This window comes from Chitinophaga sp. (genome assembly GCF_035761305.1).
Classification (GTDB): domain Bacteria; phylum Bacteroidota; class Bacteroidia; order Chitinophagales; family Chitinophagaceae; genus Chitinophaga.
Genome location: NZ_DASTRI010000001.1, coordinates 57672 through 105386 on the forward strand (window position 1 = coordinate 57672; position 47715 = coordinate 105386).

General features: G+C 49.4%; 45 protein-coding genes and 1 tRNA gene. 22 read left to right on the plus strand and 24 right to left on the minus strand.

Going from position 1 to position 47715, the window contains the following annotated elements:
• Positions 1-70: 70 nt before the first annotated feature.
• A complete protein-coding gene (locus VFS25_RS00210) occupies positions 71-301 on the plus strand; it encodes a hypothetical protein (protein ID WP_326460089.1) in 231 nt (76 codons plus the stop codon).
• A gap of 143 nt (positions 302-444) precedes the next feature.
• On the opposite strand, the gene VFS25_RS00215 is transcribed toward VFS25_RS00210, so the two are convergent.
• Complete coding sequence (locus VFS25_RS00215) at positions 445-3243, minus strand: outer membrane beta-barrel family protein (protein WP_326460090.1); 2799 nt, start codon at positions 3241-3243, stop codon at positions 445-447.
• 321 nt (positions 3244-3564) lie between these two features.
• On the opposite strand from VFS25_RS00215, the gene VFS25_RS00220 reads away from it, so the two are divergent.
• Together VFS25_RS00220 and VFS25_RS00225 are read left to right on the plus strand one after the other, a co-directional pair.
• Positions 3565-5034, plus strand: coding sequence for a HAMP domain-containing sensor histidine kinase (locus tag VFS25_RS00220; protein WP_326460091.1), 1470 nt, complete (start codon positions 3565-3567; stop codon positions 5032-5034).
• Positions 5035-5129: 95 nt separating this feature from the next.
• Positions 5130-5822 carry a response regulator transcription factor gene (locus VFS25_RS00225; RefSeq protein ID WP_326460092.1) on the plus strand — a complete coding sequence of 231 codons (693 nt, stop codon included), beginning with the start codon at positions 5130-5132 and terminating at the stop codon, positions 5820-5822.
• On the opposite strand, the gene VFS25_RS00230 is transcribed toward VFS25_RS00225, so the two are convergent.
• The gene (locus VFS25_RS00230; RefSeq protein ID WP_326460093.1) at positions 5819-7117 is read right to left on the minus strand and encodes a histidine kinase; all 1299 of its coding nucleotides are present in this window, start codon (positions 7115-7117) and stop codon (positions 5819-5821) included. The genes VFS25_RS00225 and VFS25_RS00230 overlap by 4 nt on opposite strands.
• Positions 7118-7186: 69 nt before the next feature.
• Here VFS25_RS00230 and pheS point away from each other — a divergent pair, with 69 nt between their 5' ends.
• From pheS to VFS25_RS00245, 3 genes are all read left to right on the plus strand, one after another.
• Positions 7187-8215 carry a phenylalanine--tRNA ligase subunit alpha gene (gene pheS, locus VFS25_RS00235; RefSeq protein WP_326460094.1) on the plus strand — a complete coding sequence of 343 codons (1029 nt, stop codon included), beginning with the start codon at positions 7187-7189 and terminating at the stop codon, positions 8213-8215.
• A gap of 11 nt (positions 8216-8226) precedes the next feature.
• Entirely contained in the window at positions 8227-9087 is an 861-nt protein-coding gene (locus VFS25_RS00240; protein WP_326460095.1) for a 3-hydroxyacyl-CoA dehydrogenase NAD-binding domain-containing protein, read from the plus strand.
• Positions 9088-9515: 428 nt separating this feature from the next.
• A complete protein-coding gene (locus tag VFS25_RS00245) occupies positions 9516-10511 on the plus strand; it encodes an NAD-dependent epimerase/dehydratase family protein (protein ID WP_326460096.1) in 996 nt (331 codons plus the stop codon).
• Here VFS25_RS00245 and VFS25_RS00250 read toward each other — a convergent pair.
• The 3 genes from VFS25_RS00250 to VFS25_RS00260 all read right to left on the minus strand — a co-directional run bounded on the left by VFS25_RS00250 (position 10500) and on the right by VFS25_RS00260 (position 13519).
• On the minus strand, positions 10500-11198 hold the full coding sequence (locus tag VFS25_RS00250) for a hypothetical protein (RefSeq protein WP_326460097.1): 699 nt from the start codon (positions 11196-11198) through the stop codon (positions 10500-10502). The two genes, VFS25_RS00245 and VFS25_RS00250, sit on opposite strands and share 12 nt — an antisense overlap.
• 86 nt (positions 11199-11284) lie before the next feature.
• A complete protein-coding gene (locus VFS25_RS00255) occupies positions 11285-12229 on the minus strand; it encodes a UDP-3-O-(3-hydroxymyristoyl)glucosamine N-acyltransferase (protein ID WP_326460098.1) in 945 nt (314 codons plus the stop codon).
• Positions 12230-12808: 579 nt separating this feature from the next.
• Positions 12809-13519: a Crp/Fnr family transcriptional regulator gene (locus VFS25_RS00260; RefSeq protein ID WP_326460099.1), complete on the minus strand. Its 711-nt coding sequence runs from the start codon at positions 13517-13519 to the stop codon at positions 12809-12811.
• A 55-nt stretch (positions 13520-13574) separates the two neighbouring features.
• Here VFS25_RS00260 and VFS25_RS00265 point away from each other — a divergent pair, with 55 nt between their 5' ends.
• From VFS25_RS00265 to VFS25_RS00295, 7 genes are all read left to right on the plus strand, one after another.
• Positions 13575-14162 carry a pseudouridine synthase gene (locus VFS25_RS00265; protein ID WP_326460100.1) on the plus strand — a complete coding sequence of 196 codons (588 nt, stop codon included), beginning with the start codon at positions 13575-13577 and terminating at the stop codon, positions 14160-14162.
• A 69-nt stretch (positions 14163-14231) separates the two neighbouring features.
• Positions 14232-15107: a YicC/YloC family endoribonuclease gene (locus tag VFS25_RS00270; protein ID WP_326460101.1), complete on the plus strand. Its 876-nt coding sequence runs from the start codon at positions 14232-14234 to the stop codon at positions 15105-15107.
• Positions 15097-15603 carry a gliding motility lipoprotein GldH gene (locus VFS25_RS00275; protein WP_326460102.1) on the plus strand — a complete coding sequence of 169 codons (507 nt, stop codon included), beginning with the start codon at positions 15097-15099 and terminating at the stop codon, positions 15601-15603. The genes VFS25_RS00270 and VFS25_RS00275 overlap by 11 nt, the downstream gene beginning before the upstream one ends.
• On the plus strand, positions 15600-16616 hold the full coding sequence (locus VFS25_RS00280; RefSeq protein ID WP_326460103.1) for a sensor histidine kinase: 1017 nt from the start codon (positions 15600-15602) through the stop codon (positions 16614-16616). The genes VFS25_RS00275 and VFS25_RS00280 overlap by 4 nt, the downstream gene beginning before the upstream one ends.
• A gap of 61 nt (positions 16617-16677) precedes the next feature.
• On the plus strand, positions 16678-17388 hold the full coding sequence (locus VFS25_RS00285; RefSeq protein WP_326460104.1) for a response regulator transcription factor: 711 nt from the start codon (positions 16678-16680) through the stop codon (positions 17386-17388).
• Between the two features lie 161 nt (positions 17389-17549).
• Positions 17550-18341, plus strand: coding sequence for a histidine kinase (locus VFS25_RS00290; RefSeq protein WP_326460105.1), 792 nt, complete (start codon positions 17550-17552; stop codon positions 18339-18341).
• Positions 18342-18440: 99 nt separating this feature from the next.
• The gene (locus VFS25_RS00295; protein ID WP_326460106.1) at positions 18441-19187 is read left to right on the plus strand and encodes a LytTR family DNA-binding domain-containing protein; all 747 of its coding nucleotides are present in this window, start codon (positions 18441-18443) and stop codon (positions 19185-19187) included.
• Between the two features lie 8 nt (positions 19188-19195).
• On the opposite strand, the gene VFS25_RS00300 is transcribed toward VFS25_RS00295, so the two are convergent.
• The 3 genes from VFS25_RS00300 to VFS25_RS00310 all read right to left on the minus strand — a co-directional run bounded on the left by VFS25_RS00300 (position 19196) and on the right by VFS25_RS00310 (position 22838).
• Positions 19196-19960: an SH3 domain-containing protein gene (locus tag VFS25_RS00300; protein ID WP_326460107.1), complete on the minus strand. Its 765-nt coding sequence runs from the start codon at positions 19958-19960 to the stop codon at positions 19196-19198.
• Positions 19957-21834: a BatD family protein gene (locus VFS25_RS00305; RefSeq protein ID WP_326460108.1), complete on the minus strand. Its 1878-nt coding sequence runs from the start codon at positions 21832-21834 to the stop codon at positions 19957-19959. Before VFS25_RS00305 ends, VFS25_RS00300 begins: the two co-directional genes overlap by 4 nt.
• A 299-nt stretch (positions 21835-22133) precedes the next feature.
• On the minus strand, positions 22134-22838 hold the full coding sequence (locus VFS25_RS00310; RefSeq protein ID WP_326460109.1) for an SDR family oxidoreductase: 705 nt from the start codon (positions 22836-22838) through the stop codon (positions 22134-22136).
• A gap of 63 nt (positions 22839-22901) precedes the next feature.
• Here VFS25_RS00310 and VFS25_RS00315 point away from each other — a divergent pair, with 63 nt between their 5' ends.
• A complete protein-coding gene (locus VFS25_RS00315; RefSeq protein WP_326460110.1) occupies positions 22902-23597 on the plus strand; it encodes a YjjG family noncanonical pyrimidine nucleotidase in 696 nt (231 codons plus the stop codon).
• 490 nt (positions 23598-24087) lie between these two features.
• Here the strand turns inward: VFS25_RS00315 and VFS25_RS00320 are convergent, their stop codons facing one another.
• The 5 genes from VFS25_RS00320 to VFS25_RS00340 all read right to left on the minus strand — a co-directional run bounded on the left by VFS25_RS00320 (position 24088) and on the right by VFS25_RS00340 (position 27535).
• On the minus strand, positions 24088-24330 hold the full coding sequence (locus VFS25_RS00320; protein WP_326460111.1) for a hypothetical protein: 243 nt from the start codon (positions 24328-24330) through the stop codon (positions 24088-24090).
• Between the two features lie 23 nt (positions 24331-24353).
• Complete coding sequence (locus VFS25_RS00325) at positions 24354-25010, minus strand: phosphatidylserine decarboxylase family protein (RefSeq protein WP_326460112.1); 657 nt, start codon at positions 25008-25010, stop codon at positions 24354-24356.
• Positions 25011-25166: 156 nt separating this feature from the next.
• The gene (locus VFS25_RS00330; RefSeq protein ID WP_326460113.1) at positions 25167-26051 is read right to left on the minus strand and encodes a phosphatidate cytidylyltransferase; all 885 of its coding nucleotides are present in this window, start codon (positions 26049-26051) and stop codon (positions 25167-25169) included.
• Positions 26052-26424: 373 nt separating this feature from the next.
• A complete protein-coding gene (locus VFS25_RS00335; protein ID WP_326460114.1) occupies positions 26425-26634 on the minus strand; it encodes a DUF2007 domain-containing protein in 210 nt (69 codons plus the stop codon).
• Positions 26615-27535, minus strand: a complete 921-nt coding sequence (locus VFS25_RS00340) for a CPBP family intramembrane glutamic endopeptidase (RefSeq protein WP_326460115.1) — start codon at positions 27533-27535, stop codon at positions 26615-26617. Before VFS25_RS00340 ends, VFS25_RS00335 begins: the two co-directional genes overlap by 20 nt.
• A 117-nt stretch (positions 27536-27652) precedes the next feature.
• Here VFS25_RS00340 and dusB point away from each other — a divergent pair, with 117 nt between their 5' ends.
• The 3 genes from dusB (at position 27653) to proC (ending at position 30296) form a co-directional block, all read left to right on the plus strand.
• Positions 27653-28720 carry a tRNA dihydrouridine synthase DusB gene (gene dusB / locus VFS25_RS00345; RefSeq protein WP_326460116.1) on the plus strand — a complete coding sequence of 356 codons (1068 nt, stop codon included), beginning with the start codon at positions 27653-27655 and terminating at the stop codon, positions 28718-28720.
• 35 nt (positions 28721-28755) lie between these two features.
• Positions 28756-29325: an NUMOD4 domain-containing protein gene (locus tag VFS25_RS00350; protein WP_326460117.1), complete on the plus strand. Its 570-nt coding sequence runs from the start codon at positions 28756-28758 to the stop codon at positions 29323-29325.
• Between the two features lie 170 nt (positions 29326-29495).
• Positions 29496-30296 carry a pyrroline-5-carboxylate reductase gene (gene proC, locus VFS25_RS00355; RefSeq protein ID WP_326460118.1) on the plus strand — a complete coding sequence of 267 codons (801 nt, stop codon included), beginning with the start codon at positions 29496-29498 and terminating at the stop codon, positions 30294-30296.
• A 5-nt stretch (positions 30297-30301) separates the two neighbouring features.
• Here the strand turns inward: proC and VFS25_RS00360 are convergent, their stop codons facing one another.
• From VFS25_RS00360 to rimP, 6 genes are all read right to left on the minus strand, one after another.
• Positions 30302-30802, minus strand: a complete 501-nt coding sequence (locus VFS25_RS00360; protein ID WP_326460119.1) for a SixA phosphatase family protein — start codon at positions 30800-30802, stop codon at positions 30302-30304.
• Positions 30803-31151: 349 nt separating this feature from the next.
• On the minus strand, positions 31152-32999 hold the full coding sequence (locus VFS25_RS00365) for an amidophosphoribosyltransferase (protein ID WP_326460120.1): 1848 nt from the start codon (positions 32997-32999) through the stop codon (positions 31152-31154).
• Positions 33000-33116: 117 nt separating this feature from the next.
• A complete protein-coding gene (locus VFS25_RS00370) occupies positions 33117-34499 on the minus strand; it encodes a peptidylprolyl isomerase (protein ID WP_326460121.1) in 1383 nt (460 codons plus the stop codon).
• A 340-nt stretch (positions 34500-34839) separates the two neighbouring features.
• Positions 34840-38163, minus strand: a complete 3324-nt coding sequence (gene infB / locus VFS25_RS00375; RefSeq protein ID WP_326460122.1) for a translation initiation factor IF-2 — start codon at positions 38161-38163, stop codon at positions 34840-34842.
• A 132-nt stretch (positions 38164-38295) separates the two neighbouring features.
• Positions 38296-39543 (minus strand): transcription termination factor NusA, encoded by a 1248-nt coding sequence (nusA, locus tag VFS25_RS00380; RefSeq protein WP_326460123.1) that lies wholly within the window; start codon positions 39541-39543, stop codon positions 38296-38298.
• 18 nt (positions 39544-39561) lie between these two features.
• On the minus strand, positions 39562-40044 hold the full coding sequence (rimP, locus tag VFS25_RS00385; protein ID WP_326460124.1) for a ribosome maturation factor: 483 nt from the start codon (positions 40042-40044) through the stop codon (positions 39562-39564).
• 194 nt (positions 40045-40238) lie between these two features.
• On the opposite strand from rimP, the gene VFS25_RS00390 reads away from it, so the two are divergent.
• The 3 genes from VFS25_RS00390 (at position 40239) to VFS25_RS00400 (ending at position 41225) form a co-directional block, all read left to right on the plus strand.
• Positions 40239-40550 carry a DUF2752 domain-containing protein gene (locus tag VFS25_RS00390; RefSeq protein WP_326460125.1) on the plus strand — a complete coding sequence of 104 codons (312 nt, stop codon included), beginning with the start codon at positions 40239-40241 and terminating at the stop codon, positions 40548-40550.
• Positions 40547-40900 (plus strand): TM2 domain-containing protein, encoded by a 354-nt coding sequence (locus VFS25_RS00395; RefSeq protein ID WP_326460126.1) that lies wholly within the window; start codon positions 40547-40549, stop codon positions 40898-40900. The genes VFS25_RS00390 and VFS25_RS00395 overlap by 4 nt, the downstream gene beginning before the upstream one ends.
• A gap of 73 nt (positions 40901-40973) precedes the next feature.
• Positions 40974-41225 (plus strand): DUF4834 family protein, encoded by a 252-nt coding sequence (locus tag VFS25_RS00400; protein WP_326460127.1) that lies wholly within the window; start codon positions 40974-40976, stop codon positions 41223-41225.
• Positions 41226-41237: 12 nt separating this feature from the next.
• Here VFS25_RS00400 and VFS25_RS00405 read toward each other — a convergent pair whose 3' ends face one another.
• Positions 41238-41873: an HAD family phosphatase gene (locus tag VFS25_RS00405; protein WP_326460128.1), complete on the minus strand. Its 636-nt coding sequence runs from the start codon at positions 41871-41873 to the stop codon at positions 41238-41240.
• A gap of 60 nt (positions 41874-41933) precedes the next feature.
• Between VFS25_RS00405 and VFS25_RS00410 the strand changes: the two genes are divergently transcribed.
• Positions 41934-43685, plus strand: coding sequence for a VCBS repeat-containing protein (locus VFS25_RS00410; protein WP_326460129.1), 1752 nt, complete (start codon positions 41934-41936; stop codon positions 43683-43685).
• A 92-nt stretch (positions 43686-43777) separates the two neighbouring features.
• Positions 43778-43851, plus strand: a tRNA-Ile gene (locus VFS25_RS00415).
• A gap of 155 nt (positions 43852-44006) precedes the next feature.
• Here VFS25_RS00415 and VFS25_RS00420 read toward each other — a convergent pair.
• The 4 genes from VFS25_RS00420 to VFS25_RS00435 all read right to left on the minus strand — a co-directional run bounded on the left by VFS25_RS00420 (position 44007) and on the right by VFS25_RS00435 (position 47685).
• Entirely contained in the window at positions 44007-44393 is a 387-nt protein-coding gene (locus VFS25_RS00420; RefSeq protein WP_326460130.1) for a nucleoside deaminase, read from the minus strand.
• Between the two features lie 811 nt (positions 44394-45204).
• The gene (locus VFS25_RS00425; RefSeq protein ID WP_326460131.1) at positions 45205-45741 is read right to left on the minus strand and encodes a DUF1349 domain-containing protein; all 537 of its coding nucleotides are present in this window, start codon (positions 45739-45741) and stop codon (positions 45205-45207) included.
• Positions 45742-45849: 108 nt separating this feature from the next.
• The gene (locus VFS25_RS00430; RefSeq protein ID WP_326460132.1) at positions 45850-46989 is read right to left on the minus strand and encodes an MFS transporter; all 1140 of its coding nucleotides are present in this window, start codon (positions 46987-46989) and stop codon (positions 45850-45852) included.
• Positions 46990-47001: 12 nt separating this feature from the next.
• Entirely contained in the window at positions 47002-47685 is a 684-nt protein-coding gene (locus VFS25_RS00435) for an HAD family hydrolase (protein WP_326460133.1), read from the minus strand.
• Positions 47686-47715: the final 30 nt, after the last annotated feature.

A 47715-nucleotide genomic window follows, 5' to 3' on the forward strand; every position in this document is an offset into this window, starting at 1 on the left:
AAGATATACCCCGAGTTTATGGGTTTGTGTATTAATGGACCTTTTAGGTTGTGCAAGCTACGCTGTTCCCATGTTAGGAGAAGTTAGCGATGTTATCTGGGCCCCCATCTCCGCCATTATTTTTTACCGCATGTTTGGCGGCACCCTGGGCACCTTCGGCAGTTTGTTCAATTTCATGGAAGAACTGTTTCCCGGCCTGGATTTCATACCCACCTTTACGCTTTCCTGGGTAATGCAGCGTATAACGCAGGGCTGGCGCGAACCAAAGGTGAAAATGAAAATGCAGGAACAAAAAGCTTGAAAGGATGTGGTACTTCACGGCAAGTTACCCGTCTTCCAAAATACCAAGGTTGTAAGGATTTAAAGTTGGATGTTTTAGAAACACGTGCAGTATTAAACAAACATCCACCTTTATTTTCTTTCAACCTTTCAAGTTTTTAGCAATCAGCCTTTTGCACGTATCGCGCCCACGGGCATTACCTGTACCGGCATAACATTTTGCATACGCATGTTCCGGTTGCCCCTTTTCTCCCCACTGCTGAAATGGTTCAGGAAATAAGAAAAGCTAAGCAGGCAAAAACGTTTTAATACCCTGGCCTGTACATCTTCAATATAGTTTTCCCCTACATTACGGCTAATGCTTACATTCTGGTTCAGCAGGTCAAAACCCTGCAGCTTAATAAGGCCCTGCCCGTTGCGGAATACGCTTTTTGACAGGAAGGCGTTCAGCATGGCGGCGCTTTGGTTATAACCGGCCGCCAGGCCGGTATTGAATGTATAATCAAGGTCAAATCCCACGTTAAAGCCCAGGGGCAGGTTCAGGTTAAAATCAAAGGAAAAATAATAGTTGAAATAATCGCGGTTATTATCTTTTTGTACGGAATAGCGGGCGCCGTTATAGTTTACCCCGCCATTTGCAGCAAAGTCAAACAGCTCCCGGAAAACATAGTTAAAGCTAAGACCCTGGTTTACCGTAAAGTTATTGGTAATGCCCTTTATGTTATTGATATAGCTTACATCCCGGCTCAGGTTAAAGTTGGTGGTGGCGTTCAGGGAGGTATGCTCCCGTTTGAACGGGATGGCATTTACCAGGTTACCGCTTATGTTATAGGCGCCGTTTACATTCACTGGCTGGCTTACCTGCCGGCCCAGGGAGTCGAAGTAGCTGGCGTTAATGATTTTGTTGCTGGTAACGGCTACGCTTATATTAGCAAATAAGCCCTGCATGGTAGCGGGGTTAAAGGTGTTATAGCCTATGCTCACATTGTTGTTGAAAGCCGGCTTCAGGTCCGGGTTGCCCAGCTGTACATACAGCGGGTTGCTGTTATCCGGCACGGGCTGCAGCTGGTTCACGTTTGGCTGCTGCGTAGCGCCATGGTAAAAGAAGCGCAGGCGTTTATTGTTGCTGAACGCGTAGCTGAAAGAGGCAGATGGGAAAAAGTTAAAAGTATGCTGCCGCAGGCGGTTCTGCAGGCTGATGTTATTGTTATCCAGGTTGCTGTACTGCACATTTAACCCCAGGCTGTAGTCGTACGCGGCTTTTTGCGTGCGCAGGCTAACGCCTGCCTGGTGGGTGGAGAAGGTGTTTTCAAAAGCATTGCTCAGGCTATCATTAGGCCGGTCATAAATGCCTTTGGCAGTATTAAAATCGTATGTGCGTTTGTCGGACGATGTATAGTTACGGCTCCAGGCGTAGCTGAATTCCAGGAAATGATCGCGCAGCAGCGGCTCTGTATAAATAAGGCGCATGCTGGTGTTAAGGCCATGGCTGGTTATATCATTGCGCTGGTCTATACTGTCTGTTTGGGTGGCGCCGCTGGGCTGCACAAACAGGTTGTTGGAGCGGTTATAGTTCTCCATATCGCTGTTGGTGGTGCCTATGTTAAGGTTGGCGCTGAAGGTGCGCCCTTTTTTGCTGAACTTTTTACGGTACAGCGCATCGGTGGTAAAGCCCGGCGCAGCGCTGGTGCTGATGTTGCGGGTAGTGCCGTTGTTCACCAGCTGGTGTTTGCCGCCCAGTGATTCATACAGGTTATCCTGGAAATTATTGCTGGTGGTGTAATTAAAGTTGGGCGAGATAACCAGGGACTGTGAGCTGTCTATCTCATACTCTATCCGCATGTTCATGTTATGGTTGGCATTGGTGCCCAGCGAGTGCGCCTGCTGGTTATAATAATATGTGGTATCGGGCAGCAGGTTCTGGCGGGCGCTGTTGCGCTCATTTTCCGTGCGGGTATTGTTATAAAAGTAACTGCCGCTGATGCGCAGCCTTTTGGTAAGGTCTTCGCTGTAATTAAGGCCGGCCGTCCAGTTGCGGGATATGCCATTTCCCCCGTTGTTGCCCATACCGCGTGCGCCCGCGCTCATGGTAAGGCCGCCAAGGCTGGTATAGCCCTGGCTGTTTATATTATTGCCGCTGCCGATAAAGGAAAGCTGCTGCTCATCCCGGAAACGGTTCAGGGAAGCGTTGGCAGCAAAGCGGTCCTCTGTGCCTGCGCCGGCAGATACCTGGCCAAACACCCCTTTCTTACGGTCTTTTTTTATGGTAATGTTAATCGCCTTTTCCGTTTGCCCGTCGTCGATACCGGAAAACTGGGCCTGGTCGGATTTTTTGTTGATCAGCTGTATCTTGTCTATAATATCTGCGGGCAGGTTTTTGGTAGCCAGCCTGGGATCGTTGCCAAAAAAAGGCTTACCATCCACCAGTATCTTTTTAATAGTTTCTCCCTGGGCTTTAATGGTGCCATCCTTATCAACCTCCACGCCAGGCAGCTTTTTCAGCAGCTCTTCCACCACAGCGTTCTGCCGGGTTTTGAAAGAGCCGGCGTTAAACTCCAGGGTATCTTTCTTTACCCGTATGGGCGGTTTTATTTCCGTAATTTCAACTTCGCCTAATGTAACGCCTGTTTTTTGCAGGGGTATGGCGCCCAGGCTGGCCTGTGGTTTATCTTCATTAAGCGATACGGTTTGCAGCAAAGGCTGGTAGCCCAGGAATGTGATATACAGCTTGTAAGTGCCGGTGGGCAGCTCATCCAGGGTAAAGCTTCCTTTTTTGTCTGTAAAGGCAGATGCGGCTATAGAGGAGTCTTTGGCATATAACAACGCTATGCTGGCATCGGCCAGCGGCTGTCCGGAGGTTTTATCAGTAAGATGGCCTTTGATCAGTCCTTTCTGCTTTGTCTGCGCCAGGGTTAAGGTACTACACAGGATAATAAAGGCCAGCGTGCATATAAATGACTTCATCCAACTCGCTATTGAGATTAGTAACGCTGTTAGTCCTGCTTTAGTGCCGCCCAGCGTTGTGCACGGTGCCGTAATTTAACAAGTTAAAACTGTACGGCGCCTGCCGTTTAAGGAGTTTTACAGCCACTTGTGGTGCTGCAAACGGTTTCCGCTTATGGGGGGCAGGGTAAGCAAGGGCCGGCTGCCTGCCTGTAAGCCAGGCAGGTGCAAAGTACGCAATCTCCGTTAAGCATCCTTATTTACTGTTAATTATTGTTAAGAAAAGGAAGCAGGCACGGAGGGAAAGCAATAGATTTGTTTGTTTACGATTAAACGGCCTTCATGCGTAAGCGTATCCGTAACATACTTATATTGATGAGCGTTTGCATCCTGGGGATCTACCTTTTCCAGGGCTACTGGCTATATAACTCCTACCAGGTGCAGTTTGACCAGTTTAACCGTGATATTAACGGCGCCCTGCGTACCGCGCTGTTCACCAACCAGTTTATGGATGTACGGCGCATGATACATTATTACGGTAAGGATCCGGTGCCTGCAGTGAACTATTATCATAAAGACACTACGGCTACGCTGCGTAATGAGCTGATAATACAGCTGGAGCAAATGGGCATCCCCGGTAGTAAAAGGGATTCGGCCCAGGCGCTGATAGATTCTATTATGAACGGCGACCGGGAAATGCCGGTATATAATCACGGCTCGCCTTCCCGCACGTTTGCCGATACACTGGCCCGCCAGATCTCCGACCTGATACTGCTGAACAACCTGTATGGCGATAGTGTGAACCTGCGGGGGCTGGACTCTGCCTACACCGCGGAGCTGCACAACCGGCAAATTGTTACCGGCTACCAGTTTGATACTTTTCATATTGATTTTGGCAACTTTTCCCGTGAAAGCTTCCGGGACAGCATGCGCCGCAGGGAGCCGCTGAAAACCTATAAAATGCCTTTTAACCCGGCCAGCAACCTGTTTGTGCAGGCCACTTTCAAATCGCCCCTGCAATATATTTTAACGAAAATGGTGTGGACGCTGTTCTCCTCCCTGGTGCTGCTGATACTCACCACGGCCTGCTTTATTTACATGCTGCGCACTATTTTAAAGCAAAAGCGGCTGTCGGATGTAAAGAACGATTTTATCAACAATATGACGCATGAGCTGAAAACGCCCATTGCTACCGTATATGCGGCAGTGGAAGCCATGCAGAACTTTAATGCCCTGAGCGACCAGCGGAAAACAAGGAACTACCTGGATATTTCCAAGCAGGAGCTGCAGCGCCTTTCCGACCTGGTGGAAAAAGTGCTGCACATAGCTGCGGAAGAAAAAGAGGAAATAGAGCTGTTTAAGGAAGAAACCGACCTGAATGAGCTGATAGACAGCATTATTACCAACCACCAGGTAAAAGCAGGACAACCGGTGCAGTTCCGCTACGACAGCCACCTTGATCATCCCCTGGCGAATGTAGATAAAACCCATTTATCCAATGCAGTGAACAACCTGGTAGATAATGCCATTAAATACTCAGGCGAGCACCCGATAGTGCGCATACAATGCACCAAAACAAACGGCCTGCTCACCATACGGGTAAAAGATAATGGCATAGGCATACCCCGTATTTACCAGGAGAGTATTTTTGATAAGTTTTTCAGGGTGCCCACCGGCAACCTGCATAATGTAAAAGGCTTTGGGCTGGGCTTAAGCTATGTGAAAAAGGTGGTGGAGCTGCATCATGGCAGTGTAAGCGTGCGCAGTGAGCCGGACAAGGGCAGTGAATTTATTATACAAATCCCCGTTTAAAAATCCCGGATAACAACAGCTGCTGCTTCCAGGTATAACGGTGCCGGCAGGCCCGCGGTTACCGGAACCTGCAGCGCTAAAAATCGTACATGATTATGTCAAAAGTATTACTGATAGAAGACGAGTACCAGCTGGGCCAGATCGTAAAGGACAGCCTGGAAATGCGCGGCTTTGATATGTTGTATGCGGAAGATGGTAAGGAAGGCCTGCGCCTGTACCAGCAGCACCACCCGGACGTGGTAGTGCTGGATATTATGATGCCTAATATGGATGGATTTACCGTAACCACGGAAATCCGCAAGCAGGATAAGGTAACCCCCATTATATTTCTTACTGCCAAATCGCAAACAGCAGATGTGGTAAAAGGGTTTGAGCTGGGCGGTAACGACTACCTGAAAAAGCCCTTTAGCATGGATGAGCTGATTGTTCGTATTAAGGCGCTGCTGAAGCGCGCCGGCGAGCAGCCTGCACCGGCGCCCGGCACGTCCGGCGACGAGGTGGTAATGATAGGGCAGTATGCCTTTAACTACATTAAGCAAACGCTTACACGCAATAATAACTCCGCGTTTCTTTCACACCGCGAAGCGGAAATACTGCGCCGCCTGTACGATAACAAAAACCAGGTAATGGAGCGCAAAGCCGTACTGATGGATCTTTGGGGCGACGACAGCTTTTTCAATGCCCGCAGCATGGATGTGTTTATCACCAAGCTGCGGCGCTACCTGAAAGAAGACCCGCGGGTACAGATCGTGAACATCCGCGGGGTAGGTTATAAGCTTATCTTTTAAAGTATTTGTTCGGCCATTATCTCGGGGTTCATTTCAAAAGCAATGGTTACTTTGGTGCCTGCCGGCTGGTTGGCAGCGTCTGTAAGGTCGGTTACCTGTATGCTAAAGGTAGTATTGAACAGGGATTTATACAGGTCTACCCGCTCCTGGCACAGGTGCATGCCCTTGGATTGGTAACGGCCTGTTTTTAACCCGTGCTCTGCCTGCCTGGCTGCTTCGCCCCTGCCTATACCATTATCCGTTATCTCGCATACCAGCATGTTTTGCTGCTGCTGCTGCCAGTGAATATGCAGCTGCTTGTCGCCGGTTTTATTCATTAACCCGTGCCAAACGGCGTTTTCCAGGAAAGGCTGTATCAGCATACCCGGCACATAACAGGCTACGGGGTCAATGTTTTCATCCAGCTGCATGGTATAGGTAAAGGCATGGTCGGTACGCAGGCTTTCTATTTTCAGGTAGTACTGCAGCAGGTCCATTTCATCGTGCAGGGAAATAAAGTTCTTTTCTGCATGCATCAGCACCATGCGCAGCAGGCGGGCAAAGCTGGAGATATACTCTTCCGCCTTTTGCATGTGACCTGTAAGCAGGCAGTTATAAATGCCGTTCAGGCAATTGAACAGGAAGTGCGGGTTCATTTGCGACTTCAGCGTTACCAGCCGCAGCTCGGCCAGCTGCCGGTGCAGCAGCTGCACCTCTGCCTCCCGCTGCAGCGCTTTTTGCTCGGCCAGCGTTTTACCGATCTTGGTTGCGCAAATGGCCGCTATTTTTTCCAGCAGGCGGATATGTTTGGGCCTGTAAAAGCCCGGGCGGTGATGTTCCGAGTCTATTACCCCAATCACTTTACCTTCATAAAAAATGGGTACGGCTATTTCAGAAAGGCGGCGTTTATCATCCATTATATAACGCGCATCTTTGCGGGTGTTCATTACAATTTCCGGTTTGCCGGTAGCGGCTACCGTACCGGTAATGCCCTGCCCTACAGGAATTTCAATGGGATGCTTTATTTCAAAATGCACGGGGTTCTTGGGGCCGTAGGCCGCCTTTTGCAGCAGCACCTGCCGCTCTTCATCCAGCAGGTATATTATGCAATCTTCAAAATGCAGCTTGCGGATGCAGTTTTTGGCAATGTCCCACAAAATATCATCAATGGTATTTAGTCCGAAAAGGGAGGTGGCAAAATAATTAACAGTAGCTTCTGCCTGATATTTGCGTATATATTCTAGCAGCAGTACACAGAGGATAACAATACACACCAGGAGCGCAATTACTACTCCAATGTAGCCGGCAACAGTCATAGTGGGTATTTGTACCCCAAAAGGTAAGATTTTTTTGGCAAATCTGATTTCTCTTATCTTTGTTGCCCTATGGAGCAGATAGTACAGCAAATAGCGGCCTATACACAGGAAATACAGGCCTTTACACCCGCTACGGCAGATGAGCTGGAGCAATACCGCATTAAGTTTCTTGGCACAAAAGGTATTGTAAAAGCCATGTTCGGCGAAATGAAGCAGGTGCCCAATGAACGTAAAAAAGAGTTTGGGCAGGTGCTGAACAGCTTTAAGCAGCTGGCAGAAGAAAAGTATGCGCAGTATGAGCAGCTGAAGAACGGTGCAGCCCCTACGGCCGCTGCGGTTGACTTTAGCCTGCCTGCAGAGCCGCACCGCCTGGGTACACGCCATCCCATCAGCATTGTACGCAATAAGATCATCGATATATTTGAACGGCTGGGTTATACCGTAGCAGAAGGGCCGGAAATTGAAGACGACTGGCACAACTTTACGGCGCTGAACCTGCCGGAAAACCATCCTGCCCGCGACATGCAGGACACCTTTTACATCAGCAAAAATCCCGACTGGCTGCTGCGCACGCATACCTCCAGCGTACAGGTACGCACTATGGAAGCCGGTCAGCTGCCCATTCGCGTAATATGCCCGGGCCGTGTGTACCGTAATGAAACCATCAGCTCCCGCGCGCACTGCTTCTTTCACCAGGCGGAAGGGCTGTACATTGATGAAAATGTTTCTTTTGCCGACCTGAAACAAACGCTGTACCACTTTGTAAAGGAGCTGTTTGGCGAGGACATTCGCATCCGCTTCCGCCCTTCCTACTTCCCGTTTACAGAGCCCAGCGCCGAAATGGACATATCCTGCATTATCTGCGGCGGCGAAGGTTGCTCGGTATGCAAGCATACCGGTTGGGTGGAAATACTGGGCTGCGGCATGGTGCACCCCAAAGTGCTGGAAAACTGCGGCATAGATCCTGAAAAATATACCGGCTTTGCATTTGGCATGGGCATAGAACGTATTACCATGCTGAAATACCAGATCAAAGACCTCCGTTTATTCTCCGAAAACGATACCCGCTTCCTTGAACAGTTCACAGGCGCGGTATAGATGCCATTGCCATGCTATCTCTCCCGGAAATCAATACCATTGCTGTATGCGGCGCCGGTACCATGGGCGCCGGCATTGCACAGGTAGCGGCTGTAAGCGGCTACCATACCCTGTTGTATGATATACAGCCGGCCATGCTGCATAAGGCAAAAGCACAAATAGCCCAACACCTGGATGCGGCAGTAGCCAAAGGAAAGCTGTCTGCCGCAGACAGCGCAGCTGCGCAAAGCCGCCTGCAGCTCACCTCCCGCCTGCAGGATTGCGTGGCGCAGGTGGTAATAGAAGCCATTGCTGAACAATTACCGGCCAAAACAGCACTGTTTAACCAGCTGGCGGAGCTTAACCCCGCCAATACCATTTTTGCCAGCAATACCTCCTCTTTATCCGTTTCCCGTATAGCTGCGGGCGTTGTAAACCCATCCCGTGTGGCAGGCATGCACTTTTTTAACCCGGCCCCGCTTATGAAGCTGGTAGAGGTGGTAAGCGCGGAGCATACCAGCCCTGCAACCGCCGGATTGGTGTATGCCCTGGCGCAAAGCATGGGTAAAACGCCGGTACATGTAAAAGATGCGCCGGGCTTTATCGTGAACCGGGTAGCGCGGCATTATTACCTGGAGGCCATGAAAGCCGCGGAACAACAGCTGGCCGGCTTTGCAGCCATTGACCGCCTGCTGGAAAGCACGGGGTTCCGCATGGGCCCCTTTGCATTAATGGACCTGATAGGTAATGATGTGAACCTGGCCGTAACGCAGTCGTTATATAATGCGTTTGCGCAGGCGCCGCGTTTTGCGCCCAATACCCTGCAGGAAGCGCTGGTAGCACAGGGCCACCTGGGGCGTAAAAGCGGGAAAGGCTTTTATAATTACGAATGATCGTTGTAATTGCGAATTGTCAATTACGAATTGTTCCCCGTTACGGCCCCGCAACGCAATGCATTGCCTGTTCCGCTCTGCCGAAAATGCCGTTGAAAGTAATTATGCGTATGAATAATTACGAATGAGGCGGTTTAAGGAATGAGGATTTTTTTTGAAAGGCCATGGATGTAAGAATGCGGTTGAGCGAAACGGATGTATGGATAATTATAAAGAAGGCGGGTTAAGGGCTGGGTGTTTCTTTGAAAGGCTTACGTGGATATGCATGCTTTGAGTGTAATTGGCGTATGAGTAATTACGAATGAAGCCGTTCAACGCAAGCGTGGTTTTCATAAAAAAATGCAGGCCTACATGCATTATCATTTCGTAAACGAGTCGTTCCTAATGCTTACTTTTGCCCATTTATTAAACAGGCGAACAACCATTTCATGATCTTAGTTACCGGCGGCACAGGTTTTTTAGGCAGTTATTTACTACGGGCACTGGTAAAGGCCGGTAAGCCGGTGCGTGCATTGTACCGCCGCCAGATACCCGCTCATTTACAGGATATACAGGCGCACATTAACTGGTTCCAGGGCGATGTGCTGGATGTGATAGCCCTGGAAGAGGCCATGCAGGATATTACCCAGGTATATCACTGCGCAGCCGTAGTATCTTTTCAGCCGGCTGAGCACCGCCATATGATGCAGGTGAATGTAGAAGGTACTGCCAATGTAGTGAACCTGGCGCTGGATGCCGGCGTGCAAAAGCTGGTGCATGTAAGCTCCGTGGCGGCCCTGGGCCGCGCTAAAGATGATGTGGCGATTGATGAGAATAATGAATGGCAGGAAAGCCGTAACGACTCCCGCTATGCAGTAAGCAAATACCGCAGTGAAATGGAGGTATGGCGCGGGGTGGCAGAGGGTTTGCCGGCAGCCATTGTTAACCCTTCCATTATCCTGGGCAGCGGTTTCTGGCACGATGGCTCGGGCGCGCTGTTCAAAAACGCCTGGAAAGAGTTTCCTTTTTATACCCGGGGCATAAACGGGTATGTAGATGTAGCGGATGTAGTGCAGGTTATGTGCGCATTAATGGATAGTGATGTCAGCGGGCAGCGGTACATTCTTTCTTCGGAGAACTGGAGCTACCAGCGCCTGTTTACGGAAATGGCCGCCCGCCTGCATAAAAAGCCGCCGCACGTTAATGTACAGCCCTGGCAGGCAGAGCTGGTATGGCGTATGGAAAAGCTGAAAGGCCGGTTTACAAAAAGCAAGCCCCTGGTAACAAAAGAAACAGCCCGTACCGCCCAAATGAAAATATACTATAACAACAGTAAGATATTAGCGGCATTGCCGGCATTCCGGTTTACCCCGCTGGAACAAACCATTGCCCGGGTATGTAACGATTTTCTGCAGGATGTTGCAGCCGGCCGGCTATCTGAATAACAGGGCGCCTATGGCAGCCGCCAGCACCTTTTGCATATCACCGCTTACTTTTTTACTTACCCATACCCTGGGCTGCTGGCCCGGCATTACAGCAGCTATTGCATTGCCTTTGTAATGAAATTCATAGCACAGCTTTTCGTAAGAATTAGCGATACCAAAACGGTTATGCGCAGTAATGCGGATGTCGGTACCTGGTGAGCGGAGTATGCCCACAGGCTTATTATCATTCAGCTCCAGGAAGTGCGGATTCTTTAACAGCAGCTCCCAGCGCACCAGCGGATTGCTTTGGGTGCCGTTAATAAGCATGTAAAAAAGCGGGTTGGTAGGCGGCGTTTTATCCAGCCATGCAGGTAAAGACCTGCCGGAAAAAGTAACGCGCGGGGTATTGAGGGCTTGTACCAGTATCTGCTCACTGCTGTCTTTCACCAGGAAGTTAAAGGCGTTATCAATGTTCTTAAAGGTAAGGTTGGCTGCAGGGGTTACGCCGTTCTTACGGGGGCTGGTGCTGTAGGCGCCGTAACGGAGTGTTTTTGCGGAAAACCAGCCGTCGTTTATGGTAACCTTCCACTCCTGGTCATTGGTATAAAGGTTATGGCCGGCATGCCTGGCGGCAGGCGTTATATGGTTGGCTGTGCTGCCCAGGCACAGGATAAATGCAGTAAAGCGCAGTAAAAGGGATATATGCATGTAAAAGAGATTAGCAGTTGACCGTTAGCGGTTAGCTCTTAGCTATTTAAGCACCCGGCTGATAGCTAAAAGCTAACTGCTTACAGCTATTTGTTCATGACCTTTTCCCACAGCTCAGGTATACGTTTTATCCAGGCCAGCTCTCTCTTTTTGCTGCGGGCTTCTTCTGCCGGGTAGCCAAAGTACACTTTGCCGCCTTCCAGGGAGCTGGGCACACCGCTTTGCGCCAGCACAATGGCGTCTTTACCTATTACCAGGTCTTTTGATACGCCTACCTGCCCCCAGAGGATCACGTTATCTTCCACCTTGGCTTTACCGCCTATGCCCACCTGTGCGGCAAACAAACAGTTGCGGCCTATTACGGTGCCGTGGCCAATGTGTATCATGTTATCCAGCTTGGTGCCCTGGCCTATGATGGTATCGCCGCTTACGCCTTTATCAATGGTGCAGCCCGCACCTATCTCCACATCATCTTCAATAATCACCCGGCCGCAGCTTTCAAGCTTATCATACATAACAGCGCGTTCCTTTCTTTTTTTGAAGTAAAAGGCATCGGCGCCTATAACGGTACCGGCATGAATGATTACGTTGTTGCCAATTACACAGTGGTCATAAATAGTAACGTTGGGATGTATGATGCAATTGTTGCCTATACGCACATGATTACCAATGAATACGTTAGGTTGTATAATGGTGTCTTTGCCTATAACGGCGGTATCGCTGATGGGTTTGGAGGCTGGTTCAAAAGGGCGGTAACGTTTTACCAGGGATACATATGCACTGAAAGGATCGTCGGTAACCAGTAATGCCTTGCCTTCGGGGCAGGCTACTTTTTTGTTGATGATGATAATGGTAGCGGCAGAATTAAGGGCGGTATCATAGTACTTTTCAAAGTCAACAAATGATATATCTCCTTCCTGTACCTTATGGATTTCATTGATGCCCGCAGCCATCAGCTGATGGTTGCCTTCCAGCGCTGCGCCTATAATAGCGGCTATCTCGGTAACGGCAACAGGTGCTTCAAACTTCATAGCGAATTGAATTAGTGAGTGATTTTAGGTGAACAAAGTTAGGTGAAAGTTTGGTTGCTGGTGCTGCCTTCCTGCTTCCTGTTTCAGACTGTTGTTATCCACACTTTTTTTAGTGGTGTGAATAAAATTTTTTGTAAATTTTTTCTTTTGTCATGAAATTCTTTTTAATATTGTGTAGGGAATTTTGTTTCCCTGTACTTACTAACCCATTCACATAACAAGAAAGTCTGATTGTTCGCACGGTCAGACTTTTTTTATTGCCCTTGAAATCCGCTGCAGCCGTGCATTTACAGCTGCATTCTTTTTTATCACGCTTAAAAGCAACGCTTGTTTTTATAGCTTTTTATCCGTTTGGTGTTTATACAGGTGAAAGTAAGCAAACCTGGTTTTTTTACCCTTTAGCCTTTTTAAAACCCCGCTTTACTGTTAAAAGGCAGGCAAGCATATAAAAAGTGTGCGGGCTAATCATAAAAGGATGCCTTTGCACATAAAACAGCGCATGCAAATGTTTAAAACGGCGGCTTAAAACAGCTTGAAAAATAACGTCGGCGTGTAAACGTAATAAAGTGCTTTTCCTTGCTAATCCTGGAGGTTAGCGGTTTTTATAAGGTGTTCCATTTGCAGCAGGCGTATCTTTTTACCTTCCAGCTCTATGAGGCCTTCTTTCCTGAATTCGGAGAGTAAACGGATGGCCGATTCGGTAGCGGTGCCAACCAGGTTGGCTATTTCTTCTCTTGAAAGGCGTACGTTCAGGGTTTGCCCATCGCTTTCCACGCCATAGGTTTCGTGAATGAACAGCAGGGTTTCTGCCAGGCGTTCTCTTACCGGTTTCTGGGCCAGGTGGGTGATCTTTAATTCAGCTTTGCGCAGTTCGCTGGAGAGAATGCGCATCATTTCAAGGGAAAGGCTGGGATCTTTTTGCAGTACGTTCAGGAACAGGTCTTTGGGAATAAAACATACCTGCGCATCTTCCAGCGCAATAGCCGTTGCGGTAAGCCGTTCGCCGCTTAACAGGGCTTTATAGCCCATTATATCACCGGCCTTTCCCAGGCGAATGATCTGCTCACGGCCATCGTCGCCGCTGTGGGTTAGCTTTACCTTACCGGAATTAATGCAGTAAATACCAAATGAATGCGCGCCCTCCTGGAAAATAACCTGTCCTTTTTTATACAGGGAGCATACCCGGGCTTCATTAATAGCAGCAATATTTTCATCTTCCGCTTTGCAAAAGATAGCACCAAAGCGGGCTTTACAATGTTGACAGGTAATCTGGTGAATAGGAGTGCCCATATGTGATAGTGCAAAATTACTAATTTGCAGGGCGTTCACCAAAGGGCATATTCCGTTGCTACTGCATTACTACCTCATTTATAAACCTTACCAGGTGCTTACACAGTTCAGTAAGGAGCCTGGCAAATCCAGCCTGGCAGACCATTTTACAGTACCCAGGGATGTATATCCTGTGGGCCGGCTGGATTATGATAGTGAAGGACTATTACTGCTAACCAATGATAAATCATTGAACCACCGTTTATTAAACCCGCGCTTTGCACATGAAAGGGAATACTGGGTGCAGGTAGACGGGGCTATTACGCCTGCCGCCACTGCGCAGCTGCAGCAGGGCGTACAAATAACGGTAGATGGGAAGCCTTATCATACCCAACCCGGTAAAGCAGCGCTTTTTGAAACACCGCCGCCGGTGCCGGAACGCAACCCGCCCATCCGTTTCCGGAAAGAGATACCTGCCCCCTGGATCCGGCTGCTGCTTAAAGAAGGCAAGAACCGGCAGGTGCGCAAAATGACCGCCGCCGTTGGCTATCCAACGTTGAGGCTTATCCGTTACCGGATAGCAGGCCTCACCCTGAACGGACTGCAGCCCGGCGACATGCTGCAGCTCCGGCGTGAGCAGGTGTACAACGCACTGTTCAAATAACCTTATTCTCTCCCCATCCTTTGCGCTTTGCACTAATTTAGCTAGGTTTGTTACCTACAAACAATTCATATGCTGAAATCAATGACCGGGTTTGGAAGGGCTGAGAACACGCGGGGAGAAACCACCATCACGGTGGAGATAAAATCGTTAAACGGGAAACAGTTTGAGGTGAACCTCAAGTTATCTCCCTTGTTAAGACCATATGAGTTTGACATCCGTAACCAAATGCAGCAGGTGCTGCAGCGCGGCACGCTCGACACCACCATTAACATACGGCAAAACGGCGCCACCCGGCCGGTAATGGTAAATACGGAGCTGGCCCGCTTCTACTACCAGTCCATTACCACCCTGGCTGCAGAGCTGAACCTGCCGCAGGATGATATGCTGAATGTGCTCATGAAGCTGCCGGAAGTGGTAACCCCTGCTACCGAGCAAATTGCAGAACAAGACTGGCTGGCCGTGCAACAGGTGCTGAAAGCAGCATTGGAGGAGCTGGACACTCACCGCCAGAACGAAGGCAATGTGCTGGAAGCCGACCTGCTGCTGCGCATAGAAAATATAGAAAGCTACTGTGTAAAGGTCCGGGAGCTGGACCCCCTGCGTAAAGACCGTATACGCCAGCGCCTGGAGCAATTGCTGGCAGAATATGTAGGCAAGGAGAATGTAGACGAGAACCGGCTGGAACAGGAGCTGATCTTTTACCTGGAAAAGCTGGATATATCTGAAGAGCTGGTGCGCCTGGAAAACCACTGCCGTTATTTCAAGGAAATACTCAATGATGCAGATGTAGCCAAAGGTAAAAAGCTGGGTTTTGTGCTGCAGGAAGTAGGCCGGGAAATAAACACCACCGGCTCCAAAGCCAATGACGCCGGTATACAGCAATGGGTGGTATTAATGAAAGACGAACTGGAAAAGGCCAAAGAACAAGTATTAAATGTACTATAGTCAATTTCTGAAACGCATAGCAGCGGCCATGCTAACAGCCTGCCTGGGACTGGCATCCTGCCTGCCTGCTAAGATGGATGCCTATGAAAAGAACCAGGAAATACCCGGGCACAAATGGAGCTATCAATACAAACCCGTGTTTGAAGTAACCATTAACCCGGAAGACACCGCCTACCTGTATAACATTTATGTGAACATCCGCCACCAGGATGCCTACCCTTACAGCAATATATGGCTGCTGATAGGCACCCAGTACCCGGGCGACAGCTCCTGGCAGTCGCGCAGGGTAGAGCTGCCGCTGGCCGATGCCTCCGGCAAATGGCTGGGCAGCGGGCTGGATGATATTTATGAGCACCGCATTCCTATACAGGAGCGGGCCATTTTGAATAAACCAGGCACCTATCGTTTTACATTTGAACAAAATATGCGGCAAAATCCGCTGCCTTATGTAATGAATGTAGGACTGCGGATAGAGAAAGCCGGCGCACGGCCATGAAACGTTTCTTTCATAAGCTACAGGACCAGAAGGTAGCCTCCTTCATTTATTTTTTTGTACTGGCCTACACCATACTGGCGCTGGTATGGTGGGGCGTGCTGCTGTTCTGGCAAAGCAGGCAGATCACCGATTTTGAGCGCCGTAACCTTGACCTGCGTATTGATAACACCGTACATCCTGTAGAGTACAAACTGGAGCTGCAGCGCATAGAAAGGGATGAACGCATGCGCACCTTCAAGTTCTTTGGAGAGGGCGGCACCTTCCTGGGCATTATATTGCTGGGCGCCTTTTTCGTATACCGCTCTATATGGAAGCAGATAAAGCTTACCCGGCAGCAGCAGAACTTTATGATGGCGGTAACGCATGAGCTTAAATCGCCTATTGCAGCGGCCAAACTGAACCTGGAAACCATCCGTAAACACAAGCTGGACCCTGAAAAGCAGCAAAAGCTGGTAGAGAACACCATTAAGGAAACCAACCGGCTGGACCAGCTGTGTAATAATATTCTGCTGGCCTCCCAGCTGGAAACAGAACGTTACAAGCTTTTCAGGGAGCCGCTGGATTTTTCGGCCCTGCTGGATTGCGGCGTTAAAGAGCTGCAGGCGCGCATTACCTCCCATACGATTATAGCCGACCTGCAGCCCCGCATATGGGTAGAGGGTGATAAGTTCATGCTGCAAATGGTGCTGAATAACCTGGTTGAGAATGCGGTAAAATATGCGCCCAAGCAAACCGTCATCAAAGTACGTTTATACGAAAACGGGCATATGCTCAAGTGGCAGGTGTCGGATGAAGGGCCGGGTGTGCCGCCGGAAGAACGCCAGCGGGTGTTCCTGAAGTTTTACCGCATAGGCAATGAAAACACCCGTAAGGCCAAAGGCTCAGGCCTGGGCCTGTTCCTTACCAAAAAGATAATGGAGCAGCATGGCGCTGCAATACAGGTAAAGGACAACACCCCCAAAGGCGCTTGTTTTGAGATTACCTGGCCGCTATATTCCGTACAAACAGCGTAAATTTGCTCCACCATTTTAAGTTCCGCCGGCATCTGTGAGGCGGAATACGTAATTTAAGGATATGAAAGAAGCAACCAAGGCATCAATACTGTTGGTGGAAGATGAAGAAAACCTCCAGGAGGCATTAAAGCTGAACCTGGAGCTGGAAGGATATGAGGTAACCGCCGCAGATAACGGCACTACTGCCTTAAAGGCCGTTAAGAACGAATATTTTGACCTGATTATACTGGATATAATGCTGCCGGAAATGGACGGCATTGCTGTGTGTGAGAACATTCGTATACAGAATAACGATGTGCCCATCCTGTTCCTGAGCGCCCGTAACAGCAGCGCTGACCGGGTGCTGGGGCTTAAAAAGGGCGGGGACGATTACATGACCAAGCCTTTTAACCTGGAAGAGCTGCTGCTGCGGGTAGAAAAGCTGATTGTTAAGAACAAACGCATACAGGATAAAGACAGCGTACCCAATATTTACCGCTTTGGCAATAATACCATTGACTTTGCCGCACAGGAATGCATAGGCAAGGATGGTAAACGCTATGAGCTGAGCAAAAAGGAAACCATGTTGCTGAAGCTGCTCATAGAGAACAAAGGAGAAGTGGTTACGCGTGAGAAAATACTGCAGGTGGTATGGGGCTACAATGTATATCCCACTACCCGCACTATTGACAACTTTATCCTGAACTTCCGTAAATACTTTGAGGAAGACAGCCGCAACTCCAAATACTTCCACTCCGTGCGCGGGGTTGGTTACAAGTTTACAGAACAGTAAAACCATTTAGCCACTTATAGTTATTTTCCCTCCGGTTGCCCGATAAATACTGCCTTGTAGTAATTACCACTTTACATTGATAGTGATTTAATAGATATTTAATAGGCGCTATGCGCTTGTTATCCTTTTGTAAACCTTATCAGTTATTGTAATTCGGGTATATGTTCTCAGCGGGCGATTGGAACTACTGGCTATTCTTTGTATTAAGCATAGCGCTTATCTGCTACTATTTTTTCCACCGGGAAAAAAGGATCAGGCGTAATACCATACAGGAAATTGACCGGCGGCAATCCATGGTGAACCTTGAGCTGCACGCTTTTCAGGCCCAGCTGGACCCTCACTTTATCTTTAACAGCCTTAACGCCATTCACCACTACATACTCAGCACCAGCACAGACATGGCCTCCCTTTACCTTACGCGCTTCTCAAAGCTCATGCGGCTTATGATAGCTAATTTCAACAAAGAATGGGTAAGCCTTGAGGAAGATATTGAAGCGCTGGAGCTGTATATTCAGCTGGAGCAGCTGCGGTTTGAGCCCCAGTTTACGTATAAGCTGTACCTGTCGCCGGAAGTAACCCGGCAGTTTATACTGGTGCCGCCCATGATCATACAGCCTTATGTGCAGCAGGCTATCTGGCACCGCATATTGCAGCGCCCCCAGAAAAGCGGTGGCCGGCTGGAGGTGGTTATCAGCCGCAACCAGGACCAGCTGAACATACAGGTAGAGGATAACGGCGTAAGCGGCGAGCTGCAGCCTGCATCCTATGCCGCCACGCAGCTGAACCGCAATGTAGCCATAGCTGCAGAACGCCTGCAGATCATGCGCGAAAAATATCACATACAGGCAGCCGTAACGGAGCAAACCATTTATGATGAGCCCTCCCAAACCAGCTGCAGCCGCATTACTATTAACCTTCAGCATATTACCAGCCGCCAGCTGCAGGCCGTATAAGCAGGTTGCCTGCCACGCCAATACCAGCAGATTCCGTTTATTTTCGTAATTTTTCAGTAGGGACAATATATTATCTAGCCTACAGCCAACTTAGCGTACATGCAAGCCATTATCGTGGATGATGAAAAGCACTGCCGTGATGTATTGGAGCTGCTTATTAACAAGCATTGCCCCGATATAACCATAGCAGCGGTTTGCGCAGACGGGCCAACCGCCCTGGAGGCTATTGAAAGGCAGCCCCCGGAGCTGCTTTTCCTGGACGTGGAAATGCCCGGCATGAACGGGTTTGAGCTGCTGGAAGCCTGCTCCAATCCCTCTTTCGCTGTTATTTTCACTACTGCTTATGACCAGTATGCAATACGCGCCATCCGCCACAGTGCGCTGGATTTTCTTTTAAAACCTATAGATAAAGACGAGCTGCTGCGGGCCGTGGAAAAGGCGGCCTCCCGGAAAATGCTGCTTACGGGCAAAAAGCTCAATAACCTGTTAAACTTTTTGCATGAGCACCTGCAGGCCGGCGAGCGCCTGGCCCTGCCCACGCTGGAAGGGCTGCGCATGGTGCTGCCCAGGGATGTGGTGTACTGCACGGCAGAAGGCGCTTATACCCGTTTGCAGCTGCAGAATGGGAAAACCCCGCCCCTGGTATGCCGCACGTTAAAGGAAGTGGAAGCGGTGCTGAAGGACAAAGGCTTTTTCCGTGTGCACCACAGCTACCTCATTAACCTGTCGTTTATGGATAAATATATTAAGGGAGATGGCGGGGAAATTATTATGAGCGATGGCAGCTGCATACCGGTATCGCGCCAGCGTAAGCAGGAGTTTATGGCCAGGATAGAAAAGCTTTAACACGGCCGTCAAAGGCGTTTAACCGCATCGCAGGCTACCCAGCCGGTTTTACCATCTGCCAGCTGTACTTTACAATAATCGGCAGTAGCATCCAGCACCTGTACCTTCATTCCTTCATTCAGCTCAAACAGGTCTTTTCCGTCCTGGTCAGGCGCTGCCTTGGCTTTTATACCGCTGTTCATAACAATGCCGGTGTGGTGGCTTTGCAGGCTGCTGTATGTGTAAACAGACATGAACAGGTATATAACAAACACTCCGCTTATAACGCCTATACCCACACGAACTGCGCGGTTATTAAAGCACGTGGTCAGCAGGTAGGCCAGCAGCCCAGCAATAAGCAGCCAGAAAAGGATAATGCTGCCTGTGGCCCAGCCGTTGGGCGTATGCAGGTGCTGCCACTGTATCCACCACCGCTGGAAGAACAGCAGGGGCAGCTCGTCGGTAAAACCCTGTACCCGCTGGTTGGCCAGGTCCAGGTTATGGCTTGCCGCCTCATTATCCGGGTTAAGCTGTAATGCTTTTTCGTAATTATAAATGGCCTGGCCCGTGCGGTTGCTTTTATAGTAGGCATTGCCGGCGTTAAAATACAGGTCTTCCAGCCGGTAGCCTTCATTAATCAGCTGCTGATATATACCGGCTGCCTCAGTGTACTTGTTTTGCTGGTACAGGGTGTTGGCCTTATCAAACTGTTGCTGCGGCGTAAGGTTTTGCGCCTGCAGGTTGTAGGCGCCCAGCAGCAGCAGTAACAAAATCATATGGCGTACAGCTCTCATACTACTTGTTGCTTTGTTGTTTTCAACTGCTCATCCAGCTGGCTGATAACTTTTACGGCCTGCTGGTAGGTGCCCTGCATTTTATCGTTGCTGTGCATGGGCGCATACAGCGCCATTTCACAGTTATCGAGCAGGTCAAACAGCTGCATGGTATTTTCCCCGTTAATATGCTGGCCGGCCAGCCTGGTTTGTACCAGCTCTTTATTCAGGTCGGCAAAAGGTATCTGCAGCTTATGGCTCAGGTAACCCCAAACAGCGCGGGAAGTTTCTTCATAAAAGGCGCGTTCCTTTCCTTCTTTGAGGTACCGCGCGGCCAGCTCCAGCCGTTTTAAGGCGGCTTTATTGGCATAGCGGTGCCTGAGCAGGGCGGCATTATTTTGCTGGTAATGCAGGCGGCGCCGGTACAGGATGCCGGCTACCAGGGCTGCCAACGGTACTACCAGCAGCAGCCAGTACCACCAGCTGCCCAGTATAAGGCCGTTGTCTTTCGTCCAGTGTTGCGGGCCCAGGTGCACCGGTATCAGCACATTTTTATCAACGCTGAAATCTTCCTTATCGCGCTTGCTTTGTTTGCCCGGCGTTACCTTAATGGTAAAGGGCTGCGATTTAATGGTTTTATATGCATGCGCTTCGGGATCAAAGTAAGAGAACTCTACCGGCGGAATAGTTTGCTCGCCGGCTTCCAGGGGCATCAGCGCAAACTCAAACTGCCGGCTGCCGGAAAGCGGGTTGCTGTTCTTCTCAATATTATCGGTAACCTTGGGATCGTATTTTTCAAAGCTGGAAGGTATTTCCACTTTGGGCTGGTTCAGCAGGTTTACATTACCCTGGCCGGAAATAACCACCTTCAGAGTGAGCGCGTCATCTGTAGTTAAAGATGTTTTGTCGATAGTGGCGGTCATGTTAAAGTGGCCTACTGCGCCGTTAAAGCTGGCGGGGCGTGTATCTACCGGCAGCGGTTTTACCGTTATCTTTACCGGTGTGCTTTGTATTTTATACGGCACATCTTCATAAGATACTTCGGGCCGGTTAAAGAAATCATCAAAGAACGGATCGTTGAACGGATCTTTAAAACCCGGATCATTAAAGAAGTCTTCAAACGGGTCCCTGGAGCGCTTATGGTTATCGCGCACCAGCTTTACCAGCCGCACCTGGTTATCCACCTCCACGGGGTCCAGCTCAAGCGTGCCGGATTGCAGGGGGAACAGGAGTGTTTTACGGATGGTGAATACTTTGAACATTTGCCCGTTCACCCTTTCGGTAGTGGCCTGCGGCGGGTTTGGCAGCTCAATGTCTTTGGCAGAAAAACCTTTGAATGCAGGTACGCGGGTAACGCTGGAGTTAGTAGGCAGGCGGGTGTACAGTTTATACGTGGCCGTTAGCTGCTCGCCTTCGTACAGCGTGGTTTTATCTACATCTACTTTCAGGAAAATATTTTTCCGCAGCTTGGCATCCACATCTTCGCCTTTGCGTAAAATGCCTTCGGCCACATCTTCATCCTGCGGGGCGCGGCGGCTGGGCGGAAAGCCCGGCGGGAACGACTGCTGGGACGGCGGCGGCGCTGCTGCATTGTGGTTGGCGCTTTTAATCACCTCTATGGTAACCGGGTTAGAGCGTACTACATTCCCGTTTACACGGGCAGTAGCGCCGGGCAGTGTAAAATTGCCCACCCGCTTGGGTTGCAGCACATATATGAGGGCAATGTATTCGGAGCGTTTGCCGTTGAAAATGGATTGTCCCTGCACCTGGGAAGGGCCCTGCATAATTTCAAAATCGTTAAAAGCCGGCGGCTGAAAGCTGGACACATTGGGTGCATTTTCCAGCATGAACTGTATCTGGAAGGGCTCGTCCTGAGCAACACGGGTGCTGCTCACGTTTGTTGTGAAACGAAATTCCTGGGCATGAGCGCAAGCTATAACGCTCAAACAAAAAAAGAGGGACAAAGCCCACTTCCTTATTTTAACCTGACAGACCATATCTCGTTGACAAATTTAACCAAAGCCATTGCTGTGGAGCGGATTTTGCCGTTAAAAGTTAGTTAAAAAAATAATAAATATGATGTTAAAACCCAGGACTGGAGCCAATGTGCGAATATGCAGATGTGCAGATATGCAGATGGAATTTCCTGGATTTTTTCATCATCTGCACACCTGCATATTTGCACATCTGCACATCAACCAATATCTCCCAGCATAGGCCGCAGCAGAATTTCCTCCACTACGGTTTGAGCGGCCAGGGTGTAGGCCGCCCACAGGATGCTGGCAATATCTTCCGGTGGCATCATGCGGTCCGGCGGCGCTTCAAAACCTTCCCAGGATGCGGTGCGCGTAGGCCCGGGGCTTAGCGCGGTTACTTTAATGTTGTGCGGCTTCAGCTCCTCCCGCAGGTTTTGGGAAAAGCCCAGCAGCGCAAACTTGGTAATGCTATATGCGCCGCCGTTAGGGTAAGCCTTGTAGCTGGCGGTAGAGCACAGGTTGAAAATGTGGCCTTTGCGCGCTGCTATCATTGGCGGCAGCAGCTGCCGGGTAAGGTGGTAGGCGCTGTACACATTTGTAGCCACCAGGTTTTCCAGCAGCCCATCGGCCTCCTGGTGCAGCGCGCCCGGCACAAAAATGCCGGCGTTGTTAACCAGTATATCCACCACCGGGAATGCCGCTTTTACCTGTGCGGCAAAATCCAGCACCTGCTGTTTAATGCTCATATCTACCGGCAGCGCCAGCACCTGCACCTGCGGGTACTGCTGCCGTATTTGTGCAGCCGTAGCTTCCAGTGTGGCGGCGTTACGGGCGCACAGCGCGATATTAAAACCTTCTTTGGCCAGCCTTTCTGCTATTGCTTTGCCAATGCCTTTGCTGGCCCCTGTGATTACTGCGTTCATACCTGGGGGATTAAAGGCGGGTAAATTAAGAAAAAGAAAGGAAGTTCGTAATTTTGCGGGGTGATGAAGTATAAGCATATTTTCTTTGACCTGGACCACACTTTATGGGATTTTGAAACCAACTCTTACCAGACTTTAGAGGAACTGTACCACGTTTTTAACCTGGCCGGCCGCGGGGTGACCACCTTTGCGGCGTTTTACGAAAGCTATGTGATCCATAACGAGAAGCTGTGGGACCGTTTCCGGAAAGGATTTATTACCCGCAACGACCTGCGCTCCAAACGTTTCAGCCTTACCCTGCTGGATTTTAAGATAGGGGACGAAAAGCTTGCCCAGGCGCTGAGCGAAAAGTTTTTGCAGGTGCTGCCGTTTAAAACCGCATTATTCCCTTACACCATAGAGGTGCTTGAATATCTTACCGCAAAAAACTACCCGCTGCACATGATCACCAACGGGTTTGAGGAAACCCAGCTGCTGAAAATGCGTAATGCCGGAATTGATCACTTTTTTACGCATATTATTACTTCGGAAGTAGCCGGCAGCCTGAAGCCCTACCGGGAGATATTTGACTATGCCATTACCAAAGCAGCTGCCACTGCAACGGATTGCGTAATGATTGGCGATGCGCTGGAGCTGGATATTGTAGGCGCTTATAACGCGGGTATGGACCAGATTTATTTCAACCCTAAAGTACCGGCTACTACCATGCAGCCAACACACAGCATATCCTGCCTGAGCGAGCTGAAAGCTATTTTATAGGGCAGCTGCAAAGTTTTTTGGCGCGTATGCAGCATCGATGCGAGAAGAGAGCGTACCAGGTTTAAACAGTACCTGCTTGCGGCAGTGGCGTGGTAAAATTCAAAGTGTGGTCTTTACCTACCAGTTTATGCAGTGCCTGCTTGCGGCAGTGACATAGTAAAATTCAAAGTGTGGTCTTTACCTACGAGGTTAAACAGTACCTGCTTGCGGCAGTGGCGTGGTAAAATTCAAAGTGCGGTCTTTACCTACCAGTTTATACAGTGCCTGCTTCCGGCAGCAACCGGCATAAAGAGAGGCTGTATCTTATTTTGAAATGCCCTCCAAAAACGTTTAACTTTTTGGCGGTGCTTCAAGGTATGATACGGCCTCTTTTGATATCGCGTTCTTGCAGGATGGTATTCAGATCAGACAAACTTGCCGGTAGAAATTTTCCCGAAAGAGCATCTGCAAAAGCCTTTATGCAACAACGTCGCTGAAGTGGCTATTGCTATTATTTTTTACCGGCCGGCTTGGCGGCGGGAGCAGGTTTGGCCCGTTTAACCGCGGCTGCCCGCAGGGTGGCCGTATTAGCCGGCTGCATGCAACAGGCCTTTTTTTGCGCAGCTTGCTCTTTTTTACAGCAGGCCTTGCTGTCCTTTTTAGCGCTGTGCTTACCGGCCTTTCCTTTGTCCTGGGCCAGCGCTGCACCGCCAATCAGCAATACAGCAGCCAGGGTTAAAAGTGTTTGTTTCATGCGTACTGTTTTTCAGGTAGTTGTTATACCAGCTGTGCAATAACAGACTGGCCGCCTTTTACGGTTTGTTCCAGCTGCACTTTTACAGGCGTGCCCAGGGGCAGGTAAATATCAACCCGGGAGCCGAATTTAATAAAGCCTAACTCCTCATTCTGCTTTACATGCTGCCCTGGTTGCAGGTAGTTTACAATACGGCGGGCCAGCGCACCGGCTATTTGCCGTACCAGTATATCGGTTTGGCCATTGCCTATTACCACGGTATGGCGCTCATTTTCCGTAGAGGATTTGGGATGCCAGGCCACCAGGTATTTACCGGCATGGTATTGCGACAGCTTTACTTCACCGCTGATTGGGTTACGGTTTACATGCACGTTGGCAGGACTCATGAAAATAGATACCTGCAGGCGTTTATCTTTAAAGTACTCCGGTTCGTAAGTTTCTTCAATCACCACAACTTTACCATCACAGGGAGAGATCACCAGGCTTTCATCCTGCTGCATACTGCGTACCGGGATGCGGAAAAAAGATACAATGAACAGGAACAGTATCAGCGATACAATGAAAAAGCCCCAGGTAAGGGCCGGCAGCGGTTCCAGGAAATAGAATACGGCCGCATTAAGCAATGCCAGCACCAATGCGGTAAGTACGATAGTGCCCAATCCTTCTCGATGGATCTTCATGTTGTGTTTCTTGGTTTATTAGTTTAATTGGTAATGCGAAGGTAGAATTAAATTAATTACGAATCGGACAATTACGAATTGTTAACTGCTGCTGTAAAACCGGCCATGAACACCATTATGCTGCAGGCGCCTTCAGCGTTTTGCGCGTTCTGCATGCTACGGCATCATAAAGGAGTGAACGTATATCCAGGCAAATGGGGCGGCCAGCAGCAGCGAGTCAAAACGGTCCAGGAAGCCGCCATGCCCGGGCATAATGTTGCCGGAGTCTTTAACGCCGGCCATGCGTTTCAGCTTCGACTCCAGCAGGTCACCGGCCGTGCCGAATATGGCGGCAATGCCGGCCAGCGCCAGCCAATGCTGCAGGGCCAGCCACTGCTGCCCCCAGTAATACCCGAATATGCCGGCAACAGCTACCGCCAGTATCATCCCTCCCACGGAGCCCTCTGTGGTTTTCTTGGGAGAAATGGCCGGGAAAAAGGGCGTGCGGCCTATAAGGGAGCCTATAATATAGGCCATGGTATCGTTGATCCAGATAAAGCAAATGAGCAGCAGGGGTATGAGCCAGCCAGGCTGCCCGCCGACGGCAGGGCCGGTAAAGATGATCTGCGGGGCGCACAGGCGCAGGTCTACCAGCAGGCCCAGGGAAACGGAAATATACAGCAGGCCCAGGGCGGAGTAGCCAATGTTTTTCAGGGAAAAATCCTTCCCCATCAGTATTTCGCCCATGGGTAATACCAGCAGGAATATAACGGCGATCCACCAGCCCAGGAAGCCCAGGGAAATGCCGGCAGCTGTAAAGGCTTCGCCGGTAAAAGCAGCAATAATGGCGCAGCTGGCCACCATCACGCCATAGCGGTGCCAGGCCGATACTTCGTTATAATCCTTATCCACCAGCCGTATCAGCTTAAAATATTCCTGCAGGGCAAAGAAATTAACAAGAAAGAAAAGGAGAAAAAAGGTAAAAGGGTTCCATAGAATGCCTCCCAGCATTACTGCTACAAAAACCAGCGCAGAGGCAGTACGGGTAAAGAAAGTCTTCATTCAGTGTTTTAAGTTTTTATTCAGGCCCGAAAATCATCTGCATCTTATCCCGGGTTCTTACATTCCGCTTTGGGCTTTTCCTTTGTTTTGTTCTACCAGGGCCCCAATCCTGCACAGGTTTCCTGATTGCGCTCCGGGCTTTTGCGTTTGTTTTGTTTTATCAGGATCGTAGCTTATCTCTCATCCGGTTTTCTCATCCGCTTCGGGCTGCTTCCTTCGTTTTGCGTTACCAGGGCTGTAATACACCCTGGCAGGGTTATCTTACCTCTTCCTTTCTGCTTCCTTTTATCCCACCGGTTTCAGCTGCGTCCTTCCGGCCGGCCTCATGCAGCCTTATTCACTTATGTTGCCGGAACACATGCCCCTGTTCATTTCAAGCCGGGCCGTTAATCAGCTCCAGGGCGGTGGCAACCTGCGATGTGTGCACATAAATCTCCGCCTGTCCGGGCAGGGCCTGTATGTAGGAAGAGTCCTGCCGGTTCAGGAGCACGGCATTTACCCCGTTTTCCAGCAGCATGCCCTTTACCATTTCCGCCTCAAAGGGCCGGTCTGTAGCAAATATTTTAATCCAGTCTTTTTCCATTATCAAGGTTTTCAGGTTGCTGTGGCAATTTAGTGCGTTTATAGAATACCCACAAAAGTGCAATGGTTACCAGGGCGCTTATAAGGGCCACATACCAGCTGGTGGTGCCGCTTTTAGAGGGATCTTCGTCTATAAGCTTTACCTGGTACAGGTAAATAGCCAGCACCTGTATGCCGTTTACCAGAAAGTGGCCCAGCATAGACAGCCAAAGGTTGCCGCTTAGCAGGTAAATGGCGCCCAGTAAAATACCCAGCAGCACGCGGGGAACAAAGCCCAGCAGCTGCATGTGTACGGCGCTGAACAGGATGGCGGTAATAAGAACGCCCAGCCAGGGCAGCTTTACCAGCTGTATGATGAGGCGCTGCATAACCCCGCGGAAAAATACCTCTTCTGCAATGGCCGGCAATACGGCTATCATCAGCATATTTATTACCAGGTCTGCTACCGTGGGCATTTGCAGCATGCGCTCTATGAGCGCGTCTGCCTGCTCCTCCATTTGCCTTATGGAGTCGGGCACAGGCCAGTGCTGGTTCCAGTTGGCGGTTAAATCCACAGCCCACAGGGAACAATACATAATTAAAAGCGCTAATACTATAGGCAGCGCTTTGGGCTTTTTGTGCAGGCCCAGCCAGGCAGCGGGCTGCGGATCGGAAAGATAGGCGAACAACAGCCCGGGCACCAAATAAACCACCAAAGTGTAGAGAAATTGTATTAATTTCAGATAGGCGACAACTTTAGGACCGGTGGCATTGCCACCTTGCAGCTGATCCACAGTATAACCGCTCAGGGCAGGGAAACCAGTATACAGGAAGGTACCATAAAGCAGCATAAAACCAATAAAGATCCCGATAAAGGCCATGAATTGTAAAGATGGCGAAGACTGTTTGAGATAGCCGGTCATAAACGGTAACTGTGTTAATTTTGCGTAAATTTACAGCGCCAAAACCAGTTGGCAATAGCTTTTACAAAGCCTGCTATATACCTGCTGCAACTGCAACTGTACAATGTAATAAAAAAAATGGCGAAGATTGGTAATATAAATTTAGGGGAGTTTCCCTTACTGCTGGCACCTATGGAAGATGTAAGCGACCCGCCTTTCCGCGCGGTATGTAAGGAAAACGGCGCTGACCTGATGTACACGGAATTTATTTCTTCGGAGGGGCTTATCCGTGATGCCATCAAAAGCCGGCAAAAGCTGGATATTTTTGATTACGAAAGGCCCATCGGCATCCAGATATTCGGGGGCGATGAAGAGCCGATGGCCATGGCCGCCCAGATTGCGGCAGCTACTAACCCCGACCTGGTGGACATTAACTACGGCTGCCCGGTAAAAAAAGTTACCAGTAAAGGCGCCGGCGCCGGCATTCTGAAGGATGTGCCTAAAATGATAAAGCTAACGGCAGCAGTGGTAAAAGCCACCTCCCTGCCGGTAACGGTTAAAACCCGTTTGGGTTGGGATGAGAATAGCCTTAACATTGAGGAAGTGGCCGAGCGCCTGCAGGATGTGGGCATACAGGCCCTCACCATCCATGGCCGTACCCGCACCCAGATGTACAAGGGCAATGCCGACTGGACGCTGATAGGCAAGGTAAAGAACAACCCCCGCATACATATTCCCATATTTGGTAACGGTGACATATGTACGCCGGAGCAGGCTGTAAGCGCAAGGGAAAAGTACGGGATAGATGGTGTTATGATAGGCAGGGCAGCCATCGGCTACCCATGGATATTTAACGAGATCAAGCATTTTATGCAAACCGGTGAACATTTACCGCCGCCAACTGTTTTGGAAAGAATAAGGGTGTGTAAAAAGCACCTGCACCATTCAATAGCCTGGAAAGGGGAAATAGTAGGTATACTGGAAATGCGACGCCATTATACAAATTATCTGAAAGGGTTACCGCATATAAAGGATTTCAGGCAACAATTAGTAACTTGCAAAACACTGGCAGCGCTGGAACAGGTTTTAGATGCAATAGCGGTACAGTACAAAGATCATATTTTTGAAAGGACAGCCCATCAGATAACGGACAGTAACTACCTGCCAAATAATGAAAGCATAGACTGTTGTAACGTTTACGGTTAAACCCCAGTTTCATTTTATTTAAAACTTACTTTCACATGGCCACAATTAAAAACCTTAAAAACGAAGTCTGGAAAGACTTGCAGATCAAAAACAAATCTGCCTTGCGAAAAAGATATGCGGTATCTAACATGGGGAGAGTGATCAGCTATCATGATGAAATAGAAGACGGCAAACTATTATCCGGCTCTACCGTAGAAGGCTATACGGTATTGAATGTAAAGCCGGCCGACAGCTACCAGTCCCTGTACCTGCACCGTGAGGTGGCGAAACTGTTTAACAAACGCCCCGGAAGAAACTACCGATACGTTATTCACCTCGACTACGATAAAAAGAACAATAAAGCCTCCAACCTCCGCTGGGCCACCAAAGAGGAAATGGAGGAGCACCAGCAGAACAGCCCCGCCAAACTGGCTTACAAGGAAAAGCAGCGTAACCGCTTAAAAGGCCTGAAGCTGAACGTAAGTAAGGTAAAAAGCATTAAACGCCTGCTGGCCAAACCCGGCAAACGTACTATGAAGCAGATTGCCGAGCAGTTTGACATTAGCGAAATGCAGCTGTACCGCATAAAGAGCGGTGAGAACTGGAGCCATGTACAAGCGGATTAAAGCCTGGTTTCCCAGGAATGATCAATAAATGATGTTGTCTGACTAAGGCCAGACTGTCCGGCTACTGGTAGCGGGATGGATGGCCTTAGTTGTTTTTTAAAACCGCCGGCGCCGGCCGCACTTTACATTTACCTTTTTACAGGTTACTTTTGTTTAATTAAACAAGGGATATGTCAACCAAGAAAATTGCCATTATTGGCGGCGGTAACCTGGGAACAGCTATTGCGCAGGGCGTTTTAAAGAGCGGTTTTGCCAATGCGGCAGATATTACTATTACCAAACGCAATATTGAAACCCTGGCCGGCCTGAAAGCCCAGGGCGTACTAACGGAAACGGATAATGCCAAAGCCATTGCTGCAGCAGACGTAATTATTGTGGCATTAAAGCCCTATAACATAAAAGAGGTGCTAAGCCAGGTGAAGAGCGCCTTTAACCCCGCAAAGCAAATGCTCATCAGCGTGGTAACCGGTATAACCATGGAGGAGCTGGAGGCCATTGCCGGCGCCGGCATGGCAGTGGTAAGGGCCATGCCTAATACGGCCATTGCCATACAGGAATCCGTAACCTGCATTTGCCATAAAAACGCCACTAAAGAGCAGGCCGCCTGGGTAATGGACCTGTTTAACCAGCTGGGCGTTGCCGTTAGCATTGATGAAAAGCTGATGGATGCCGCTACTGTGCTGGGCGCCTGCGGCATCGCCTATGCCCTGCGCTTTATACGGGCCAGCATACAGGGTGGTATTGAAATTGGGTTTGATGTGCGCACCGCCAATCTTATAGCGGCACAAACCGTAAAAGGCGCCGCTGCGTTGCTGATAAGCGGCAACCGCCATCCTGAAGAGGAAATAGATAAGGTAACCACGCCTAAAGGCTGTACCATAGCCGGTTTAAATGAAATGGAGCACCAGGGTTTCAGCTCTTCGCTGATAAAGGGGATCACGGTTTCGTATAATAAGATCGTTAAGGGATAACCTTTTCAAACCACTTCCTGCTTGGGGTAATCAAAGAACAGGAATTTTTTTGGCGCCCGGTCAAAATCTTTCCAGGAGTGTATATCCGCTTCTATGGCAAATATGCCGGCGGTAGGCACATTGTCTATCCTGATTTCTTCTGTGAGATAATTGGCGAAATCTGTAATACCGGGGTTGTGGGCAAAAATGGCTACTACGTCAAAGTCATCGTCGATTTTGGTGATCACCTTCAGGAAGGTGGAGGCATAGCACAGGTACAGCTCATCTTCCAGTAAAATTGCCTCTTTAGGGTACTTCCATTCACGCGCCATGATTTTAGCCGTAGTACGGGTACGTTTGGCAGGGCTGGAGATAATAAGCTGAGGAACCATGCCCTTGTGCAGCAGGCGGGCAGCCATTTCCGGAGCGTTTTGCTTACCGCGTTTGTTGAGCGGCCTGTCAAAATCGTCCATGTCGGGATCATTCCAACTGGACTTTGCATGCCGAATGAGGAGTAACGTTTTCATATGCTGAAAACCATTAATAACCATAACGAAAATACGGATTTTCAGATTTAGCAGAAAGTTAAACCCTTGCTGTTAACCGAAAATCAATTCCCGCCTGATTTAAAACAAACTTAACACAGAATAGTTGCAGGTAATATTATTTATTAATTATATATAGAGGCCTGCCGGTCGTAGAGGTTCGGGCGTTCATAAGGAACAAATGCCGCCTGCTATGGCGGGGCGCTGATTTGTCGGGCACAGGATAGGTGCGTTAAAGCATGCAAACCAAATCGCGCAGGCCCGGTTCCCGGCATAAAAAAGGCTGTACGGAAAGTACAGCCCACGAGTGTATGTTGTTTAGGTATAAATATCAATAGCCTCTTTCATTGCGGCCTTCCATATAGTTCATGAAGGCTTTGTTCACCACCCGGTTGCCGCCCGGCGTAGGGTAGTTGCCGGTAAAGTACCAGTCGCCCAGGTTATTGGGGCAAGCCTTGTGCAGGTTTTCTATTGACTGGTAAATTACATCTACCTTGGCGTTAATGCCAACAGGCGTGATGATCTGCGCTATTTTAGCGGATATTTCTTCTGTGGTGAACGGTTTGTAAATATTGCGCACCACGTTTTGCGCATGCAGGGTGTTGGTACGCTGCAGCTCCTTACACAGGCCGTAAGCTTCCTGCAGTATATGCTCCTTACCATGCTCTTTCAGCAGGGCAATGGCTGCCTGAAAAGCAACAAAGTCGCCCATTTTGCTCATATCTATACCATAGCAATCCGGGTAGCGGATCTGCGGGGCGGAGGAAATGATGATAATGCGTTTAGGGCCCAGGCGGTCCAGCATTTTAATAATACTCTCGCGCAAGGTAGTGCCGCGTACAATAGAGTCGTCTATTACGGCCAGGGTATCTATACCCGGGCGTACGGTGCCGTAGGTGATATCATATACGTGCTGCACCATTTCATTACGGCCAGAGTCTTCGGCAATGAAGGTGCGCATCTTTACATCCTTAATGGCAATTTTATCGATCCTTACCCGGCGGTTCACCATTTCCGCCAGCTTTACCTCATCAAAATCTTTACCCCAGGAAAGAATGCGCTCTATCTTAATCTTGTTCAGGTAATCTTCCAAACCTTTGATCAGGCCATAGAAGGCCACTTCCGCGGTATTGGGTATAAAAGAAAAGATGGTGTTGCGAAGGTCGTTGTCAATAACTTTCAGCACGGTTTCTGAAAGGTTGTAGCCCAGGTTGGAGCGCTCTTTATAGATTTTTTCGTCGTTACCGCGGGAAAAATAGATCCTTTCAAAGCTGCAGGCTTTGCGTTCCTGCGGCTCCAGTATCTGCTCTATGCTGTACTGGCCGTCGTTTTTTACAATAAGGGCATTGCCGGGCATCAGCTCCAGCACCTCATTCTCGCCAACATTAAAAGCAGTGCGGATAGCGGCCCTTTCGGAGGCGGCTACAATCACATCTTCATTAATATAGTAGTAGGAAGGACGTATGCCGTGCGGATCGCGGATCACAAAGGAATCGCCGCTGCCCATAAGGCCGCACACGTGGTAACCGCCATCGAACATGGAGAAGGCCTGCTGCAGGATGTTCTTTACATCCAAACCGTTGCGGCGCACCTCATCTTCCTGGCAAAGGAAGTGGTAAACAACCTCCAGCATAGCTGCCAGGTCGCTGTTGCGGTGAATTTCGCCGGGGTCTACATTTACAAACTTGAACAGCTCATCGGCATTTACCAGGTTAAAGTTACCGGCAAGGGTAATATTGCGTGCGGGAATAGTGTTATGGCGTACAAAGGGGTGGCAAAGCTCTACATTATTCTTGCCCTGGGTGGCGTAGCGCAGGTGGCCCATCAGCAGCTCGCCCAGGAAGCGTACATGGCCTTTCATAAGGCCGGGGTACCTGGTAATTTCCGGCTGGTATTTTTCTATTTCCTGTATCTCGTCGCGTACTTTGGCAAAAATATCGCCAATAGCCTGCGGGGCGCTGCTGCGGAGGCGGTGCATAAAGGGTACCCCCGGTTCTGTATTGAGTTTTACGGTGGCTATACCGGCACCATCCTGGCCGCGGTTGTGCTGCTTTTCCATGAGCAGGTACAGCTTGTTAAGCCCGAAGAAAACGGTTCCGTACTTTTGTTGGTAGTAAGAGAATGGTTTTCTTAATCTTATGAATGCAAGGCCGCATTCATGCTTTATCGCGTCACTCATCCCTTTTTTGAATTGAAGTCGCAAAGTTACGCTTAAAAAGCATAACAAAAACATAAAACTCCCCGATGCCATTATGCACCAGGGAGTTTTGTTATAGGATGTAGCTTGCGTACGATATTATTGTTTAGCCATGGAGGCCAGCCATTTGGAAATGTTTCCGCAGGTTTTAAACTCGTCTTCCACGTGAATATAATACGTGGGTATTTTTTCCATGAGCCATTTGTTTACGGCCTCACCCTGTTTTTTCTGCAAAGTGCGTGCCTGTATGCGGGCATAGTCGTCCTGCAGGTTCTCACGGTGCGGCTGTGTGCGTGTTTTCAGGTACACCAGGCGTACGCCGGTACGGCCCTGTTCGTCCGTAAACTGTACGGGGGCAGAGATCTGGCCGGGTTTCAGGGTGTCCAGCATGAGCACTATATCGCGGGTGGAGGGATCGTCCAGCTGGTCAATGGTAATAAGCGTGCCGCCGGTCATACGGTTTTGTATCATACCGCCGTCAAACTTGGCCATCTGGGCGTCGCTGTACTTGGTTACGGCTTCGCCGAAATTGTATTTATGCTCCAGTATGGAGGTGCGGATAGTGTCCAGCTTTTTGGTGGCCAGCTCAATATCGGATTTGGTGATGTTGGGCTTTACCAGTATGTGCTGCACGGTAATGTTATCGCCCTGGCGGCGCAGGCACTGTATCAGGTGGTAGCCGAACTGTGTTTTAACAGGGGAGGATATTTCGCCTTCCTTTAAGCGGAAAGCCGCGGCCAGGAAGTCGGGGTCCCAGGTGCCTTTATCGTTCCGGTTCAGAACATAAATACCTTTGTTATCTTTTACCCCGGGGTCCTCAGAATAAAGGATGGCCAGGGAGCTGAATTCAGATTCTTTATTTTCTACCCGCTTGCGGAAGTCGAGCAGGCGGTCAATAGCATACTGCTCCATTTCCTTGGTGGCTTTGGGCAGCACTACCAGCTGGCCTATTTCCAGCTCGGACTCGTAAAAGTGCAGGCTGTCTTTCGGGATGCTTTCATACTCTTTCTGCACTTCAGAGGGGGTTACCTTAATGGCATCCACAATCTTATCGCGCATGGCTTTGGCCTGCAGGCCTTCTTTAATGGGCTGGCGGAAACGTTCGCGCAGCTGGTAAATGGAGTAGCCGGTTACTTCCTTCATTTTCTCGCGGGAGCCGTACAGGTCTTCAAAGTAACGAATACGGTTCTCTATCTGCCCGTCTACATCCGCGTCGCTTACGGGTAAGCTGTCACGTTCTGCCTGCAGCACCATTACCTTTTGGGCAATAATCTGTTCCATAATGGAGCAGGCAGCGTTGGGCGGCAGCGTATTATCGGGTGAGTTGCGCTGCAGGTTCATTAGTTCCCCGTCTATATCAGATTTTAAGATAATCTTGTCGCCTACAATGGCGGCGATTTTATCCGCCACCATTTTCTGCTGCCCTACGGATGTTTGCCACAAGAGCAAAGCACCTGCAGATAATGCCAAAAGTTTGTTCATACTAACTAAAAAGCGGTGAAATTCAAAAATAGCCAATAAAATAAGCTGCACGGGGCAGCCTGTTGTTTTTAACAAAAGTTTATACAAGCGCAAAGCTTAAAGCAGAAAGCGGAAAGCTTGAAGCAGTGTGCCTTGTGGTGAGGCGTTCCTGGCTGTATGACCTGTGAGCCACACCATTGGCGCGCGGAGCGTTGTACTTTGCCATTAGCGGCCATTGGCTGTTGCAGGCTTTTCCTGTAACCCAGCTGCGCCCCGGTAGGCGCTGGCAAAAAAAAGCTGAAAGCCCTGAACAGTGGAGCAATCCATCTGCTTTGTGCTTTCAGCTTTATGCTTTTTTTGCTTATAAAGTACGCTTTACTTCTACTTCTTCAAATCCTTCAATAATGTCACCTACTTTCAGGTCGTTGTAGTTCCTGATACTCAAACCGCACTCCATGTTAGATACCACTTCCTTCACATCGTCCTTGTAGCGTTTCAGGGAACCCAGCTCGCCGGTGTAAATTACGATACCATCACGTACCAGGTTAATGCGGGTGTTGCGGGTAAGCTTACCATCCAGCACAAAGCAGCCGGCTACGGTTACCTTGTCGAAACGGTAGGTTTCGCGTATTTCCACATTTGCCACCACCTTCTTCTCTATCTTCGGCTCCAGCATGCCTTCCATGGCGCTCTTCAGCTCTTCGATAGCATCGTAAATGATGGAGTAGGTACGTATTTCTATATTCTCTTTCTCTGCCAGCTTGGCGGCCTGTGATGACGGGCGCACCTGGAAGCCTACGATAATAGCATCGGAAGCAGTGGCCAGCAATACGTCGGATTCGGTGATCTGACCTACGGCCTTGTGCACCACGCTGATGGCTATTTCTTCTGTAGAGAGCTTTTGCAGTGAGTCGCTCAGCGCTTCTACGGAACCGTCGAAGTCGCCTTTGATGATAATGTTGAGCTGTTTGAAGTTGCCCAGCGCCAGGCGGCGGCCAATTTCATCCAGCGTAATGTGCTTTTTGGTGCGGATGCCCTGTTCACGTACTATTTGTGCACGGCGGTTGGCCACTTCCTTGGCTTCGCCCTCATCATGGTACATCTTGAACTTTTCACCTGCCTGCGGGGCGCCGTTAAGGCCCAGTATCTGCACAGGCGCGGAGGGGCCGGCTTCGTCAATACGCTGTCCGCGTTCGTTGAACATGGCCTTGATCTTACCAAAGAAAGCGCCGCTCACAATGGTATCGCCCTGGTGCAGGGTACCGTTTTGCACCAGCACAGAGGCTACGTAGCCGCGGCCTTTATCCAGTGATGCTTCTATAATGCTGCCGGACGCTTCGCGGGCCGGGTTGGCTTTCAGCTCCAGCAGCTCTGCTTCCAGCAATATTTTTTCAAGCAATACATCTATGTTCAAGCCGCTTTTGGCAGATATTTCCTGGCTCTGGTACTTACCGCCCCAGTCTTCCACCAGCAGGTTCATACCGGCCAGCTGTTCCTTTATTTTTTCAGGATTGGCGCCTTCCTTGTCAATTTTGTTGATGGCAAATACCATGGGCAGGCCGGCTGCCTGTGAGTGGGAGATGGCCTCACGCGTTTGGGGCATGATGGCGTCATCGGCCGCTATCACAATTACTGCTATATCGGCTGCCTTGGCACCGCGGGCACGCATGGCTGTAAAGGCTTCGTGACCGGGTGTGTCCAGGAAGGTGATTTTTTTATTATTAGCGGTAGTTACCTGGTAGGCGCCTATGTGCTGGGTAATGCCCCCGGCCTCACCGGCTACCACATTGGCGTTGCGGATATAGTCGAGCAAAGAGGTTTTACCATGGTCTACGTGACCCATGATGGTTACAATGGGCGCTCTTGGCACCAGGTCCTCTTCTGCATCCACTTCTTCTTCTTCCTCTTCGGTATCTACATCATCTATACCTATAAATTCCACTTCATAGCCAAATTCGCCGGCTACCAGCTCAATCACTTCCGCATCCAGGCGCTGGTTAATAGACACCATGATGCCCAGGCTCATACACTTGGAGATCACTTCTGCGAAGCTTACATCCATGAGGTTGGCCAGCTCGCTCACGGAAATAAATTCCGTTACCTGCAGCTTGTTGTCTTCTGCATGCTGGTTGGCCATTTCCTCAGCGCGCTCGTTGCGTTTATCGCGGCGCTGTTTAGCCTTAACGCTTTTGCCACGGCCACCACCGCCCAATTTGGCCATGGTTTCCTTTATCTTGTTCTGGATCTCGTTCCGGTCAATTTCTTTCTCTTCCGGGCGTTTGTTGTGATCACGGTTAAAGCTGGAGCGGTTGTCGCGGTTACCTGGACCCCTGTTATCCCGGTTACCGGGACCGCGGTTATTGTTACCCTGGCGGTTGGGCGCTGCATGCGGGCGGTTGGGACCTCCTCCCTGTCCGGGTGGACGGTTGCCGCCACCCTGGCCCTGCCCGTGCGGGCGGTTGCGGTTGTCGCCGGGCCGGTTATCGCGGTTGCCGAAGCGATTGTTATCGCCGGTGCGGTTAGCAGGCGCGCCTGCACCTTTTTCGCCGGAAAATTCTTTCGGCTGTATGGGTTCCGGTTTCTTTTCCACAATAATGCGTTTACGTTTACGCTTTTCATCATTATTGTTATTGCTGTTCCGGTTAAAAGGCCCTTTGTTGTTATCGCGCCTGTCTGACTGAATAGGCAGGTTTATTTTGCCGATCACTTTGGGTCCGGTCAGTTTTTCTGCCTGTATATTTTCAATCACAGCGCTGCTATTATCATCCTGTTCGGAATCTTGTGTATTTCTTTCTGCCGGTACGGTTTCCGGTGCTGTATGTTGGGCGGCTGCCGGTGCGGCTTCGCGTTCGGGCGCTGCCTCCTGCGGCTTTTCCTCTTTGGGTGCGGCCTGGGGGGGAGCGGGTTCCTGTTTGGCGGCCGGTTGTTCTGCTACCTTTACCTTAGGTGCTTCTTCCTTAGGCGGAGCAGGCGCTTCGGGTTTTTCAGCAGCAGGAGCAGGTTGCTCTTCCTTTACCGGGGGCGCTGCTTTTTCCTCTTTAGCGGCCGGCGGTGCGGTGGCTTCAGGTTTGGGAGCAGGTTCCGGCTTGGCGGCAGGGGCTTTTTCCTCTGCAGGCTCCTCTTTACGGACAGGTTTTTTGCCCTGCAGGGCGTTCAAATCAATGGTTGCCACAACTTTAGGTCCGTTTAGGCGTGGGGCTTCAGTTTTGGTTACTTCAGATGGAGGCGGTGCGGCTGCTTCCGTTTTAGGCGGAAGGTGGTTTTCAACAGGCGGCGCTTCGGGTTGTTTGGGCGCTTTAGCCTGTACGGGTGCAGGTTCCGGGGCAGCTTCCTTTTTGGGCTTTTCGTCCTGTGCCGGTGTTTCTACTGCCACTGCGGGTTCTTCTTTCGTCGTATTTTTCTTACCTGCAGCTTCCGCAGCTTCCTTCTCCTTTTTCTTCATTGCATCTAACACGCTTCCTTTAGGCAGGGCTATCTGGTCGCTTTTGCGCTTGTTAGCCTTGTCCTGCTGGAATTCTGACTGCAGGGCTGCGTACATTTCAGCCGTCAGACGGGCATTGGGTGATTCAAATCCGTCTGTCGAGTAGCCTTTATTGGCAAGGAAATCGATAAGGGTTCCTTTACCAATATTGAACTCTTTGGCGGCAGCCAGCAATCGCGGTGTGTTGTTTGTTACTTCGGGCATATGTTATATCTCGGGCCTCCCCTTTTTCCCGTTGTACTGCAACGGGACTCCATTTTTACATTTAAAAATAACTCAAATATATTCCATTCCAAGCGAACCCAAATCCTGGGAAGGTTGCCAGACCCGGGAACGCTATTCCTTATCAAACTCTTCCTGTAGTATTCTTCTTACGTCCTTAACGGTTTCTTCTTCCAGATCGGAACGGCGTACCAGCTCTTCAGTGGTGAGGTCCAGCACACTGCGTGCGGTATCACAGCCAATACGTTTCAGCTCATCGATCACCCATTCTTCTATTTCATCTGCAAATTCCTCCAGGTCAACGTCAAATTCGGTCTGTTCCTGCTCTTCATCGCGGAATACATCAATCTCGTACCCGGTCAATTCGCAGGCCAATTTTATGTTTACGCCTTTTTTACCGATGGCCAGCGATACCTGGTCGGGTTTAAGATAAACGGCGGCGTATTTGTTATCATTATCTACTTCCTGGCGGCTGATCTTGGCGGGAGTTAGTGCACGCTGTATAAGCAGCTGAATGTTGGCAGTATAGTTAATAATGTCAATATTCTCATTTCTTAATTCCCTTACAATGCCGTGAATACGGCTGCCTTTCATACCCACGCAGGCGCCAACGGGATCAATACGGTCGTCATAGGATTCTACGGCAACCTTGGCCCTTTCGCCGGGTTCGCGTACAATCCGTTTAATTACGATTAATCCGTCAAAGATCTCCGGCACCTCAATTTCCAGCAATTTAGCAAGGAAGGAAGGATGTGTACGGGAAAGAATGATAAGCGGAGCATTGTTTTTCAGTTCAACCTTTTTAACTACGGCGCGTACGTTCTCTCCTTTTTTGAAATAGTCGGTCGGAATTTGTTCAGATTTAGGCAATATTAATTCATTCCCTTCATCATCCAATAATAAAACTTCTTTTTTCCATACCTGGTAAACTTCACCGGTTACAATTTCTCCTACGCGATCTGCGTATTTTTTCACCAGTATGTTCTTTTTAAGGTCACCTATACGGGCAGAGAGGGTTTGTTTGGCAGCCAGGATAGCCCTGCGGCCAAAGTCCTGTATCTCTACTTCCTCATACAGGTCTTCCCCTACCTGGTAATCGGGTTCTATTTTAATGGCTTCGGAATAGGCGATCTGCGCATTTTCATCCTCTACCTCTCCGTCCTGCACAATGGTGCGGCGGCGTAATATCTCCAGGTCACCTTTTTCGGTATTTACAATCACGTCAAAGTTCTCATCAGAGCCATATTTCTTCCGTAAGAGTGTTTTGAACACATCTTCCAATACCTTCATCAACGTAGGGCGGTCAATATTTTCCGCCTCTTTAAACTCTGTGAATGACTCAATCAGGTTAATACTAGCCATTGTTTTGGTAATTATATTTTAAAACACGACGCACACAACCGTGTGCTTAATTTCAGTAAAATGTATATTGATTTGTTTAGAAAGTTTCGGATCGGGTTTACCTTTCTTTTTACCCGGGTTTTCTTCCAGCGTAAGCTGGTCATCGGTTACTCCGAGCAATGTGCCTTCTTTAATGGTGCCATCCAGCAGGGTTACCTCTACCTTACGGCCAATATTTTTCAGGTATTGCCGGTGCAGCTTCAGCGGCTCGTCGAGGCCGGGGGAGGATACTTCCAGGGAGAAATCGCCTTCGGGGAAAAGCGCGGCTGCTTCCAGCTGTGCATATAAGGCGCGGTTGAGCTGTACCAGCTTTTCAACCGGGACGCCTTTGTCCCCGTCTACGAAAATCTTAACATTATTAGTGGGTTTAATCCTCACGTCTACCAGAAAGTAATCCGGGTCTTGTGCGAGCTGCGCTGTTGTAATTTGCCGGATTGTTGCGATCACTTGTTCATTTGCCATACCTAACTAACGGGAAAAACGAGAAGGGGACCGTTGCCGTCCCCTTCGTTTGAATCATTTTCCTATGCAAAATTAGGATTTTATTTTGATCCAAAAACTATTTCTTTAACTTGTATCAAATATTTAGCACGGCGAAAAGGCCCCAGGAGTACGGATTATTAAATGTTTTAATACATTTGTGTGTTAGCCTGTTTATGCACTTAAAAACATATATAAAGCACCTTAACATAGAACTGATTATATGGCCATTGGCCCTGGTGCTGTTATATTTTATGCACCCGCACCAGGGAATAAGCCTTTGCCCGCTGAAATGGATGGGGTTGCGATGGTGTCCGGGCTGCGGGTTAGGACATGCGATTCATTATGTGCTGCACGGGCAGTGGGCCCTGGCGTGGGGCAGCCACCCGATGGGCTTTTTTGCGGTACCGGTGCTGCTATACCGGACCCTTAACCTGGGTAAGCAACAACTACAGATATTCCATTACCTTAAAAACAATCCCGCATGAACGATCTTTCTTTTGCCATTCTTCCCGGCGTACAACATGAAGAGCTGCTATGGCTGCAGGAGCTGACCCGCGGCTATACTGCTGAACAAAAACACCAGTTCCTGTCGGTATACCAGGGCCGCCGCAAAGATCCCCAAACCATACTGATCTGCTGCCTGATCGGGTTGATTGGCCCTGCCGGCATACACCGCTTTTTGCTGAACAGCATAGGAATGGGCGTTCTGTACATATTTACCATAGGGCTGTGCTGGATCGGAACTATTGTAGACGCTATTAATTACAACAAGCTTACCTGGGAATATAATAAGAAAGCGGCCCTGGAAAGCGCTGCCTTGCTGGGACTGCAGTGAGGTGTTAAAGAAACCTTAAAGAAAGCTGATTGGTTTATACAGGTAGCGGATATTCTGCTACCTTTGTTTTATTATGTTGAAACTAATCTTTATTATATTCCTGCTGTGGTTATTCTATAAAATAGTATTTGATTTTATAGTACCGGTTTATCAATCAACCAAACAGGTGAGGCGGCAGATGAGCGACATACAGGACCATATGCGTCAGCAATTCCAGCAGCAGCAACAGGCGCAGCAGGCTGCAGAACAGCAACAGCAGCAGCGGGCCTCTCAACAGCGTGCTACAGACCGGGGTGAATACATAGATTTTGAGGAAGTGAAATAAGACGTTAAAAAACTAACGGCCGGCTGCCGGCTTAAAAATATCCATGATTGTTTGGGGCGCCTGCAAATGAATGGTTTGTAACCCCACTGCCCGGGCGCCTTCTATATTAGGCAGCGTATCATCAATAAATAATGTTTCTGCGGGGTTTAGCTGGTGCTCGTCTACAATCAGCTGATAAGCTTCTTTTTCCGGTTTACGGTAACCGATCAGGTGTGAATAATAGGCTTTATTAAAGAAAGCCGCCAGCGAAGGTATGCCCCTGCTTTGCTGCAGTATGTGGTTGAATTTTTCCAGGTGAATGGCGTTGGTATTGCTTAGCAGGTAGGTGTTATAGTGCAGCTGCAGCTGTTGAAGCAACTGCAGGCGTTGCAGCGGAAAATCGAGCAGCATGGCGTTCCATGCATCAATGATCTGTTGGTCGGTTACCCCGGGCTGTGCATGCCGGCGCATTTCCTGCAGGAAAACGTTTTCTGTTACACGCCCGGTTTCCAGGTCGTCAAACAGGCGGGAACCTTTGAACTGGTTATACAAGTCGGTGAAATCCTTTACTCCCAGGTCTGTGAAGGCTTTGTATGTACGCTGGTAATCGATGTTGAGGATTACGCCACCCAGGTCAAAAATAATGTGCTTAATACCTTGCATGCTCATCTAAAATATTTGCAAAGCTGCAAATTAAAGCTGTATTTTAGAAATGTACCGGCACACGTTATGAAACAATTGCTCCATTTTTTCCCGTTTCTTTATCATAGTAACCCGCTGCGGGAGCTTGCGCTCCGGGGTAATTATTTGCTTTGCCGTAACCGGCCGCCAGTTCACTGCTTTTTTTCGTATGCCCGCTACCGCTATTTGCCTGCAGCTATGCTGCTGCTGGCCTGCCATGCAGATACCAGCCGCATTAACCGCGTAAAAAGGGGCAGCCTGCTGGCCCGGCAATATTGCAGCTCCTGCCATGCATTTCCCGAACCCCGCCTGCTGGACCGTATTACCTGGGAAAAAGATGTACTACCGGTAATGGGGGAACGGTTGGGTATTAACAGCTTTCACGGCAGCTATTACCGGCGGCCGGCGCTGAGCGATACACCCGGCGCTATGGCCAACCGCATTAGCATGGCGGATTGGGATCAGCTGGTAGCATATTATACATCGGTAGCACCCTGGCAACCCCTGCCCCAGGAGCGGCCGCAGCCCATTAAAAGCCCGGCCCCTCCGCTGTTTACGCTGCGCGAGCTGCCTGCGCATATGCACAATGCCCCGCTGGTGAGCTATGTAGGCATAGATACGCTAAAACAGCGTATATGGGTAGCTGATGGTGAAGACAGCATACTGTATATATATAATAGCCAACTGCAGCTGTTGCAGCAGCTGCCAACAGCCAGCATTGTATCAGATGTGGTGCTGCCCCGTGCCTTTACGAACGGCCTTGCCTATATCACCTGCCTGGGAACGCTGTACCCTTCCGATGCCCTGCGGGGATGTATACAAACCCTGCAACCGGCGTCCGGCCCAGGGAAAGAACGCGGGCAGCAACACGGTTTGGGAAAAGATCGCCTTCAGTTAATGGATAAACGGAGCGCGCAGCCGGCGGACACGCTGCAACTGCTGCCCGGCGTGCTGAAAGACCGGTTACCCCGCCCCGTAGCTACCCTGCCCGCGGATTTTAACCAGGACGGGCATACTGACCTGCTGGTATGCGGGTTCGGTTATAATAACGGCGCCCTGAGCTGGCTGGAGTTGGACAGCGCCGGGCAAAGGACCGTGCAGGAACATGTTTTATTACCCCGCGCCGGCGCCATTAAAGCTTACATCCGGGACGATAACCGCGATGGGCGGCCGGACATTTGGGTGCTGTTTGCGCAGGGCGATGAAAGCATCTGGTACTTTGAGAATACCGGTAAGGGCCATTTTGAACCTCACCGTATTTTACAGTTTCCGCCGGTATACGGCTCCAGCAGCTTTACCCTGGAGGATATTGACCATGATGGGCTGGAAGACATTATTTATACCTGCGGTGATAATGCAGATCATTCCCGCGTGCTGAAGCCATACCACGGCGTGTACATTTACAGGAATAAAGGACATCACCAATTTGAACAGCAATACTTTTACCCGGTAAACGGCTGCTATAAAGCTGTTGTAAAAGATTTTGACCTTGACGGAGATGATGACCTGCTGACCATTTCTTTTTTTGCAGACTATGGCTACCAGCCGCAGGAAGCGTTGCTGTATTTTGAGAACCGCGGTGACCTGGATTATGCGGTGTACACGCTGCCGGCCAGCCGCCTGGGGCACTGGATATGTATGGATGCCGGCGATATAGATGGTGATGGCGATGCCGATGTGGTGATCGGCAATTTTTCCCAGGGGCCTGCTAACTTTCCGGGTATGGGCAGCCAGTGGCGGAACGGACCGCCGTTTATTGTGCTGGAAAATAATACGCGGCATGCCCGGAAAAAGGAATAAAAAATTTGTGGTTAATTGAACAAATAATTAATTTTGCCGTCCCTTAAAGGGGAACCCAGAGAAGTTAACATATATTTTGTCCGCAAGGACGCGGTCCTATAGCTCAGTTGGTTAGAGCACCTGACTCATAATCAGGGGGTCCCAGGATCATGCCCTGGTGGGACCACGAAGGTAAAAAGCCTTGTTAGTACATACTAGCAGGGCTTTTTGGCTTTATGGGCTGTTCCTGAAAATCGTTTGTGATCTACTGCCTGGTGCTGAAGGGCTGAAATGGGTCAGCAATGGTGCACGGTTGTAATTATTAGTTAAACGGATATACCGTTACTTTGGGAGGTGGCCCCAGGATTTGAATGCTGCATTTGTAAGAATGTTAAACGGGACATGGGTGCCGCCCAGTTCACCTGCTGACCGCGCAAACACCACTTCTGCAATTTTATAATGCCGGATGGCATATGAACACAGGATGCAAGGCTCAACATTTGAATACAGGATAGCACCGGAGAGGTCTGAGGTGCTTTTTAGGGCATCAAGAATTGCCATGATCTCGGCATGACGGGTAATATCCTTCAGCTGCCGGCTGTTTTCATAACCTTCCCCGATGATCACTCCATTCTTTACAATAATACTGCCCACAGGGCTTTCGCCCTCTTCGGCCGCTTTGTGGCCAAGGGCAAGGCATCTGTTTATGTATTTTTTATGTGCATCCATAGGAGGCAAAAGTAAAGAATGTGTTATTGCCGATAACCGTTGAAGCGCATAAAACCAATAACACGGATCAGCTTAAAGAAAGCTATGAGCTTGTGTAACGGTGCTTTCATCAACATGCAAAAGATTTATAGAACGCTGCTGTTGTGGTTTTCTATGAACATTTGGGAGATTATGAAGAAACCAGTCTGATACTTACAAAAGTATAAGGCCACTCCTTGAGCATAGGCTTGAAGCATCTTTATTAGCGACAATTGATCAATCTTATAGATGAAAAGGTAATTGAAAGAAATGTAATCTTAAAACCATAAAGGCTGCGGAAGTATAAAAATGGATGTGTAAGAACCCGGATTTTATTTTGCCACGTCCTTGTCTTTCATGTGCCAGCAAGGTTTGTATCTGGCGTTTTCATCCCAAGAATTAAACAGTAGTGAGTTGGCTTTTGCCAGTGCTATATCAGATGCTTTTATATTGTCAAATTTAACTGCTGTAAAAATACTTTTGGCGTTCTACAGTGTCTATTTTAAACAACATTTTGCATGAGATAAAAAGACAGCGAAAAGTGAGCAGCAAAATTATTTAAGTTTAAGGCACTAGACGTTAATACACAGTTAATAAGTGTTACACCTGATTGATAAATGATTTAAACGATTGTTAGTGTATAGTCGCTAATGACAATGGATATGTTTGACGGAACATTCAGGCAAAGAGCTCATACGATTAAAAGAATCAAAGTAACCGGTCGATAACCTGCTATACAAATCCCAAACGCTAAAGAAGTTTGGGATTTGCTTTATTTATGAGAAGAGTGTGCTCACACCTTCCTCACCTCAAAATCCTCAAACACTACCGGAAAGCTCTTCTTCCCCGGCGCTGCTGCTACCACGCCTATCTGCGCTTTCACACCCGGCGGGAAATAGGCCAGCCGCAGCATGTCATATTTTTTACCGTCAAAGGAATATTTGATCTCTACATAATCGCCTTTACGCAACAGCTTCAGCCAAACAGCAGCAGGACTGTCGTGGCGGGGAACTACCGACCAGTCAGACACTTCGCGGGTAACTACAGCGCTTACATTTTGCACGCCATCTACGTACTCGATGCCCGTTTTTATCCAGTTCTTGTTGTCGATGCGGATCATTAAGCCGGCCTGGTGAAACAGCTCCTGGTAATGGCCGCTGATCTTTACACTGGCTTCAAAATCGCCTTCCTGTTCCTGGAAGTAAAAAGGGCCGTTGTCGCGGATAAAGCCATAGTGCGTTACCCGCCAGTAATCGGTGTTCGGGTCAACAGTTACGTCCAGCTTTTTTGCATTGCCGGACCATTTAGCGGGTTCATTAAACCATTTCATAACAGGTGTTTGAGTTTGAGCAAACAGGTTTCCAATACAAGTGCCAAGTACAAAAACAAAAAGCAAGGTTCTTTTCATAAAAGGTTTGTTTAAAATAACCGTACTAAATTAATCCATTTTAGATGCCAGCAGCATAATACCGGCGCTAAAAACAGCAATCAATGCAAAAGACCATTGCAGGTTCAATGCTTCTGCGATAAAACCTATCAGCGGCGGACCGATGAGAAAACCCAGGAAACCCACGGTAGACACGGCTGCTATGGCCACTCCCGGCGGGAGTGTTTTGGATTTGCCCGCCAGGGCCAGCACCAGGGGTACAATGGATGAAACGCCGATACCTACCAGCAGAAAGCCTAACGTTGCCGTATATATGTTGGCGAAAAATATGGCCAGCAATAACCCGGTTGTGGTGATGGCGCCTGCGCATTGCAGCACCTGTCGTATACCAAAACGGGTAACAATACGGTCGGCCAGGAAACGCCCGCCGGCCATGGTGCCCATAAATGCAATATAACCAACCGTTGTCAGCGACTCCGGCACCTGCACTATTTTCTGGAAATACACGCCGCTCCAGTCGAACATGGTGCCTTCTGTTATGAGGCTGGCAAAAGCTATCAATCCCAGCTGCAGCAGCTGCCGGTCAGGTTTGGCAAAAAGCGGCTGCGCTTCTGCGGGAGCATCTTCCGGCAATAAGTATTTCCGGGAAAAAAATACCAGCAGCCAGCAAGCCGGCGCTACCAGCCAGAAATGCAGCCATACCGGCCAGCCCAGGTTAACCGCCAGCGTGCCAATAGCAATGCCGGTAAAGCCGGCAAGGCTCCACAAGCCATGAAAAGATGCCATTACCGACCGGCCGTACAGCGCTTCCACGCCTACTGCCTGCGTGTTCATGGCAATTTCAAATACGTTGTTCATAAACCCGAACAGGAAAAGCACCGTCACCAGCTGCCAAATGTGTGTGGCCAGTCCTATCATACAAAGCATGAAAGGAAAGAGCAGGCCCGCTGCAATCAATACCCTGCGGCTGCCGAAGCGGGTTACCATCCAGCCGGACACGGGTAAGCTGATCATTAAACCAATGGGCAGCGCAAATAGTACGCTTCCCAATCCGGCATTATTTAACCCGAATTGCGTTTTTATATCATGAATACGGCAGGCCCAACTTGAATAAGTCAGGCCTGCAATAAAGAAGAATATGCATACCGCTATGCGGTAGGTACGTTTGAGGTCCATTGTTGATGAAAGCATAAGCAACCTGGTTTACAGGGGTGCTGCATACAGCCCGATGTGCTGATACAGCTCGTCATAATCAGTGATCTTTACAATGTGCTCCAGGTGCGCCAGTTTTTTATTGGCAATACCTATGAACTGAATACCCATTTGCTGCGTAGCCAGGTAATCCCAGTTGCCATCTCCCACATAGGTGATATTGGCTAAAGGCATCTCCTGCCCATGTTGCTCATTCATCCTGCGGATGGTATGGCCGATGATATCCTGCCTGGCCAGCGCATCCTGTGCAAAAGCGGCAGCCATACAACCCTCAATATTAATGCCGGCGCAGCGCAGCTTGAACAACGCAGACTCGCGCCAGCCGCCGGTGGCCAATCCTACGCTGACATGCGGCTGCCGGCAAAGGAACTGCAGTACACGGCCGGCCTTCTTTATCTCCCGAATACTGTCGGGCCGGGCTTCGTATGCCCGTTGCAGTAAGTGACAGAAGTGTGCAATAAACCGGTCGCGTTCTTCCGCTGTAAACGTGCGGCCTTTTCTTTCGCGGAACAGCTGGTCAATAATGCCGGAGTCGGTAGTGTTTTGATAATACCCGTAGTTGGTTTCAAAATCGCGGAAGCCAAAGGTTTCTTCTATGGCGCGGGTATAGCAATGATCGTCTATCTCAGTAGTGTCTGTGAGGGTGCCGTCTATATCAAAAATAATGTACTTCATTCCTGTTTGTTTAAGAGATGCGTATTACGG

Bases quoted from the DNA above. Each gene is read 5' to 3' on its own strand.
- VFS25_RS00320 (WP_326460111.1), bottom strand. From the start codon at position 24,330: ATGAAACAAACACTTTTAACCCTGGCTGCTGTATTGCTGATTGGCGGT.
- VFS25_RS00285 (WP_326460104.1), top strand. From the start codon at position 16,678: ATGAAAGAAGCAACCAAGGCATCAATACTGTTGGTGGAAGATGAAGAA.
- VFS25_RS00315 (WP_326460110.1), top strand. From the start codon at position 22,902: ATGAAGTATAAGCATATTTTCTTTGACCTGGACCACACTTTATGGGAT.
- VFS25_RS00215 (WP_326460090.1), bottom strand. From the start codon at position 3,243: ATGAAGTCATTTATATGCACGCTGGCCTTTATTATCCTGTGTAGTACC.
- VFS25_RS00435 (WP_326460133.1), bottom strand. From the start codon at position 47,685: ATGAAGTACATTATTTTTGATATAGACGGCACCCTCACAGACACTACT.
- VFS25_RS00370 (WP_326460121.1), bottom strand. From the start codon at position 34,499: ATGAACAAACTTTTGGCATTATCTGCAGGTGCTTTGCTCTTGTGGCAA.
- VFS25_RS00220 (WP_326460091.1), top strand. From the start codon at position 3,565: ATGCGTAAGCGTATCCGTAACATACTTATATTGATGAGCGTTTGCATC.
- dusB (WP_326460116.1), top strand. From the start codon at position 27,653: ATGGCGAAGATTGGTAATATAAATTTAGGGGAGTTTCCCTTACTGCTG.
- VFS25_RS00275 (WP_326460102.1), top strand. From the start codon at position 15,097: ATGTACTATAGTCAATTTCTGAAACGCATAGCAGCGGCCATGCTAACA.
- VFS25_RS00270 (WP_326460101.1), top strand. From the start codon at position 14,232: ATGCTGAAATCAATGACCGGGTTTGGAAGGGCTGAGAACACGCGGGGA.
- VFS25_RS00240 (WP_326460095.1), top strand. From the start codon at position 8,227: ATGCTATCTCTCCCGGAAATCAATACCATTGCTGTATGCGGCGCCGGT.
- VFS25_RS00420 (WP_326460130.1), bottom strand. From the start codon at position 44,393: ATGGATGCACATAAAAAATACATAAACAGATGCCTTGCCCTTGGCCAC.
- VFS25_RS00340 (WP_326460115.1), bottom strand. From the start codon at position 27,535: ATGACCGGCTATCTCAAACAGTCTTCGCCATCTTTACAATTCATGGCC.
- VFS25_RS00430 (WP_326460132.1), bottom strand. From the start codon at position 46,989: ATGCTTTCATCAACAATGGACCTCAAACGTACCTACCGCATAGCGGTA.
- VFS25_RS00360 (WP_326460119.1), bottom strand. From the start codon at position 30,802: ATGAAAACGTTACTCCTCATTCGGCATGCAAAGTCCAGTTGGAATGAT.
- VFS25_RS00365 (WP_326460120.1), bottom strand. From the start codon at position 32,999: ATGAGTGACGCGATAAAGCATGAATGCGGCCTTGCATTCATAAGATTA.
- VFS25_RS00225 (WP_326460092.1), top strand. From the start codon at position 5,130: ATGTCAAAAGTATTACTGATAGAAGACGAGTACCAGCTGGGCCAGATC.
- infB (WP_326460122.1), bottom strand. From the start codon at position 38,163: ATGCCCGAAGTAACAAACAACACACCGCGATTGCTGGCTGCCGCCAAA.
- VFS25_RS00350 (WP_326460117.1), top strand. From the start codon at position 28,756: ATGGCCACAATTAAAAACCTTAAAAACGAAGTCTGGAAAGACTTGCAG.
- pheS (WP_326460094.1), top strand. From the start codon at position 7,187: ATGGAGCAGATAGTACAGCAAATAGCGGCCTATACACAGGAAATACAG.
- rimP (WP_326460124.1), bottom strand. From the start codon at position 40,044: ATGGCAAATGAACAAGTGATCGCAACAATCCGGCAAATTACAACAGCG.
- VFS25_RS00310 (WP_326460109.1), bottom strand. From the start codon at position 22,838: ATGAACGCAGTAATCACAGGGGCCAGCAAAGGCATTGGCAAAGCAATA.
- VFS25_RS00330 (WP_326460113.1), bottom strand. From the start codon at position 26,051: ATGAAGACTTTCTTTACCCGTACTGCCTCTGCGCTGGTTTTTGTAGCA.
- proC (WP_326460118.1), top strand. From the start codon at position 29,496: ATGTCAACCAAGAAAATTGCCATTATTGGCGGCGGTAACCTGGGAACA.
- VFS25_RS00400 (WP_326460127.1), top strand. From the start codon at position 40,974: ATGTTGAAACTAATCTTTATTATATTCCTGCTGTGGTTATTCTATAAA.
- VFS25_RS00280 (WP_326460103.1), top strand. From the start codon at position 15,600: ATGAAACGTTTCTTTCATAAGCTACAGGACCAGAAGGTAGCCTCCTTC.
- VFS25_RS00260 (WP_326460099.1), bottom strand. From the start codon at position 13,519: ATGGGCACTCCTATTCACCAGATTACCTGTCAACATTGTAAAGCCCGC.
- VFS25_RS00250 (WP_326460097.1), bottom strand. From the start codon at position 11,198: ATGCATATATCCCTTTTACTGCGCTTTACTGCATTTATCCTGTGCCTG.
- VFS25_RS00390 (WP_326460125.1), top strand. From the start codon at position 40,239: ATGCACTTAAAAACATATATAAAGCACCTTAACATAGAACTGATTATA.
- nusA (WP_326460123.1), bottom strand. From the start codon at position 39,543: ATGGCTAGTATTAACCTGATTGAGTCATTCACAGAGTTTAAAGAGGCG.
- VFS25_RS00290 (WP_326460105.1), top strand. From the start codon at position 17,550: ATGTTCTCAGCGGGCGATTGGAACTACTGGCTATTCTTTGTATTAAGC.
- VFS25_RS00255 (WP_326460098.1), bottom strand. From the start codon at position 12,229: ATGAAGTTTGAAGCACCTGTTGCCGTTACCGAGATAGCCGCTATTATA.
- VFS25_RS00230 (WP_326460093.1), bottom strand. From the start codon at position 7,117: ATGACTGTTGCCGGCTACATTGGAGTAGTAATTGCGCTCCTGGTGTGT.
- VFS25_RS00210 (WP_326460089.1), top strand. From the start codon at position 71: ATGTTAGGAGAAGTTAGCGATGTTATCTGGGCCCCCATCTCCGCCATT.
- VFS25_RS00405 (WP_326460128.1), bottom strand. From the start codon at position 41,873: ATGAGCATGCAAGGTATTAAGCACATTATTTTTGACCTGGGTGGCGTA.
- VFS25_RS00335 (WP_326460114.1), bottom strand. From the start codon at position 26,634: ATGGAAAAAGACTGGATTAAAATATTTGCTACAGACCGGCCCTTTGAG.
- VFS25_RS00300 (WP_326460107.1), bottom strand. From the start codon at position 19,960: ATGAGAGCTGTACGCCATATGATTTTGTTACTGCTGCTGCTGGGCGCC.
- VFS25_RS00295 (WP_326460106.1), top strand. From the start codon at position 18,441: ATGCAAGCCATTATCGTGGATGATGAAAAGCACTGCCGTGATGTATTG.
- VFS25_RS00410 (WP_326460129.1), top strand. From the start codon at position 41,934: ATGAAACAATTGCTCCATTTTTTCCCGTTTCTTTATCATAGTAACCCG.
- VFS25_RS00395 (WP_326460126.1), top strand. From the start codon at position 40,547: ATGAACGATCTTTCTTTTGCCATTCTTCCCGGCGTACAACATGAAGAG.
- VFS25_RS00425 (WP_326460131.1), bottom strand. From the start codon at position 45,741: ATGAAATGGTTTAATGAACCCGCTAAATGGTCCGGCAATGCAAAAAAG.
- VFS25_RS00325 (WP_326460112.1), bottom strand. From the start codon at position 25,010: ATGAAGATCCATCGAGAAGGATTGGGCACTATCGTACTTACCGCATTG.
- VFS25_RS00245 (WP_326460096.1), top strand. From the start codon at position 9,516: ATGATCTTAGTTACCGGCGGCACAGGTTTTTTAGGCAGTTATTTACTA.